This window comes from Rossellomorea sp. H136 (assembly GCF_056838065.1).
Genome location: NZ_CM166371.1, coordinates 978,304 through 1,035,974 on the forward strand (window position 1 = coordinate 978,304; position 57,671 = coordinate 1,035,974).

Consider the following 57,671-nt stretch of genomic DNA (forward strand, 5'->3'; position numbering starts at 1 on the left):
TTCTCTTCCTATTTCTTATCTACATAGCAGTTTTTATACCCGCAGGGTGTCAATTTGAATCATCAGACGCCCTTACCAAAAAGAATCAATCTAACACCTTCGAAAAAATAGACAAACCATTTCAAGTAGCCTCTATACAGTTCAATCCAATACTCAATAAAAGAGAACAAAACGTTAAAGAATTATTAAAAATAACCGAAGATGCTTTAAAGAATGGTGCTAAGCTTGTGGTTGCTCCTGAAATGGCTACAACTGGCTACGATTATGAAAACCGAGAAGCAATTCGTTCATTCGTGGATACCATTCCTGGTAAAACAACAGATGCCTTTGCCAAGCTTGCGAAAAAATATAATGCCTATCTTGTATTCGGAATGGCGGAAGTAGAGAAAAAAACAGGATTGTATTATAATTCAGCTGCTTTGGTAGGGCCAGAAGGATATATAGGGAAATATAGGAAAATGCAAATGTGGGAAACGGAAATGCATTGGGCTGCCTGGGGCGATCTAGGTGTACCTGTATTTGATACTCAGATTGGGAAAATTGCAATCAATATTTGTATGGATTCAGCCTATTATGAGACTGCTAGATTAGCTGGCATTAAAGGAACGGATATCTTAGCCTTTCCTACTAATTCTTCAGCACAGACCATTTCTGCTCTTCCTGCGAGAGCACAGCAGAATGGTATATATGTTATCAGTGCCAACCGCTCGAATACGGAGAATGGATTCCATATGATTGGAGGAAGTGCGATATGGTCTCCTGAAGGAAAGAAGCTCGCTGAAGCTCCTGTCCTAATGAATGAAAGTGAAGATATGGATGAACCAACTATTACTTATGCGACTATTGATCCGAGACTTTTTGATAATAAGAATAAAGATGCACTAAATGAAAGAAGACCAGAACTATACAAGGAAATTGTTCATTATGTTGCACCATGGGACTATACTAAAAATACTACTTCCCATGAGGTTGTGGCAGCAGCTCTTCAATATGAACCTATCATTGGAGATAAAGAAAAAAATAAAGAAAAAATTAAAAAGTTGATAGAGCAAGCAAAAAAAGAAGATAACGATTTAAACTTAGTCGTACTTCCTGAACTCTCATTAACGGGACCTGTTGATGGAAAAAGAAAAAAGGAAGTAGAATTTCTTGCTGAGGATTCCAAAGGGGATACGGCTATGTTTATGAGTAATCTAGCTAAAGAATATCAACTGTCTATTGTGTATGGGTTTATTGAAAAGAAGGAAAACGCCTTCTATAATTCTGCCATTCTTATGTCATCTAATGGCGAGACAGTAGGGAAATATCAAAAAACACATCTTAATAAATCCGATAGAAAATGGGCTAAACCTGGCTCTTTGTTACCAGTCTTTGAGACTCGAAAATTAGGGAAAATAGGTGTTCTATTAGGTGAAGATGCTCGATATCCAGAGGCATCAGGTGTGTTAGCGGTCAAACGTGCTGATATCATAGCAATACCCTCTGCGTGGCATGGACAATATGGAGGGGAGATGGAAATCAATAAAGAAATCTCAGTTAATAAATATCCAAAAGGTTCAATGGCTACGTGGGATGCAGTTGCGATAGGAGCACAAGCTTACACGGTTATAGCAAACTATATTGGTACAGAAAAAGGTTACTTAGGAAGAAGTAGTTTATACACCCTTGATCCTTTATATGGACTGGATCAACCAGTTGTAGCTTCAAAGGAGAAAGAAGAAGCTTTGGTTGTTAAATTTAAAACTTTACAATCTGACGCTTGGTTTAATCAAGAACGTTTAATCCACTCACGAAGAACGACATACTTTGCACCACTAGTACATGAATGAAAATTTTGGAGTGGAGATCGTTTTGTAATTTAGATCCTTCAATTCTCTTTATCTCTTAACACACGGTGAGCGCGTTACGTATATGGGACATATGTATGAAGCAAGATGGTGGACCCTTGGGAATACTCCCGGAATTTCGGAAGCATGGCTATTAGTGAAATAAGAGTTTCGTAACTTAGTAACTGCACATAATATTTTCCAGAAGCAATCCCGTTTTAGAGATTTGTGCCTGCCGAAACTGGCAGGCACAAATCTTAATAAGCAGAAAGTGATAAAAATTAATAAGCAGAAAGTGATAAAAATTAATAAGCATGAGGTGTTCGATACTACTTGACGGTAATAGCAAGATTAGCTTGAATATATAATCACGTGATATTATCATGTTGCATGGGGTTATTACGAAGAAGGGGGGGAACTGTTTAATGGATGGGAATAAGTTCCACGGGGGCTTCCGTTCTACCCTGGCTACCGTAATCATATATCGATATGAAAAAGGGTCAACCAGAAATATCTGATTGACCCTATAATACGATCAGGCCCTTTAACAGAAGATAGTAGAATATTATATTTTAAGCCTTCCAGCTATTCTAGATATTGGAGAAAAACTCACTTACCTTATTATTTCGAATTTCAAGCAGTTCTAACAAGAAGTGTCACAGCCGGCTCTCCAAATATCGATAGTCTTTTTCACGAAAACTTCAAGTCCACTATCATGTAAATCAACCGACTTTTTTATGCGTATACACCCTTTTCCATAATCCAACCCGGTCAGAAACGCATTAGCACTCTCGATTTTTCCAATGTTTCCTACGTAAAGACTTACATAAGATTTTTGAGCATTCAAATGAAATAATTTGAATGCATCACTGCCATAACAAAGCATTTTGTATTGGATGTCCTCCTCAAGCTCAGGCGCATTTTTAAAAATAAATTGTCGTACCATTAATAACTTCTCTTTTCTCCAGTCATCGTCGAGTAGTTCAAAATATTCCTTTGGGGTTTTAGCTTCGTATTGCATTTTTTAGCCTCCAAAAAAAATATTTTCAATCATCTTATAAACTAATTTCAAGCAAAAATAGCCATTAAGTTAATAAGCATATTAAATGCCGAGAATGAGAGGGAAACTGTTTTGAAAAATAGGATAATTTACTGAAATTTAAAATGAAATTGAGTATCTGCAACATATAAACTAAAATTTGGGGGCATTTCCATTAGTTTATTGAATATGGAGAATTTATAGTTAATTACAAGGATAAAAAAACATTGTCATTACAATCATCAAGATGATTGATTTCCTGTATCAACGATTAAAGAATGATCTTTATCACTGACGGCGGCATAAAAAATGTTATTGATTTTGTGAATTCCTTTATTCGTTAATTCTTCCTGAAGCCATTTTTCATCTTTCTGAATCAAATTTAAATTTTTTTGCTGGATTTTTCCCTCAACAATCACTGCAATAGGAAGTCCTCGATAATCTGTTTCAATATTTAAGTGGCTGGGTGTCAAATTAACAACAGCTTGGTTAGGCAATATACTAAGATCTCCATTAGGTTCAAGAATCACGTAGTCGATATCCTGTATGTTCGGGTATCCTGCTGATCGAATAGCCGACAATAATTCTACGAGAGAAAAGCGTGTTCTTCGTAATTCCGTTTTTGAAATTTTTCCATGTTTGATCAACACACTCGGATTGCCGATGAATAGTCTGTTCAACCAGCGAAAAAGGCTTAACTTAGATAATAAGATATACATGAGGACTATAAGGAAAATCCCTATAACAGTCTGTCCTAATCCATCTGCTTTGATCGGTCTAACGGACAACGTGACGATAAACACAATGGCAGCAAGGTCAGGCGGCGTCAACTGAGCCAAAACCGTTTTACCCATACAACGCATAGCCAGAATCACTAGACCAAAAAGTAATATTAACGTCCAAATAAAACTGAACATGCTATCACCCTCATTATTTTTCTCAAAGTATACAAATTCTATATTTGTCATATAAAATTGAATCCATACTTAATTTAAGTATATTCAATTTTGAAGAGATAACGGAAACGATGAAAGTACATAGGCAATTGCAAAATTATACAGGGTTAAGGGACCTCATAAATTAAAAGTCATTCCATATTATCTTCTAAATAAAGGGTGGAAATTAATTGAATTTTTAAGAACAAAATCTTTGTTCAACTGTCTTTCTAACTTATCAATATCCCCTCCACCTTTTACAAATAATTCTATTTTTTCAGCTACCAATTTACCCGCTTTATCATCTAAATCATCAAAAGGAAGGAACGACTTTATGTTTATCCTTTCTGGGGTGTTATCTTCACGAAAACCTTGTCCTGGAATCTGATCCCATAAGTTTTCCCAATCATCCAACAACCCAATCTCATTTAAAAAGAACTTTTGTAAACCACATAACCAAGCGGTGCAACTGGTATTTCTTTTTTGACATCCAATCCCATCTTTTAAATGTTGGCACCCAAAACAACAAGAATTCCCACTATTAATGCAGACTTCACAAATATAATGAGAACCAACGGATTGAAGTACCTTCAATCCATGCTGTATAAGATCCTGTTTTTTTATTTCCATTGTCAATATTCTCGCTCCATTCTTAAATCTTTCAAATGAAGATGTTCAATGGGTCAATATACGAAACCTTTCATTTGAATTTTCACTAAAAAATATGGTCAATGTAGAAATAAAAAGTATCCTGAGTTCTTTCTAAATCCTTCATATGTACCAATTCAAAAGTATAGTTCGCCTTTTCTTTCCTAATTTCACAATATCCTGTTGTATAAATATACAGAATCTGATATAAATCACGATTATAAATAACTTTATCTCCTATTTTCATAAAAATCACCTCTAAAATTTATTCTGACATTAGTTAGGAAACAGAGTAAATTCATATAGTGGTATATTCAAATAATCAGATATACATGTTATGATTATTATAAATGGAGAAATGGCGCTATGCAACATAGATGGTTTTTTACTGGAAGATTTAATAGCTATACGTTACAAAGTTTTCAAAAAGACCTTCTGTCTGGTCTAGTTGTTGGGGTAATTGCTATTCCTTTAGGGATGGCGTTTGCGATTGCTTCTGGAGTTAAACCGGAATACAAATATAAACGTCCATCGTTGCAGGTATATTAATTTCACTATTTGGTGGGGCAAAATTACTAATGAATCTTTTTTATCAAGTATCATAAAGAGTTTTTCAAAACATGGAATTGTATTGATATCAGGTATCAAGCCGCAACCTAAGAGTGTTAAGACAGGTTTATATGAGTACCTGGGGAAAGAACATTTTTTTGACCATACGGGTAGTGCAATAAATATTACAATCGAACATCTAAATAAGGACAAGTGTCTCGGATGCAAACATATTGCCATTAGGGGAATGTAAAGCCCTTTCTAGCGCCCGGGAGAGCAATGGACAAAAAGGGGAGTCGTTACGACATCTTAATTGTATCTAGAAAGAGAGGGAACTAATTTGAATTTAGAAATGCAACAATTTAAAGCTGATTTCTTTAAAGCTCTTGCTCATCCATTAAGGATAAAAATTCTTGAACTTTTAGCTGAAGGAGACAAAAATGTAAATGAAATTCAAAACCTAGTGGGAAGTGAAGGATCTGCTGTGTCCCAGCAATTAACCGTTTTAAGAGCTAAAAATATCGTTACAGGTACCAAAGATGCTAACAGGGTTATCTATTCGTTGCGAGATCCAATGATTATTGACCTACTAAGTGTCGCTCGTGAAATATTCAATAATCACCTTATTGATACGATAACAATGTTAGATAAAATCAAAGATACAGATAATGGAGAGTAGAGTAAAAGTAAAGAAGGAATATAAAATGGCTATTATTGTTCTGTGCAAACGTTGTAAAGGCAAGGGGAAAATGCAAACGAAGATTCCTTTTATTAAAGTAAAGTGCTCTATTTGTAATGGAACAGGTAAAATTAAGGACTTTAAAAATTAAGCAACCTTGATTAGTTATATAACATAATGAATAGTGAAGATTAACAAATGGAGGAAATAAAAGTATGTCTAATTGGCCGAATTGCCCAAAATGTAATTCTGAATACACTTATGAAGATGGAAACCTCTTTGTCTGTCCAGAATGTGCTCACGAGTGGTCTAAAGAATTAGAAACAGAGGAAAGTGAAAGTAAAAAGAGTTTCAAAGATGCTAATGGAAATGTCTTAATCGATGGTGACTCCGTAACAATAATCAAAGACCTTAAAGTAAAAGGAAGTTCATCTGTCTTAAAAATAGGTACAAAAGTAAAAAATATTCGTTTAGTTGATGGAGATCATGATATTGATTGCAAAATTGATGGATTTGGAGCTATGAAATTAAAATCTGAATTTGTAAAAAAGGTATAAGTAAGGTCGTTTGTAGAGCCGAAATCATTTCATTTATCAACATAATTAAAAATATTGCACATAAATAGCAAAGCCTGTTAGAACTCAAATACAAGTTCTAACAGGCTTTTAATAATCCTAATAAATAGGATGGTTCTTCCAAAACAAAATGTGATAGAAACTTTTCCGTTTCAGATTTTCACTAGCATAGTGTAAACTCAATCGACAAAAGTAACAAAAAAGTAACAAAAGTCGTCGTTATTTGTAACTAATAAGTAACCCTTTTCTTTTCCTATGACTCTATCATTAAACGTAACTTAGAAAACAGAAAGGTGATAGACATGGGTAGACGAGGGATAAAAGAAAATGGATCAAACCCATTGAATTGGCGGGTTAGTGGAAGTGACCGTGATTTTACTCATACTTTCCACCTGTTGTGGGAGAAATGTTGACGGTCCAGTCTACTTTAGAGTCCATTACAGGAATTCATAGTGAATTGATTCGTGTTCCTTACGAGTCCGAGCATATATGAAGCTGGATTATTTGGACGCAGTGAAGATAGAAGGCTTTAGATTACGGGATTGGAATGTAGTTAGTGAGGAGTATGTTCAAAGTGTCATGTCACGACTAGCTTCCTTTCCGTATGAGAACCAGTCGATGGGCACTCATTTAGAGCCTCTCCTTCAAAAACTGTCCAATCAAGGCTATAGTATGAAGGCATTAACAGAACAGATTGAACCGATGACGTATTAAGGAGGGAGAAAAGTATCAATGAAGTTAAAGTGGAAGATTGCAATTAGTATATTAGTTGTATTAACTGTAATATCCGGAGTCTTTTTATATTTTGTATTTTCTAAGATAGGTGCGTTTTTTGATGATACCTATCATCCTATTGAAACGAGTATCAAGAATGAACTACATGAGAAAACAGTTGAAGGTGACGTGGACGTTGATCAAGCCATTCATATCCTGTTAATGGGTGTAGATGAGCGGGAGAACGATAAAGGGAGGCCAGACGTGTTGATGGTTGCAGAACTGAACCCTAAGACCAATCAAACAAAGATCGTGAGTCTGCCAAGGGATACGAAAGTGAAGATCCCAGGTATGAATAAAACGACGAAACTTAACCATTCCTATACCTATGGAGACGTACCGTTGACGGTTCAAACCGTACAGAAACTATTGGATATTTCCGTTGACTACTATGCCAAAGTGAACATGAACGGATTTGAAGAAATCATAAGAGAATTAGGACCCCTCAAGGTTCAAAACAAACGAGAATTTACGTATGATGGCCATCATTTCCCGGAAGGAAATATAGAACTGGATCAAGATGAAGTATTACCCTATGTTCGAATGAGAAAAGACGATCCACTAGGGGGCGAGGGACGGAATATCCGCCAACGTCAGGTGATCGAAGCGGGAATCGGAAAAATCATCGGTGAGAAGGATTTTGTAGAGGCACTAGGATTTCTTGAGAAAATATCGCCATATCTACAATGGAATATTCAAGGGAAAGATTTGAAAACATTGTATACGAATTATCTGCCTTCTTTAAAGGCTATTAAACAGGAAGAACTGCCAGGCGAGGGTAGCCTTGAGGAAGACGGTCTCTGGTATTTCAGAGCTGAAGAACCGACTTCCGTATTTCAATAAGCAGGAATCAATTGAGAATCCCATGGCTAAAGCCACTTTAAAAGCATATAAAGCCCTTTTACATAGCTCTACATGCTTTGATGACGATAATAATCCATCAGAAGGTGTTTTTCACTCCTATACTTATAATCAATTTGAAACGAGCTACTATTCCAAAACAAACCAAACGAATAAAGCACTAGAAATCGCGCATATTTAATTCATTCAGGAAGAATAGTTAGCCATTTCCTGAGCCAACAATTCCCGTATTCCACAATAATAAGAGGGATATCTCGCAACTTTGAGATATCCCTTGTAAAGACATAAGGCTATTGAATGTTTAGTTCTTTCAAAATATCTTCCAATCTTTTTCCTTTATAAACCTTTTTCGCTTTCGGCGCTTTTTGTATATCTGGGTTTTGCGATAAGTAGTTTTCCTGTACAAACTGCATATCCTTCTCATCTACCATACCATCAAAATTGATGTCCGCGCTCCGTTCGTACGATCCCCAATATTTTTGGATTGCTACTGCATCCTTAATATCAATCACATTATCATTATTTACATCTCCACCCATTACCGATGCATAGAAAATGTAGGTCATACGGCCAACCGATTCGCCATGATGCATATCATTTAAATCACTTACTGTTACATGCCGGTCAAAGTGGCCTGGTATTTTCACTGTTATGTCATATGCTTGATCTGTTGTTGGAAGATTTTTTAGAAAATAACGAGCACTGCTGTTAAACTCGCCCGTATACTTTTTCCTGTCTTCTCCAACTGCTTGAATAGTCATACCAGCTTTAGAAAAATCCTTAGTGTAGTCTAACCAAGTGCCCCATTTATCTAAGAAGCCATCTGCAAGAATGCCTCCTTCAAGCTGAGATACGGTTGGAACGATATTCACTCCTTGTCCAAATCCTTGAATGGATACCGGTTCTTGATTTAATGAGAATGCTTTTGCATTTACTACATCAATATTTTGAATCCACTTGATATAGCTGCTTGGATGTTCGTTTACTTTAAATGTTACATCGATTAACGGCATAGAGTTTGGAATAGGCTGTACTGCTTCGCCTGTTATCTCGGTGTTTAAAGTGATATTGCTTTGACTACCTTCAGTAGTAACATCTCCTGCTGTTAGGTCAGCTTTCAGGTTATGTGACCCCGCAAATGCAGTAAATTCTTTATTTAAAGCTACATTTGTCATCTCATATGTGCCAGAAGGGAATGATAATGTAAACTCTCCACCTGTTAAATCTTCAATATGATGTGCACTTAGCGTTACAGTTACAGATTCTCCGTATTTTGCATCGTTTTTGTTAGAAACAAGCTTTGCATATGGCAGACCTTGATTCACGAGTGTGTATGTGAAATCAGGATGGTTCTGCATTCCGTTCATAGCATAATCGAATGTTTGAAGTGTAACCTTTGTAACATCTTTTCCTTCAAGCAGTCCAGCTTTAAATTCGAAATTACCATTCTTATCAATTGAAAGAGGTGTTGATGCGTATTGCGTTTGATTTATCAGATTAATTGCATTATTACTCTTATTGTCTATAGTCTTGGAAGATTGATCCCAATCAAACCCATTCCGTTTCATCGTGTCTACATGCTTGTCGTATAGGTTGCCTTTAATCGTCATGCCTTCTTCATTTACCTCATATACCCCGCCTAATTGCTTCATGTTTACTTCAGGAGGAGTATTTTCAATGAAAAATGTATCCGACTTTTTGAACGTTTTGCTTTCTCTATTCGTAGCAACAATTTCTACTTCATATTTTCCTGGACCAGCAAGCTTTTTTGCATAGGCAACAGGGTTATCCGGGTTTCCTGTAAATGGGAAATATAAACCGACAAATCCAAATTCAATCCCATAAAGATTATGTTCTGGGAAGAAACCTTGCCATGAATCCATTATACCTAGTGCTTGGCCTGTTTTCGCGTCTTTCAATATAATATCGACAGTTTCCATGGCACTGTTAAGTGAAAATAGGATTGGAGTATAACCCATATAGCCATGGTTATAATCACGTCTTGTTGTGAAGGATTTAAAATATGCATCTACTTCATTAACGCCTTCCTCCATATATTTCAATCCAAATGGGATTTGATATTCTTCCTCAGGATTTTCTTTATTTGTAAAATAGATGTACCCTTCATAATTGCCGAGCTCTGCCCCAGATGGAATTTGAATAGATGGTTTTAGCTTACGCGTTTTGTTTGGCTTTGCAGTGATCGTTTCTGGTACATCCAGCGTCACTTTATTTTTCGCTGCATCCTTTGCACTTGGAACGTTTTGATTGAATTTCACTTGTACATCAAATGTTTTACTTTGGTTACTTGTATTGGTAATGGTTAGTTTTCGATTATCGGTTATCTTTCGTTCTTTCATAACCTGGGGTCCGAAGCTTAATGCACCTGTAACGTCAGATATGGTAATGTCTTTATCACCCTTAATGCTTGGAGTTTGATCATGAACTTTCACCTGTACATCAGAGTGAACGGCTTCATACACATCAATTCTTCCAGCACCAACTTCAAACACACTGTAATCCTTCTGCATTGAGTCAGCCGTGTTCATTAATGCAGCTTTTACGTCATCCGGCTTGTAATCCTTGTGTGATTGTAAGAGTAGAGCTGCCGCTCCTGCTACATGTGGTGCAGCCATGGAAGTACCAGAGAATCTTTGATAGGCATATTGATAATCATTAAGATGCTCTTCTCCATGTACGTAAGCAGGTACACTCGAATACACAGCTACTCCTGGCGCGGTGACTTCGGGCTTAATATCATAAATTCTATTGGAAGGACCGCGGGAGCTGAAGTCAGCCAATGTATCTCCGTTCGTCTTTAGCTCACCAATTGTATCGAGTGTGAATGTAGTGCTGTCTTGCTTGACCAGCTCTACTAGTTGCAAGCCTTGCTCATTCGTCAGTGAAAAAGTAGGAATAAATTTAAAGCTTTCTCCTAGATAATAAGGGATTTGACCTTCTTCAGGATTATCGTTATACAACAATACTGCTTTTGCTCCATGATTTTTAGCATTCATAACCTTTTCGTTTAAACTAATATTACCACGGGCGATCAGTGCAATTTTGCCATTAACATCTTTTCCCCAGTAATCGTATACAGAGCCCAGCCCTACGTTTACGATGGAAAGTGCTTCATCTTTCAGTGTAGTTAAATCATCGTTGTAGTTTTTTGCGAGTAATCGTAAATTGGTTAACGAAAGATTGTCTCTAGATGATACCGTTCCTTCTGCTGTTGGAATAGTAATAGAATAATCACTTGCACCCACTGTCAAAGCTAATGCTGAAGTTCCTGGAGAGCCTAGAGTATACAAATCGCTACCTGAGTTTCCAGCAGCTATAACAGCAACAGTTCCTGCCTGCACAGCGTTATTAATAGCAATAGAGGACGGATCAAGTGGATTATTAGATGGGCTTCCTAATGAGAGGTTAATAACATCCATACCGTCTTCTACTGCTTGATCGATCCCTGCTATAATTGTACTTAATGAGCCTGAACCGTATGGGCCTAGCACCTTATAGGCATATAGTTCCACCCCTGGTGCAACCCCAGTTACTGCATAATCAGCCTCATTTTTTCCTTGTCCAGCGATGGTACCAGACACATGAGTTCCATGGTCAGTATAGTATGTTGATCCGTTCAAAGGGTGTATTTCAAGCTCTCCGGACTTTATCCAATCTTCGTATGTTGTTTCCATCGGATCCATATCATTATTGAAAAAATCGTATCCACCCTTATATGCATCTTTTAAATCAGGGTGTGTATAATCAATGCCGGTGTCAATAACGCCAACTTTTATGCCTTTTCCGGTAATGCCTTCTTCATGAAGCTTTGTTGCACCGATATGGGAAATGCTATCTAGAGCAGGGGAGGCACTTTTGGTTTGTTCATTATTTTCTGTAACGGGTGGTTCCACTGTTACTTGCTTATCTTCCCAAATGGCATTTACGCCATCCATGGAGAGAATCGTTTGTACTTCATGAGCCGGTACTGTCATCGAAACACCGTTAAAGGCATGACGATATTCTCTTTTGATATTTAGGCTAGGGATAGATTTTTTTGCCTTTCCTATTTTCCCCTTGAAATCCTGATGAGATTGCTCTACTTTTTTGTTAGCCTCGCTTAGAGATAGTGTTTTTCCATTTTCAGCACTCTTTTTTACTCCTAATTTAACAGGCTCTTGGGCGAATTGAACAATGATGTTTACTTCTTTTTTACTTACTGTGTCGAGAGTAGGAGAGAGATATTTGTTTTCTTCCCCAAATTCCTGGCTGTTATGGATTCGGTCTCTGTCTTCCTTCGTAACATGCTGTAGATAGAGTTCTACGTTTGTAATATTGCTTTGATCAGCAGGTTCTCCAAAAGCCGGAAGAGTACTAGAAAATATCAAGCTAACCGCTATAAAACTTGTAGATACTACTTTAGATAGAAATAGAGATTTCTTATTCAATTTCGGATCAACCCTTTCTCTAAAAAAAGAATTTGTAAATATGCTCCATATCTAGTAGTTTCATAGGTGCTGAGAATACCCAAAGCTAGTTTTGCTAGTCACACATGCTTTGATATTTACAGGAATGGCAATTATGGTGACAGAACATGTTTGGCCATCAAAAAACCCCATCAACTCCTTTCATTCGGAAAAAAAGTGCGTACCACTTTTTATTATTTTCCTAATAAATAGAGCAATCGGCAATCGGGGTTTTGGGAAGGTTTATATTCCTTGATATATAGGTCTTATATCCTACTTTTTCTGGAGCTATCATCCAGAATATAAGCGAAATTAAGTGGAATTATGAAACACTTGTTATGAGTGCTCAAGGAAGCAGATTAAACAAAAATTGGCTGGCGTGAGTCCGGTTCAGTACCGTCTTCACACCAGCCAAATAGCTGTTTAAAATAAACTCTAACTTTTGGTGGTCACACCACATCATAGAAAAACCTCTGCAAATGACTTTTTCTAATGTGAGAGGCTGGAGGATTTATACGAATATATTGTTAAGGTTATTCGTATCAATTTGATCAAAAATTATTCTAAATCTAAATGAATGATAGATTGGTTGATGAGATCTGTTAAGGTTTCAATTCCTTTTGGTAACAAATGGACACCGTCTCCTGCAAAATATTCTGGGTGGTCAATTGCTTCGGAATGCCAATCAATCAACGTAACATTCTCATACTCTTGAGATTTTTTATATAATGCTTGATTCACTTTGCCTTCCCATGAGCGCGGAACACGTGTATTGACTAAATAAATATGAGCCTGCGAGAAAGCGCTGAGTAATGTGTCCATTTGATGGTTAGTAAAATAACCATTTGTTCCTAGTTGAATGATGACTGCTTTATCCGGATGATTAAAATCGGCATAACCAGGGGCTAATTTGATAGTTTGTGAAACTTGTCTTCCAATTTTCGCATCAATCGTTATGTCAGGAAATAGTTTTTGCAAGTTTGGAGCAATATCTATCATAACAGAATCTCCAATGGCCAGTATTCCCGTATACGGTTGATTTAGAGGTATATCACTTTTCTCCTTTTGGGGTGTTTCTTTGATCTGTTCGGTTCCTGGTGAAGGATGCTCAGTGCTTTCCTTATTCGTATCGGTATTTTTACTGCCAGAAGGCGCTTCACCACTTATTTTTACTTTATCTGGATATGACACCATTACATCCTTTTGTTCTTCACCTTTTACCATACCCGTGATCCCGGTAATAAACACCAATAGGACTAAAGGGGTGAGCCCCGATACTATCTTTCTGCCAAAAGAAAAGCTTCTCCACTTTATCCTATTGATGACAAAGTACCTCCGAAAACATGATCGGAATCCATGTTTTCGAATCGGCATTTCAATAATACGATAAGACAGTTCCGCAATGATGAATGTAACAGCTAGCTGCAAACCGACACGCCAGTATGCAGGATTTCCTATTTCATAAACGGGAGTGCTCAACACGATCACTGGGTAATGCCATAAGTAGATTCCGTAAGATCTTGTACCTATCCAGCATAGAGGTTTCCAGGCGAGTAATTTCCCTAATAGGCTTGCCGGATGACAAACACAAGCGATCAGGATCGCAGCATTCATACAAATCAGGAACATGCCTCCCCTGTACAAAAACACCTGATATTCATCTACAAATAATACGCAAGAAATGAAGATGACCAATGAAATGATACTTGTTATATTCAGTGTATTGTGAAGCTTGACTGAAAGCTTTTTGGACGAGAGTCTCTTCATTGGCCAAACAAGAGCCAACCAGCATCCAATCAACAGTTCAAATGAACGGGTATCGGTCCCGTAGTAAGCACGACTGGGATCGGTCCCGGGTTCATAGAGCAGAGACATTAACATGGCAGAACAGATTGCACCGCTAAAGACATAAATCGCAAACTTGCTTTGCTTATTAAATATGTATAGACCAATTGCCAACACAATCGGCCAAATGATATAAAATTGCTCCTCTATTGCTAACGACCATAAATTCTTCAACGGTGAAGGGGAGCCAAAACTATCAAAATATGAAACTTCATGAAAGATAAACCACCAATTACTTGTATAAAAAATAGAAGAGATTGCATCTCCTCTTACTGTATGAAGAAGTTCTCTGTTAAATAACGTCACCCAAATGATAGTAAGCAAAATCATGACATAGGCTGCCGGAAGTAGACGCTTCATACGTCCAATCCAAAAATCACGCAAATTAATTGTAAATCGCTGCCCTTGTGCCGGCAACATGATCGACGTGATTAAGTATCCTGATAAAACGAAAAAGATATTTACTCCGAGGAACCCTCCCCTAGCCCAACTGAAGTTAAAATGATAAGCAATAACAAATAGTACAGCTAGAGCTCTAAGTCCATCCAATCCATGGATATAACGGTGATTTGGTTTTTTGCCTGACATAATTTATTCCTCCAATAATCTATACTGCTCCTCAAGGTTGTCATGATATTTAAAATTATGGTTGAGGAGCAAAAATCATCTCCATGAATAGACGTGAACACCCAATCATTTAGTTTCATAAAAAGATAAAGAAATAATAATAAAATACATTATTTTCTATTCAACATAGTTTGCTTAAAGAGATAGAATAGGATGGTCTAATTGTCAAACCCAGAATTTTTTTTAATGGTGGACTGAATTCTCAAATATGCGAATGAAACTTTTTAATGACGTTTCTTCGTCTAAACTTCGAATAGCTTATAAAAATAAAGTATTTTGCAAAAAGGGGCTCTTTGAACTAATGAAGAAAAAAGATGTGAATGAACTATTCGTCACCTGTATGAATGATCACAAAGAGGATTTTTATCGTTTGGCGTTCAGTTATGTAAAAAATCAAGAGGATGCCTTGGATATCGTCCAGGAATCAATAAAAAAAGCACTTCTGTCTATCGATACCATTCAAAAATCAGGATCGATTAAAAGTTGGTTTTATAAAATTGTCGTTCGCACGTCGATTGATTTTTTAAGAAAACAAAAGAAAATCACCCTTGTGGATGATCAAATGATTGAATTTTTAAGTCAGGGAAAAGTAGATGCATACCATGACATTGACCTTTACAATACTTTGGATGAATTACCCACTCAGTACAAAACCGTTATTATTCTTCGCTTCTTTGAAGATTTAAAATTGGAGGAAATAGCGGAAATAATGGATGAAAATGTTAATACAGTGAAATCACGACTTTACAGGGGATTAAAACTATTACGGATCATCATTGCCGAGGGGGAATTAGTATAATGGACAAGAAATTGGAAGCTTTGAGAAAAGAATATAAGAATACACCTATCCCAGATGAATTGGATTTCATCGTGAAAAAAGCCCTCAAGCAAAAAAAGAAAAGAAATGTGAACATGATGAAGCGTCTTATTGGGGTCGGAGCAGCGGCTCTGATATTCATCACAGGGGTCAATGCGAGTCCAAGCCTTGCAAATACATTATCAGGAGTACCTATTTTTGGCTCGCTCGTTAAGGTGATAACTTTTACAGAATTTAAAGTTGATGAGGGAACTTCCAAAACGGAAATAAAAGTACCTGTCATTACGAATATGGAAAATAAAACATTAGAATCCACCTTGAACAAAAAATACCTGGAAGAAAGTAAAAAACTATACAAAGATTTTATGGCGGAAATGGAATCAGTAAAGGAGAATGGCGGAGGTCATCTGGGTGTAGAAAGCGGATATGATATCAAAACTGACAATGATCAAATTCTTGCTATAGGCAGATATGTTGTAAGCACGGTGAATTCTTACTCCGAATATACCTATGATACGATCGACAAGAAGAATGAACTTTTGATAACCTTGCCAAGTTTATTTAAGAATGATAGTTATCTTAACCTGATAAACGAAAATATTAAGGAACAGATGAGGAGACAAATGGAAGCAAACCCCGACAAATTTTATTGGCTGGATGGTGAATTGGGCTTTAAAACCATTGCCAAAGATCAAAGCTTTTATATTAACGATAAAGGAAAACTTGTTATCGTATTCAATAAATACGAAGTCGCACCAGGGTATATGGGTGTTTGTGAATTTACCATTCCGACCGATGTGATTTCCAATGTATTAGCCAGTAAAGAATATATCAAATAGCAGAAATATAACAAAAAATCAGGTGTCGCTCACCTGATTTTTGTTAGTTAGATTTTCTTGAAAACCATGTTAACAACAGGAATCGGTCGCCATTCTTGACTTGGCGATGGCCCTGTTTTCATTGGGTGCTTCTGTTTAAACAGGAGCAAAAGCTGAAGACTACTAATAGGTTTCACTCTTTATTTTTTATGACTTTTTGCGAGTTAGGTCTTGATAATGTAATAAAGTTCGTACAAAATCCTGTATAAAAATTAAAGGGTATTTTTATTCAACAAACGGGCAATTATTTTGATTAAGAATCTACATAAAACCCCATTTATAGTCAGATTTATATAATTAGAAATATAAAAATTCAAACCTGCCTTTTCTAGTGTAGAATAGGTGGAAGGTTTTGAAGATTATTTGTATTTTTTATGCTTACATGTAGTTCATTCATATCGTTAACAGCAGCATAAAAGACATCCTTTACATCGAAAATATTTTTTCTTTCTAACTCCTCATAAAGCCAGGATTCATTTAAATTCCTTGAATTTAGGGCCTTTTCATAAATCTCTCCTTCAATAACTACTGGTACATCAATTCCCTTATTAAGTACATTCGGTTTTGGTAGAATATGTTCGACGCGTGCAACTTCCTTTTCAGGATACAATTTAACGGATAAATTTCCATTTGCTTCAACTATAGCTAATTCAACACCCTGTACATTAAAAATTTTTTGTTCTCTTAACATCTGTAAAATGGTATCAATAGGATACTGTATTTTTTTCATTTTGCTCACTAAAAATTGTCCTTGATAAATAACCATTGTAGGTTCAAATGTTAACAAACGGCCTATTTTACGATTTTTGATTTTCCAAGTTGCAACTAATTTCTGTAGTAAAGCTATTGCAATAACGGCAATCGCTGTATATATATGATTAATCTTTGGGTCTGCAATATCAGCGCCAACTACAGCACCCAAAGTTAAAATGACTAAAAAATCAAACACCGGCAATTCACCTATGGAGCGTTTCCCCATATAAAGTGTTGCAAATAGTGCCAGTGGCAAAATGGTGACAATTCGTCCTAAAATTTTTATTATTTGTAATGTATATTCCATCATATCACCTCATATAGGGAACTTTACATTTTAATATGACACAAATATTTATTATTTATTTACATGTCGAAGAAATATAAAAAAAGCTGTAAAAAAATCTTTATCCCTATAACTTAATTTTTCCACATTTATTTTCTAATATCTCCAAAAGCGAAATGAGGGATATTAAAGTAAATGAAATAAAGCTCTAAGTTATTCATTATAGGGCGCTTTAATTAAAGAAGAACCAAAGGTTATTAGTATCAATTTTATCCATTTTTTTACAAATTTACAGTTGTGTAGTTTTATAAAATAGATGAACGGTTCATATTGTGAAAGAAGAATATAACTTAAAATGTAATTCATGCACAATAAAATATTAACTTAAGAAAAAGTTAAGAATTCCCCCATTATTTTTTTAAGAAATTTCATTTAAACTATCACATAAGTTTATTGACAATTGGAAGTTTTTTTATGAGTAAATATACAATACTCGTAGTGGATGAAGAGAAGGAAATGAGGAATCTCATTGCCGTTATATATAATTTATCCAAAGAGTATTATTATGGAGAAAATAATAGAAAATAAATGAACGCCCTAAATTATTCAATTAGCTGCCACGAATGTTACTATCATGATGATGAAGCGTCCCTACCAAAAAAACGAATTTTTGTCGGTTGGAAAGGCTTGATGGATATTTACTGAATATCACTTTACATAGGAGTGAAATAAATGAAACGTTTATCAATTTTAATAGCAGATGATGAAGAGGAAATTGCAAATCTGATTGCCATCCATTTAGAAAAAGAAGGATACCATGTGATTAAAGCATCGGATGGACAAAAGGCTGTTCGTGTTGTCGAGACTCAGGTCATTGATTTGCTGATTTTGGATATCATGATGCCGAAAATGGATGGATATGAAGTCACCCGCCGCATTCGGGAACAACATAATATGCCAATCATATTTTTGAGTGCCAAAACATCTGATTTCGATAAAGTACAGGGCCTGGTAATTGGGGCAGATGATTATATGACTAAACCTTTCACCCCGATAGAATTGGTGGCTCGTGTAAATGCTCAGCTCCGCCGTTTTTTGAAGCTAAACCAACCTAAAACCGGTACAGAAAATAAAGCCTACGTGGAAACTGGTGGATTAGTTATTTCTCCTGATCAACGTAAAGTTATTCTATATGGTGAAAATATCGAACTTACGCCGAAAGAGTTTGATATTTTGTACTTACTAGCCAGTCACCCAGGGAAAGTTTTTAGTGTGGAAAATATTTTTCAGCAGGTATGGGGCGATGCATACTTTGAAGGTGGGAATACCGTAATGGTCCATATTCGTACATTACGAAAAAAACTTGATGAGGATAAACGGAAAAATAAATTTATAAAAACCGTATGGGGCGTGGGGTATACATTTAATGGGTAATATTCTACGAGGCTTTCGTTCTAAAATGATAATGTTGTTAGGCTTAAGCATGTTGTTGTCTAGCGCCATAACATACTTACTCTTTAAAGGACTCCAATTGTATTATTATTCAAATGTTAATTATGGAGATACACTAGCTTATTTTCGCAATATCATAGGAAATTTTGGTGACCTTAACGTCTTTTTACTAGTATTTACCCTGCTTTCGATATTCTTTTTCTTTTTACTTACAAAACCCTATTCTGCTTATTTCAATGAGATTTCAAAAGGAATTCATTATCTCGCTCAGGGTGACTTTAAGCATCGAGTTCAAATATTGTCAAATGATGAATTTAGTGATCTTGCACAAAGCATTAATCTGGCAAGTGAAAAATTGGAACAAGCCATAGAAAGAGGTGACTTTTCGGAAAGTAGTAAAGAGCAGTTAGTCGTAAATTTAGCTCATGATCTACGTACACCGCTCACCTCCGTTTTAGGTTATTTAGATTTAATCCTTAAAGATGAGAATTTAACGAAAGAACAAGTCAGACATTTTTTAACGATTGCCTTTACAAAATCTCAGCGTTTAGAAAGACTTATTGATGAATTATTTGAAATAACGCGAATGAACTATGGCATATTGCCAATTAAAAAAGATCATATAAATTTAAGTGACCTCCTTAATCAATTAAAGGAAGAATTGTATCCTGTCTTCGAGAAGAATGATTTGATTGCCAGAGTGAATGTGACTCCGCATTTACCTGTATTGGGTGATGGAGAGCTATTAGCACGTGTGTTTGAAAATCTACTTACCAATTCGAATCGCTATGGTAACGATGGCCAGTTTGTGGATATTAACGGCTATATTGATTCTGGGAAAGTGGTTGTTCAGGTTGTGAATTATGGAGATCCCATTCCTCAGGATGAATTGCCCTATCTCTTTGATATGTTTTATACCGGTGACAAAGCACGAACTCATCAAGGAGGTGGCACCGGGATCGGCCTGTTCATTGCCAAGAATATTGTGGAGCAGCATGATGGGACCATTACTGCCGAAAGCAGTATATTACGTACCAGTTTTGAAGTGCGCTTACCGGAGGATAGTGGAAAAAAAGATCAAGTATAAAGTCCGAGAAAAGGATTTAAGAAAAATTTAAAATTTACCCCACTCTTTTTTTAAATAGTTTTCCCTACACTTATAAGCAAATAAGATTAAGGAGGAAACTGATTAATGAAGAAGTGGGGCTTTTTATTATTTTTATTATTTTGCCTAGGGTTAACTTTCGTAAATATGGAACCTCTTTCTGATCCAAAAGTAAAAATACAACACTATGACCAACCTAAAATTGATATAGCAGAGGGTGTAAGAGTTAATAGAGATATCAAAAAAAATGAAATTTCAGAAGATCAAATCTATCAAGGAGATCTGCTTTTGGTCAATAGTGAATATCCTGTTCACCAAGAGAGTATTAAATCGGATATTGTCAATTTATCTGCAAACTATGAATTGGCACAAGGTTACGTGTTGTTAGGCAGTGACATTCATTTGTCAGAGGATGTTGCACATGAATTCTCAGAGATGGTTGCAGCTGCTGAAAAAGATGGCCTTCAATATTTCGCCATTACAAGCGGCTTTCGAGACTTTGGTGAGCAAAGTGTCCTTTATCAAGATATGGGTTCTGCCTATGCCTTGCCACCTGGCTATAGTGAACACAATCTGGGCTTATCCCTTGATGTAGGATCTACTCAAATGAAAATGGCTGATGCACCAGAAGGAAAGTGGATAGAAGAAAACGCTTGGAAATACGGGTTTATTTTACGTTATCCAGAGGATAAAACGGACATAACAGGAATTCAATATGAGCCATGGCACATCCGCTATGTTGGTTTCCCTCATAGCGCGATAATGAAAGAAAAGAACTTCGTTTTAGAAGAATATATGGAATACCTAAAAGAAAAAAAAACCATTTCATCTAGTTTAAATGGGGAAAACTATGAGATTTCTTATTATCCTGTTACTAAAAATACGACCATACATGTGCCTGCCAATCATCGTTATGAAATTTCAGGTAACAATATCGATGGTGTGATTGTGACGGTGTTTCCTGATTCGGAATGAAACTAACGAAATTAATGAAAGGCATTATGGTACATGACTAAAAAAACAGCACTTATTTTTACAACTATTCTTTTTCTTCCATTTTTGGGCGCCTATCTATGGTTTTATGGGGGCTTTGGGCGCTTTTTGCTTATGCTCATGTTTGGAATGGCTGCTTTTGATAGTATCTGGCCAGCCACGGCTCTCTATCTTTTGACCAGTCTGTTTTTTGTGGCTAATATTTATCAGCTTTGCCGTGGGCTTTTTTACAAATGGTTTGTTTGGTTGGAAGGCATCATGTATTTTCTAAGCAGCATGATTTTTATTCTTTTCAAGACTTATGGCGATGGCATTACCGGGGTTAATCTGCAGTGGCAGGCGGTCTTCTGGAATAATACTATAGAAACTTTGGCCAATATCCTGATTTTTATTCCTATTGGTTGGATGCTTTATCTGCTGTTGCGAGGTTTCTGGCGGACAATGTTCGTGGGGGTGGCATTGGTCCTGCTGATTGAGCTCTCTCAATATGTTTTTCGCCTAGGTATCACGGATGTTGTGGATGTGATGACCAACATGACGGGGATTCTGGTAGGTTTTCTAATCATTGCTTTAATCCGACTCTTTGGTGTCAAATTTTATGACAGAGGGATATATTGGGCTTTTAGACGACAAGGTTACAGGCAAGACTAAAACGCGTCTCTTTGACGCTTTTTTAGTTTAAGGCGAACATGACCATGTTTATGTAAGGGGACGTCCAGAATTTGACGAAACCAAAGCTGGACAATTGTCAAAAAGTAGAGAAATCAATATCAAATGAAATTGTAGCTGTGCAAATACGGTTAGATACTGTCAAAAAAGGTTTTGATGTCTCTAAAGAAAGTCGAAGCAGAAACAAAAGCTAATGCCGAAGCTGAAAAGAAGGCAGATGCTTTTATGAAGTAACCAAATCCTAATTTCTCACTTACACTACCGAGAAATTAGGATTTTTTATATTTGGATTTCCCCTAATATTGTAAATCCGCATTTACGTGTTACTCCTCCTTATGGGGAAAACGAAAAATGCTTGAAAGCCTATTGACATAAAAATTTAAAATGTTATATATTTATAACATGAAGTTATATATTTCTAACATAAGGAGGGCTTACTTTGAAAATTAAATTTATCGTTTTAGGGGTTATTTCATTAGGTATTGTGGTAGGTATGCTTATTCAAATTTTCAATATATTGGGGGCTAATGAATATTTATCAGCAGCTTTATTGTTGATTGGTTTAATAAGCTTTGTTGGTTATATTTCATTGATAATGAAAAAGTTATTCCCTGAATTCAAACATGGTTTACCCTCTGATGATGAAAGATCGAAAAAGGTGAGATACTATTCGGCTGGTAGGGCATACTTCTTCTCCTTATATATATGGATTGCTTTACTCGCTTTCCGAAAATACTTGGATAGTGACGACACCTTAATTTTTGGGATATTAGGGATGGTATTGTCTTTATCCTTATCATGGCTTATTACAAAGAATAAGAAAGGCCTCGAATGAATGAAAACGAATATCAAGGAATACAGAGCCAAATACAATATGACTCAATTAGAACTTGCAAAAGCAGTCGGAGTAAGAAGAGAGACAATCAGCTTTCTGGAAAAAGGAGAATATAACCCTTCCTTAAAGCTCGCCATAAAAATTGCTCGTCAATTTCATGTAAGTATCGAAGAAGTATTTATCTTCGAGAATAGTGACTTTGACTAAAAGAAAGGAGGTGAAGGAGATGTTTGTTTATCTGTATCATAAAATGAATAAAACTCAACAAAAATCCACGATTGCAGTAACGGTTACTTTATTGGTAGCTGGTGTTACTTTGCTTTTCGTGTAATTACAGCAAACAGGCAGGGGAATACCTCTCAATATGTATCAAACAGATGTGAAGTTTGGAGGTAATACCCTGTTTGCTTGATAGTACAAAGGCGAATGGTTTAGCCGATTTGTAAGCCACTAACTTAAACTAGGTTGGTGGGATCATCATTAAAACTTTTAACCAACTATATGTAAATGGACAAATGCTTTATTCAAGAATCGGGCACTTGTCTTGAAAATCTGTGCAGAATGGGAAATCAAAATCGTTCTTCCATATAGGGCTTTATCCTCGCATATGGCTATCAGCCCTATCCTTTGACCATTGATCTAAATAATAGAACAATGACAGTGTATCTGCACAGCGACTTTTGATTGGGTACTACATATCTATTAATTAATATGATTAGCGCTTTCGATAAGATGCTTTATATTATTAAGCTGAAAAGCTCCATATATTCTTTTTTGGGATGTAAGTTCATTTATAAAAAACTGTTGTAATTGCTCACTATTTGTAAACCTCTTAACTATGCTGTTATCCGACCAATCGTGTAGCTCTTTTTCATCGTGATTAAAGAATACCAAGAGGTTTACCCACGTTTCAATATCTTGACTTTTTAAATAATTCGATAGGATGACAGCTGTCTGTTGAACTTGACTTATAGGATTTTCATAAGTCTTTAAAGTTAATGCTCCCGACTCATCTTTATCAAATATAAGCGATTCCTCTTTTTCACTGTCTAATAAATCTGCTAAAAAAGAAAATTTGCGGCTGCCCCCTCTTGTCAATCCCATTACTATGTGGCCTTTCCAGTTTATTGTTTCTATTACATATATACCGGTTGATAAAAGTACAAGGTGATCGATCTGCCGGCTATTACCGTTTATTTCTGGTATAAAAATGTTCGGCATAATTATCATTTCATCTGGTGATATGATTTGATTACTAATCAGATCCGATTTGAAGTTTTCTAGTATTTGATGGGTGATGATTTCCCCTTGGTTTCTATAATTTTTCCGTATATCTTCATTTTCTATCATCAACATCTCTATTTTTCGTTTGTAGGTTTCGGACAAACGAATAACCTTCTCATCGAATTTGGCTGCTGACGTTTCCATAGAAGCTTTTTGTAATTCTTTAATAGCCGCTAACTCTTCGTAATGGTTGTTTCTCATATCTTTTTGTTTAGCCTTTTCCTTTTTTACTTTATAAGCTAACCAAGCGACAGAAACAGCAAGTAAAGTAGAAATTAACCAGGTCATTTATTTTCTCCTTAATTTTAATTTTATGGTCCATCAACGAATTGAGGTGCTGGAAACATCGCATTGTTGTATATCTCATTTATGGTGAATTCCGATTCCCAGTATAAGCCGGTAGATATATGTAAGCCTTACAGTCTATACAAAACTTAAATTCTATTATAGGACAAAATTTTTCAATTTTGGAAGATTAGACGGAATTTTCTTAAAATAGATGAAAAGTCGTATGAAGTAAGACTTGATTAGTAGATGAGTGAGAAATGCCGACAATTTTCTTAATTTCGTTTCTGATTCTGACAAGTAATGAAACGATTTCTTGATGATCTAGAATTTCACGCCGTACGCGTCGTCCAACACCTATAAAACAACAATCTTTGCGAAAACCTAAAAAAAGACAAATTAAAAAAGTCGATTCCTTATGGTCCAGGGAGTCGGCTTTTAAATTTATCTGTCCGCTGTTTTAAAGGAGTAAATAGTTGGGATAAACAATACAATTCTACATTGACAAGAAATAGACACCTGTAATATATTTATTACAGGTACACGTGTAAGAAACATATTACAGGTGTGTGTACCTTAATAATCTTTGTTCAGGACTGGAACTTTTGATGAAGGAGGGAATGGGATATTCATGCCTTATACTTATGGATGAAAATAAAGAATTGTCATCATTATTACCTTCTGGAGATGATTTTATTAAAATGCTGGAGGCTTTGTCTAACCCACATCGGTTACAGATCATTGCTCTATTGAAGGGCAGACGGATCTATGTCAGCCAGCTTGCACGTGAGATGGAAATGAGTCGTCCACTGCTTTATATGCACCTCAAACGGTTGGAGAATGCTGGGTTAGTCGCAAGCAACTTAGAGTTATCAGAGGATGGAAAGGCAATGAATTATTACGAAATCACACCATTTTATTTGCAGATAACTCCAGAAAACATAGCCGAAGTTACAAAAACATTAACCATTAAAAAATCTAAAAGTGAGGGGAAAAGAAAATGACCATGGATTATGCAGGAATGCTATTTGCCTTTGGAATGATTTTATTATTTACTGTGGTAGGAGTCGTTATCGTAACACAATTTTTCAAGAATTCACGGGCAAAGTCAATGAATAGTCGTGAAATCGCCAGAGATGAGGAATATCGCAAGCTTGCCGAAGAATCTATCTTGGTACAAAAGAAAATGTCCGAAGATTTAACTGACCTCCGTGAACGTGTAGCTTCTATGGAAAAAATGATTCGAGAAGTAGAATGAATCGAAGAATCTAAATCATCTATCTAATGTAGCTGGCTACATGATCTTTTTAATTGGCTCTTTTCGCAAAGATTGTTGTTTTCTAGCATAGAATCTGCCAGGGCTCTGTCAACCAGTTTATGCTGGATGGTGAGGGGAACTCCTCCGCTTGCAGCTAGCGTTCGGCCGAGCCTCCTCAGCTTAAGCTTAGCTGAACGGGGTCTTGGCACGCCAAAATCCGCCGGAGTCTGCGCAGTTCCCCTCACCATCTTTAACAGAATTTTCATGACAGAGCTTCAAGGTATGCAAGAAAAAAACTTCTTTCTAAAGGTAAATCAATCTCTACTTACCTTAAATGAGATTGTTTGCTAAATTCTTGTTTTAATTGTTTTCCATTAAGGATTCATGCTCAGAAAGTTGATTGGAGCGGAAGGATGCTCGACTCCTGCGGGAATAGCTGGACAGGTGAGACCCCGCAGGCGCAGCCGAGGAGGCTCACCGCCAGCCCCGCGGAAAGCGAGCATCCTGGAGCGGAAATCAACTATTACTTTCTCCTCTACAATAGCAACCAACTATACAAAAAGAGCCTTTTAATTACAGGGGGAACATAATTGAGATTATTTTTTGATTTATTAGTGATTCTTGTCATTCTATTATCCATCGTTGGAGTACTAACATGGTTTGGGAAGAGAAAATCGAAAAAGTTAAGTATGAAGGGGAAAAATGGGTGGCTCATCGCTCATATCATCTCGGTAATTATATATTTCAGCGGCATGTTTGGCACGCTCCTATTAGCACTTTCTACAACCTTTATAACAGACCAAGATCTTATCTATGCTGCACACTTATTTATCCAATTTTTTGATTGGTTTTTAATTATTCCTGGTGCGTTTACTTCTCTTATTACAGGAGTTTGGTTAGCTGTACGAACCCATTGGGGAATGACGAAGCATTATTGGGTGATGGCGAAATGGATCGGAAATATTGTAGCGGTAACGTTTGGTGGTAATTTCATGAGAATGTGGATACATGATAATTTTAAACCAATATTCTCTAGTTCACTTCATCCTTTACAAAACCCTCTATATCTTGAAAATCGAGAAATGTTATTTATAGGAACAGCGATCAGTTTTTCAATCTTGCTTTTCTTGGCTGTCATTTCATATTTAAAACCATGGGGAAAAAGGAAAGATCAGAAGAAGGCAAAATTACAAAGTTAACAATCTTTTGCTTTCTAATAAAGGATTGTGCACATGACATGGCATAATTCAACAAGAACAGTTACTAAGTTATTCAATTACCGGACACTTTTCTGTAACAAAGAAAAGTGTCTTTATTAAATAGCGCCTGATAGTGAAGTGTAGAAAGCCCAATATCTCATTATACACTGAGAAATTGGGCTATTAATTTATATAGGGGTAACCATTTATCGCGAACTATGATTTATAACTGAATCTATAATTTGATCCCAGTCTTCACTATGAATCTCATGCCCTGATCCATCAAGAGGCACTAATTCAGCATGGGGAATGGATTTCGTTAGAGCGAGACCATGCTCGTATGGTAGAGCTGGATCTTCTGTACCATGAATAATGAGCACTGGGACACTGATTTCCCCCATCCTATCGTAGTACTCGCCTCCGCCTTGCAGCATAGCATGATTAAATCTGCTCGATAGCTGTTTGGCACGATCTGCTTCTCTTTCCGCAAGTCTATATATTCTTTCCTGCTCAAAAGGTTTGGAACCAGCTAAAGTTTTCCATCCATCCGCAAGATAGGGAATGACTGCTTCTCGGTTCGACCAATCTATGGAAGCACTTTTCGCATGGTGATCCAGTATGCTCTGATCCATTGGAGGCAATTTTTCCATCTCAGTCCCAAACACACTAGATGCAATAAGCGTAAGCGTAAATATGCGTTCTGGATATCTTAGGGCAAGAATCTGGCCAATCATACCACCCAAAGAAATACCGACGATATGAGCCTGCGCTATGGAATATGCATCCAGGACTCCAACCGCATCGTCAGCCATGTCCGTTATGGTATAGTTGGAAGTACCGGACTCATAAATCGTCGATCGTCCCAAATCCCGATGGTCGTACCGAATAACAAACCTTCCTTGATCAGCGATGCGGAGACAGAAGTCCTCATCCCACCAGTCTAAAGAAGACATCGCTCCCATGATTAAAAGCATAGCAGGGTCCTTTGGATTTCCAAAACTTTCAGAACATATCTCTACATTATTTATTTTCAGTATCTTTTCACTCATGTTTTTTACCTCCGTATTATTTATTATCTAAATCGCCGTTACTAAGGCGCAGAAACAATAAACTCTTTCCGGAGCATGATTGGCCTGCACCTTTAATTATCGCAGTCGAACCCACTTGATAATCATGACGAGGCCTCCTTTTGAATGTAATTTAACAAGGGATTCATCCCTATATTTATTAATATATCATAGGGGAATCACCTCTTATACCAAAATTTTCTTGCGTTTTTTAAATCTCATTTTCTGCTATACACCTATTTCTTTTCATTTTAGGTAGTTGAAAAGAAATGTTTAACCGTGAGTACCTATAGAACTATGACATTGTAACATCACTGGCGCATAAGTACTTTAACAACAATTATTTCACTTTAATGATTTACATTGATGTTCTTTAAGTTGGTAAGAAAAGCAGAATCTTTATAACTGTATAATTGAGATGCTAGAAGGTTCCTTCCAAGGCGGCTGATTGAAGCTCCTCAGTTGTCTCATTATCGTGCCATTAAATTGAATAAGCTTTTGGATTACGCGGTAGTTATTATAGGTGTTATAGTAAAAATATATCTGTTATAGAGTAAGGGGACATATTGTTTTGAATGCAAAATGTATTAAATACTATGAGTTCGGTAGCCCGAAAGATGTGTTAAAAGTTGAAAATAAAAGCATAAATCCACCCAAAGATAGAGAAGTCCTTGTTCGAATGTTAGCACGACCTATTAACCCTTCTGACTTAATACCGATTAGAGGAGCATATTCACATCGAATATCTTTACCGAATATTCCTGGTTATGAAGGAGTGGGTATTGTAGAAGAAGTAGGTCCATTAGTTTCAAAACATCTTCTTGGGAAACGTGTTTTACCTTTACGTGGTGAAGGTACTTGGCAGGAATTTGTTATATCCCCAGCAGATTTTACAGTTGCTATACCTGATTCGATAGATGATTTTACGGCATCACAAATGTATATCAATCCAATTACAGCGTGGGTGACTTGTACAGAAATTCTAGAATTAAGACCGAATGATGTTTTGTTGGTTAATGCGTGCGGTTCTTCTATCGGGCGTATTTATGCTCAATTATCCAAGATATTAGGTTTTCGATTAATAGCAGTCACTAGAAACAATAAATATACTGAGGAATTGCTTCATCTCGGTGCAACTGATGTCATTGATACATCTAAAAACCCACTATTTGAAACGGTTATGGAGTTAACTAATGGGGTGGGTGCTGATTTTGCTATTGATTCTGTTGGAGGATCATCAGGGAACGAATTGGCTTTTTGTGTACACTCTAATGGTCATTTTTTAACCATCGGCCTTTTATCTGGGATACAAGTAAATTGGGCAGATATTGTAAATAAAGCAAAAGTTAATGCTAATATGTTTCATTTAAGGAATTGGAATAAAAATGTCTCAGTAAATAAATGGCAAGAATCCTTCAGTCGTCTAATAAGCCTAATTGAAAGAAAAGAGTTACGTTTAATGAGTATAGATTTAACGGATGACTTGCAGAATGTTAAAAATGCTATCGATGTTGTTGAATTTTCTAAAGAGATCAAAGGGAAAGTATTATTAACAAGCTATTGAATTAATTCTTCTTTAATTAACGTGCGTGTTAAGCTGGCTATATTCTTGTATAAGAGAAGGAAATATTAGAAAGTGAACCGAAGTTATAAGTTATTCAATGAACAGGGAGTTAGTTATACGAGATCATTAGGAGGAATTACAGTGTTAAAAACAAATCAAAAAATCGTTCCGCATTTATGGTATGAAAAGGAAGCAAAAGAAGCAGCTGAGTTCTACGCTTCGATATTCCCGGACTCAAAAATTACGGATTTGACAACGATCCACGACACACCTTCAGGCGACTCCGATATTGTCTCTTTTGAGCTTTGGGGGCAGAAGTTCATGGCAATCAGTGCAGGACCTTTGTTCAAGTTCAATCCATCGGCGTCTTTCATTGTGAATTTTGATCCATCGCGAGAAAAGGACGCGAAAGAGAAAATAAATGAGGTCTGGGACAAATTGTCCGAAGGTGGCACAGCGTTAATGCCATTTGATAAGTATCCTTTCAGTGAAAAGTATGGCTGGATTCAAGATAAGTATGGTTTGTCCTGGCAATTGATCCTTACCAATCCAGAAGGGGAAGAGCGACCTACAATAATGCCCTCATTAATGTTTGTCGGCGATAAATGCGGCAACGCGGAAGAGGCGATTAATTTTTATTTATCAGTATTTGAGAACGCAAAGCAGGGACTTATCGCCCGTTACCCTGAAGGCATGGAACCAGACAAAGAAGGAACAATCATGTTTTCTGATTTTATGCTTGAAAATCAGTGGTTAACCGCAATGGATAGCGCGCATGAGCACAAATTCGGTTTTAACGAGGCACTCTCATTTATGGTGTACTGCGACACACAAGAAGAGATTGATTACTACTGGGAAAAGCTTTCTGCGGTTCCTGAAGCCGAGCAATGCGGCTGGTTGAAAGATAAGTATGGCGTATCCTGGCAGATTGTGCCGAGTGAGATGGATGAGCTGATGGGCAAGGGCACACCGGAGCAACTTGAGAGAGTAACGAAGGCATTTCTTAATATGAAGAAATTTGATCTAGGGGAATTACAGAAAGCATACGAGGGAAAATGAGGCGAAATGCACAAATGAAACTAATTTCCCTTGATTAATGATAATTTTACATCAGAATATTATGGACTATCAGGCGCTTATCCAGCACAAGGAAGCGTCTTTTTTAATGGTATTAAGAAGGGTTTGTGCTAATAAAATAGAAAATAATAGTAGCTTAATTAAAATATAGGATAATCAAATAGATCGTTATGCCAATGAGAGAACCAATCAATGCTCTATATGCTTCAAAGATTTGAGTTTTTAAAAACCGACCTGAAACATTCACAAAGAATAGAGGGATAACCTATGAATATTATTCGTGCAAGTGAAGCAGAAAGAAATATAAGAAATGAGATGAGTACAATCTTTGTAGACGGATTCTATCAATGGCTGAATTATTTTTCAAAGGATAAGGCTAAACTTTACAAGACATTTGCACATATGTTTAACGAAGAAGTCTTCTATACGGCTTTAGTTGACGATCATATTGCGGCTATAGCGGCCTTCACTACAAACAATATACCTTCTGTAAGATTGAAATATAGTGAATTTAGAAAGCATCTCGGCTTATTCATGGGTAGTATTGCTTATGTTATTCTCAAAAATGAATTTGAGAAAAAGCAATATCCCTTTCAAATAACTGAAAATATGGGTGCAATAGAGTTTGTGGCAACGTCGGAAAATTATAGAGGGCAGGGTGTGGCGACCGAACTGCTAAAATCTGTAATAAATTCAACTTCATACCACGAATATATCTTAGAGGTAGCAGATACCAACTTAAGTGCCATCAAGCTTTATGAAAAACTGGGTTTTGCAGAGTTCATGCGTATACCTCAAAAGCACAGTGAAAAAAGTGGTGTCAATGATCTTGTCTATATGAAGCATGTGAAGGTGAAGGAAGTTGAGGCCTGAGAGCCTATCTTCTGATGATTGAATGTGTGATTACAGGTTCCATGTTTTGTATCAGTTTCAGATAACTGTACTTTTGTAAAAAGATCAGAAAAAATCATTGCCTTACTCCGTAAAAACAGGAAAGCGTTTTTCTTCAAGGAAAGGGCCAATTTGTGGAATATGGAAAGGAATTAAAGGAAAATAATTTGAAGTTTTAAGTTATACAATGAACAAGAGGCTTTCATATTTATAGGTAGATGAAATACAAAAGGGAAACATGGGGGGAGCATATATGTTAAGGAGCCAACTTATTTCTGAACTAGCAAATAAGATATTAAGTTTAAGAATAAACCATCCCTTTCGTGTTGGAGTTAGTGGCATAACAGCATCAGGAAAAACAACTCTCGCTAATGAGCTCGCGAAGGAACTTCTTGGCAGAAATAAGAAGGTTATTAGAACAAGCATAGATAATTTTCATAATCCAAGAGATATTCGTTACAGAAAAGGGAAGGAATCAGCTCTTGGCTATTACGAGGATGCCCATGACTACGAGTCCTTTAAGCAAAGACTTTTAATTCCTTTAGGACCGGACGGAAATCTTCATTACCAAACCATCTCTTTAGATTTAGCAAAGGATGAGTTTGTTAATTCAGAAATAAAAGTAGCAACCAAGGATATGGTTTTAATTGTAGATGGGACCTTTCTATTCAAGAAGGATTTGTGTAACCTATATGATTATAAAATCTTCATTAATACTGACTTTGAATTAGCAAGAAAAAGAGGTGCTAAACGGGAAGAACGAGCTTTTGGAAGCTATGAAGAAGCCGAAAAAATGTTCATTAAAAGATATCATGCAGCTTCGAAACTCTATTTAGATCAACATTCACCTCAATTGAATGCGGATGTAGTCATTAACAATAATAATATAAATGATCCAGATTTTGTTTAGAAAAAAACCTTTTCTTCTATCGCTACAGGAGGTGTTAGCTGAAGAAGAAGTTCATGTTGGTTGGTAATATGTAATTTTTACAAAAAAAAGGGGTCGGTCGTCTGAACCGAGCCCTAAAATGAGATTCACTTGGAAAGAAAGAAACACTTAGGATATTTCCTAATACTATCTTATGTTTTCTTTATTTGTTTGCTTGTGTGTATGCGGATATAGACTGATTCTACGTAACAACTGCAAATTTAAATACTAAATTGTTGTATCTTTATTGTTGTTTTCTAACATAGGATCTGCCAGGGCTCTGTCAAGCAGTTTGTGCTGGATGGTGAGGGGAACTGCCCCGTGGAAAGCAAGTACCACTCGCTGCAATCAACCACTACTCGCTTTTTCAAAAGCAACAAAGTTCACGAAAACAGCCTTAATATAAGATTAATACTACAGAACTATAGAATTTGATACAAAGATATAAAGTTTCCTAAAATAATATAAATAACCCCATTTAGAAATAGTACAAATGGGGTTATGCAAAACGTTTTAAACCTGTTGGCTACAGCTTGTCCAAATCCCATGACTTATTCCGGAGGTTAAACCGCCATCGATGACATAGGATTGTCCAGTGATAAAAGATGCTTCATCAGAGCATAAGAAATGTACAAGTGCTGCAACCTCTTCAGCTTTCCCAAACCTCCCAAGAGGTGTAATAACGTTATTAACAGCGCGCTGAGAAGAAGCATTTTCTTGTTGAATCATCGGAGTCTCAATGGTTCCAGGGCAAATACAGTTCACTCGTACATTTAGAGGTGCCATTTCTAATGCCGCGGTCTTTGTCAATCCAATAACTGCATATTTAGATGCAACATAAGGTCCATATGTTAAAACACCTTGTAATCCAGCAACAGAGGCTGAGTTGATAATAACTCCACCATGTTGCAAATATTTTGCGGAATGCTTTATTCCAAACATTACACCTAATGTGTTAATGGAAAATGCTGTTTCAAAAACAGATGAATCTTCCTCTGCCATTACTTTTCCACCTGACCCGATACCTGCATTATTAAATAATATGTCTATTTTCCCGTACTTTTGATACGTAGTTTCGATCAGTTCTTGAACCTGTTTTTCGATAGAGACATCCGTTGGAATATAAGTTGCACCTATTTGTTCAGCAATGTCTGAACTCTCCTTGATATCTCCAATGATAACAGTAGCACCAGCTTCCACAAATCTTTTCGCAGTAGCTAGGCCAATACCTGATCCCCCACCTGTAATAATGGCAACTTTTCCTTGTAAAGAAAACATATTGTTACCTCCTAGAAATAATACGAACTATATTATAATAGGTTAAAATTGGGTTACATCTACAGGTACAGTCCCGGTTGTCTGGCAATATTGATGGTACATATTAATTGCTGCTTCTGCATTTAAAATATAAAGTGTTTGACCTTGTTCATCTAGGATTTCTAAAGCACCGTCAATGATTACAAACGTAACAACTTCACCGAATTCTGGATAATTAATGGGTGTATGAGTTGAACAGGCTGGTTCATATACTACGTCTCCAGGTCCGGAAATCCATTTGTCTTCTTTATATCCCCATTTTCCACTTACTGTATATACAATTACCGTACCATGATGTCTATGTGAAGGAACTGGTGAGCCATCAGCAGGATATCTAACTAGAACGACAAATTGACCAGTAATGGGATTAACTTTACAAACCTTCATCTCCATAGAACCCATGCCTGTTGGAATCCAAGGCAGTGAATCTGAATTTACATAATTTGCGTCAAGTACATTGTTCTTAGTAACCTTTGTCATTTTCTTCTCTCCTTTGAATGATTTTGACCACTTTAAATGGTATTACAGCTATAGTAATCTTTGATTCTTACTGATTTCTTACAGAAAATTATTTATTTTCAAAATAATCAGCGTAGTGTATCAAGGAGCTTACTAATAAAAAAGCGAGAGGCTGGGACAAAACTAAAAAACCACGATAAAAAGACGAACAATAGAAGTGTAGGTTCTTCATACCGCTAATGATTTCCGTGCAAGACTACGCTTTCCGCGGGTAGCCCGTGAGCCTCCTCGGCAAGCCTGCGGGATCTCACATAAGCTACTCTTCCCGCAGGAGTCTTCGTCTTGCACTCCAATCAACCGCTGGAAACAGCTAAAATCAAGTTTCGAAAATAAATAATAAACCCGAACAAATCTGCACACTAAGAAGCAGATTTGTTCGGGTTTGACTTAGGCTAAAAAACTTTTGTCCCAGCCTCTCGTCAAATAAAACCATGATTTCATAATTGCTTTATACAGTAAAAGAATAGTGAGAGAAGAGGTTATTCAATTTCGAGCGGACATCTATCCCGAGCTCATTTTCAACAAATTTTATGTTTCTAGCTGCCACATTTTTTGCTTGTAGGAATAAATGGTTATTAAGCAATTTTTTTATATATTCAATATATAATTGTTCTTGATAAGGATCCTCAAGTAATATTTTCTCGTAGTATTCAATCCCTTTTTCATTATCTGAAGATTCCCAATGAAAATCAGCTATTTTTCTTAACAAGTGAATATATTCTGTTCTGAGTTTTTCTCGTTCTTGCTCCAAAAAGGGCTCATATGGATACTCTTCGAAAAAATGTCCCTTATACAACTTTTCGGCAGAGAGGAGGGTTCTCATTTGCATGGATTGATTAGAGAGGTTAACACTAACTAGCAGCTCTTGAAAATGATCGACATCTAAATAAAGGTTTTTATGATTAAAAATATAGTGGTTATCTATTTGACTAATATATTTCGAATCTTTACCAGATTGCAATTTCGGTTCTAGTGATTTTCTTAATATGGATAAGGCAACATAAAAATGATTATTTATAGTGTCAATTGAACTTTCAGGAAATATATTATCTAGTAAAATGTCTTTTTGTATTTTTTTTCCCCTGTTTACAATCAATAATTTTAGAAGTTGCAAACTTGCTTTTCGTTTAATATGCACTGGTTTTCCATCATAAATAATGTTGAATTTGCCAAATACATTTATGGATAAAGATGATTTACATTTGGATACAGGATCATTTATTATGATTTTCCGTGTGGATTCCTTTCTTTGATTTTTGAAATTTGAGTAATTTTTTTCATTACTAATGGAAATCAATTCTTTTCTTTTTTCACTAGCTTTCCTCAAATCACCTTGTAGCTCAAAAAGATGAATTTGATTATCAATCGTTAAACAGCGGTAATATGAAAAATATTCAAAGGAAGTGTATGCTTTATTTAAATAATATTCTGCTTTTTCCAAGTTATTTGTAGTTAATAGACTTTGACCTAATTGGAGGTAGGATCCACCTAGATCAAGGTCATTGCCAAATTTCTCAGCTTTTTCAACACCTATATTTGCTGTAGATATTGCTCTGGAATAATCTTTCTTTAAGAGTAATAATCTACTCAAAGAATAGTAGTAATAAACGCTTCTGGCATCATCCTCTTTAGTGCTGTCCAGCAAGACTTTCATTTGTTTTAATAATTGGTCCGCATTCTCCATTTGATTTTGAAAGATTGAGATTTCAGCAACCTTCCATAAAGCATATATTTGACAGTGAATAATTTGAAACTTTTCAGATAAAAATAATCCGTCTTTTGCATACTTTTCAGCTTCTAATTGATTTCCTAAGCATAATGATATTTCAGAAAGACCTAATAGATTCAAAATGGTAATAACGTTGATACTCCTGCCCTCACTGTATTCCAATGATGATTGAAAAAGGGTTTTCGCTTGATCAAATTCTCCTTTTTGCCGATAAATAGAAGCTAAAAAATAATAAAGGTGACATAATTGATGATGATTGTTTGTATTTTCTAAAACAGTTATATATTTTTCAATCGGTAATACTAGTTGGTCCAAAATGGATAATGGGATTGAACGAAAGAGAAACACAGTGTCAAAAGGTATAGAGTAATGTGAATAGGTATAAGCACTTTCTAACCAATTAGAGATAAGAACAAAAAATTGGTCCGGATTATATCTTTTCTCAAGCATTCTAATTAATCGTGTGGCTTTGTAGTAGTTTTTCCCAGAAACAAAGTGTGCAAAGGATGAAAAAAATTGGGACTTATTTTTATACACTTCGGCTAACTTAAGATGATACTCTTCGATAGGTAAATGAGACTCATTAAGTGAATATATTAATTCCTCATACAAAAAAGTTCGAAATAATGGATGATAACGAATTGACCTTTGTTCATCCGCATATACAAATAAATTCCAATTCATCAGATATTCAACATACTCTTTTGCATTATTAATATCAAGGTACAAATTTATTGTTGATTCGTCCAAATCATTAAGAAGAGAAGTTTGGTACATAAAATTTTTCAATTCTGGTGTAAGGGTTTTCATTAGTTCGGAATGAAAATAGTTTCTTATTTCTTCTGTTAAGGAAAAGTTTGCTATCAAATTCTTCCTTTCTTCTTCTGACAAATTCACTATGGATTGAAGGATTAGTTGAATGCCAGTAACCCAACCTTTTGTATGGTGATGAATCATGTTAAGCTCAAAATCCGTTAATTGAATACCATGTTGAGTTCTAATGAATTCATCTGTTTCTTTGATAGTGAAAGCTAACTGGTCTTTAGAAATTTCAATATGCTTTCGACGTACTTTTAACTTAACCGGAATTGCATTTGGTTGAGTGTGTCCAATGAAAAAGAACGTAATTGAAGGGGAAGAATATTGTAACAGTTCTGTTAGAAGGGTTTGTACCTCCATATTCTGTTCTAGAATATGGTAATTGTCCAATACAATAAATAATGGATCTACTCTATTTGAAATAGTAGATAAAAAAGAGTGGAATTCTTCTTCAAATTCTTTAACATCTGATTGGGAAGAATGCACTTGGTTGTCGGTAATCTTCATTAAACCTCTATGTAAATAACTAAGAAAATGAAGGGGGGATTGATCAGTTTCATCCAGATTGTACCAAATTGTTGGGGTGTTTTTCTCTTTAACAAACTCTGAAATCAGAGTAGTTTTTCCATAACCAGCATCTGCAGCAATAGAAAAAAAAGAATAATGAATATGCATATCAAGAAAAGTGTGTAAACGCTTGCGCGAATAAAAAGAAGAGTTAATGGGTACTGACAATTTATGTTCAAATATTCTTGTCATTTATTTTGCAGTTCCTTTCTATTCAAGTCTAATTGACCTGATTAACAGGATTATATAAATTAAAGAAATCCATTTATCAGGCGAGAGACTTTAGGATGAAAAAATACGCATTATATTAAATTATAATTTTTTTCTGATTATTCAGCAAGGTCTCATTCAATTTTGATGAAATTGGATTGTTGGAACCTAGTTAGGGTGAAGAGAGGGGTATTTATTATTCGATTTTAGAGTGTAACTATTAATTAGAAAAAATCACTCCATTAGAAATGGGTGATTTTTTCATGAAGAACTATTCAAATTCCTTCATCCTAATCGATAAAGAAATGTTGATTTTTTTATTTTGCATCTGAAAGCATATCCATCTTTATCGTTGGTGAGAATGATGTGTCTGGTCTTGCAAAAATTGAAAATAGAGATGCACTAATCATTAAAAGGAATGCAGTGCATAGAATGGTATAATTGAAACCAAGTAAGTCATTATTTCCGGCAGACTGTATAAGAAAACCACAAATGAGAGGACCAATGATTCCTGATAGATTCTGGAAGCTGGTTCCTATGCTTACCATCAGTCCGCGACGTTTAGGAAGTAAGCTTATCATAATGACTGGGCCAACATTAAGAAGGGTAGTAGTCAATCCCATCGACAAACCTATAATCCCTATCACTAGTACAGGGTTCTGAGTGAAAATTAAAGAAAATAGTAGAAATGCACTGATAATTTGAAGGGATGCCGAAAACAGTACACGTGATTTTCGGATATTGTTCGATTTTTTAAATAAAAAATCAGACCATGAAGAAGCGCTAACCGTCACAATCATATTAATGATTCCTATTATAAGAATCGCTATACCCATTTCCGTCTCGGATAGGTGGACGACTTTAACCATGTATGCTGGTAACCATACCATGATCCAAACTACTAACCAAAAACTTGAAAATAGTGCAAATAACGTAAAAATCAATGTTGGAGATAATAAAATTTGTTTAAATTCTTTCCATTCAAATGGACCAAGTTCTTCTTTGCTTTCAGTCGGTTCGATTTTTTCAGTAGCTTTTTCTTTCATAATCAACCAAAATAGGAACAAAACTAAACTTACTACACCAAGTAGAACAAAAGTTATTCTCCACCCAAACGATTGGTTTAATTGAACTAATACAGGTGTCATGATCAAGGCACCAATTATCCCACCAGCATTACAAATCGATATGGCCATTGCACGTGATGATGGAGGGAAGTATCTACTAATATGACTAATGGCTACTGGGCCGAATGGTCCTTCAAAAACTCCTAATAATAATCGATAGAGTAAGAGAAAAGGAAAACTCATGATGAAATAAGTACCGAACTGTAATATCGTCCAAGCAAAAAGGAGAATTCCAATCATTTTTTTTGTCCCAATTTTATCCGACCATGCCCCACCAATTATTCCTGAGAAAGCAAAGAACCAAAAGAAAATACTGCCTAAAAGACCATATTGAACATATGAAAGATTAAAATCCTCAATAATGTGAAGCGAGGCAACACTTGTCCCGTTTTTATCTGCAAAGTTAATAATAGTAGCAAAGAGTAATAAAACGATTATAATCCAGCGATTCATAGAAAACACTTCCTCATTATTTGTGTTTTTCCGATTACTTAAAGCTTCCTGCAACAAATACTCAAAGAATTAACTGCTGATTAATAACGATAGTGGCCCTTAGAAGTTCTAGCAAAAGATTACCTCAGTTAAGTCATTAAGACGTTAATCATTTTGTATACTAAATTGAATCTTTTCAATGCTTCCTGAAAAAGCGAAGTCTCCTTTATCTGCATAGCTTTCACTAACAGGTAAATAGGCATCCCTACCTACGTCCAATCCTTCTAAAGCAATCATAAAAGGTAATGTCTTATCCATTTTTATTCCACCGACTGATTCATCATTAATGAATAACTCGCCAATACCTTGTAATAGTCCAGTTTTCAAAAAATTAAATTGTATCGTGGACTTCCCAGAAGGTACTTCAATAGATGATTGGATTTTGTAAACATTTCCCACATAATTATATTCATAGAATAGATAGTTATTTTGAATATAAAGAGTATAACCACTGTATTGATTTCCATGTGCAAGTAATACGCCTTCTCCTGTTTCAGATCTCTCAATTGGCACTTTTATGGTATAGGATCGATTATAAATTGGTGGAGTGGCAAGATTATGTCCCATTCCAGGAAAGTAGGTAAATTCATTGCGCGATCGCACTTTATCGTCTGGTGAAACATATGCAAACAGCTCAATCGTTTTATCAATTAGTGGAAGGGCATGATATTTTTTGGCCTCACGCTCCCATATTTGTTGTAACTCAATTAACTTCTGAGGGAACTCTGTAGAAAGATCATGGTTCTGAGAAAAATCTTCTTCTGTATTAAATAAGCACCATGTATCTTCTTCAAATGGGGTACCTTTTGTATGGAATGAGATAGCTTTCCATCCGTCATGCCATATAGCACGCTGAGCTCCCATTAAAAAATATTGAGTTTCCCGTTTCGTTTTTATTGTCGGATTTTCAAAGGTATATTGCATACTAGTTCCATGTAACGGGATTTGCTTAACACCTTTAATTTCTTCAGGAACTTGAATCCCTGCTATATCAAGAACCGTTGGAGTTACATCAATGACATGGTGAAATTGCTTACGGATTGATCCAGAATCTTGAATGATTTGTGGGTAATGAAATATTAAGGGAACATGGATACCGCCATCAAAGGTTGTCTGTTTATACATCTTAAATGGGGTATTACTAACTTGTGCCCAACCACGTGGGTAGTTTGGCTGTGAATCAGGTCCGCCAATATCATCAATACGATCTAATAGACTTTCAGAAGAGGTTGGGATGCCGTTAAAGTATGAGGTCTGTTCAATAATTCCATTAAACTCGCCCTCTTGACTAGCACCGTTATCTGAAAGAAATACAATCATCGTATTATCTAATTTTCCAATTGTTTTTAGGAAGGTAATCAATCTTCCAATCTGTTCATCTGTGTGAGTGAGAAAACCAGCGTATGTCTCTTGAAATCTTTCGAAAAGCCGTTTTTCATCCGAAGTAAGAGTTTCCCAATCTTTCACTCCTGGATTGCGTTCCGATAGGGTTGTGTCTGGTGGACAGATCCCTAATTGTATTTGTTTCGCAAGTCTGTCTTTCCTAATTTGGTCCCATCCGGCTGAATATGTTCCTTTATATTGATCAATATATTTTTGCGGAACCTGGTGTGGGGAATGCTGGGCACCAAATGCAAAATAAAGAAAGAAAGGTTTATCAGGAAAAATGGATGCGTGATCAGAGATAAAATTCATTCCATGATCGACTAAGTCTTCTGAAAGATGATAGTCATCTGTTTTTGATGCTTCAATAAAATGATTATCATAGACCAAACTAGGCGTGTATTGATCAGTCATGCCTTCTAAGAATCCATAATACCGGTCATAACCTTTACCTAATGGCCAATTGTCAAATGGTCCAGCAGGTGTTTCTTCGTACATTGGGGTTAAGTGCCATTTTCCGATTGCATATGTACTATAATCATTTTCTTTAAGAATCTCAGCTATTGTTCCTGCTGCTGGACTAATCTTTCCACGGGAACTTGGTACCTCTGGGCCAAGATCGAAATTAGAAAGCAGGCCCATACCAACCGAGTGATTATTCCTCCCCGTTAATAGACTGGCTCTAGTTGGTGAACAAAGAGGGGTCACATGGAAATTGGTATAGCTTAATCCATTTTGAGCCAAACTATCAAGATTTGGAGTGCTTATTTCAGATCCATAGCATCCTAAATCTGAATAGCCCATGTCGTCAAGTACAATATAAACAATATTAGGTTTCATCATGATCACTCCTATAAATAAGAAATATTTTGTAATTTCATTTTAGAATTCATATCTTACTAGATTCTTACTGATTTTTTATTATTCTTAAAATTCAATCGATTCCATTGTTGTAATGAATGTCTAACTTTATCAGTGAATTTTAATAAGGAAGGTTTTTAGTAAGAAATCAGTAATAATCCCCTAATACAATAAAAATTAGTCAAGCTCATCTTTTGTAATATGGGTGAGGAGAAAATCATTTTTAGGGGGATTATATATGAATTTACTTAGTGCTTTGAAAGAAACAGTAAGATTATGTGGAGATCATTCTGCTTACGTTTTTCAGGGAGAAAAAACGTCATATAAGGAATATTTTGAGTTAGTTACAGAGTTTGCTAGTGGATTAAATCAAATGGGTGTGAAAAAAGGAGACCATGTAGCTTTAGTTTTAGGAAATTCTCCAGAATTCATGATCGGATTGTACGGAGCATTAAAAGCAGGAGCCACTGTCATACCTATCAACCCTAATTTCACCTCAGATGAGATTACTTATATCATTCAAAATGGGGATGTTAAAGCGATCATTTGTCTCGATTCTCTCGTTCCATTATTGAAGAAAATAGAACAAAACTTGTCTTTTGTAAACAACATCATTGTGTGCCCAACATCTGAAGAACGATTATCTGTCTGCTCATTTGAACTGAAAATGAACACGTTTCTTGATGTATTGGATGCTGGAGTGAATGAGTCTCCAGCTATTTCGATTAATGACGACGATACAGCTGTTATTCTTTACACTTCTGGTACCACCGGGAAGCCAAAGGGAGCCATGCTTACTCATTACAATTTATATAGTAATGCACGTGATGTAGTTTCATTCTTGCAATATTCAAAGAATGATAAGGTGATAGCGTGTCTCCCGATGTTTCATGTTTTCTGTTTGACCGTTGTCATTAATGCCTCGATAGTATGCGGATCAACCATCCTTATATCAACCAAGTTTAATCCACAAGAAGTATTCCAAGTATCAAATCAGTATGGAGCTACAGTCTTTGCAGGAGTTCCAACTATGTACAATTTTTTACTTCATTTTGAAAAAGGGAATCCATTGGACTTTAAGAATATGCGCCTTTGTGTATCAGGAGGAGCTTCAATGCCAGTTTCATTATTGGAAAAATTTGAGGAAAAGTTCAATGTGAAAATATCTGAGGGATATGGTCTATCAGAAGCATCGCCAGTAACTTGTTTTAATCCACTTCATCGACCTAGAAAAGCAGGCTCTATTGGCACTACTATAATGAATGTTGAAAGTAAGGTAGTAAACAAATTTGGAGAAGAGGTTCCAGTTGGAGAAATAGGCGAGCTAATCATTAAAGGACCTAATGTTATGAAAGGGTATTATAAAATGCCGGATGAAACGAAAATCGCCATTCGTGGAGGCTGGTTATATACTGGTGATTTAGCAAGAATGGATAATGAAGGCTATTTCTACATAGTAGACCGGATTAAAGACCTGATAATTGTCGGTGGTTACAACGTGTATCCACGAGAGGTTGAGGAAGTCCTATACAAACATTCAGATATTGTAGAAGCAGTAGTAATTGGGGAGCATGACGAAACATTTGGCGAAGTGGTGAAAGCTTTTGTAGTTGCGAAAAAATCCAATCTCTCACCAGAAGAGCTCCTGATGTATTGTAAAGAACATTTAGTAAAATATAAAATACCAAAAAGCATAGAGTTTTTAGAAGAACTACCGAAGAATTCTACTGGTAAAATAGTAAGACGTGTTTTAAGACAACCGATTATATCAAGAAACAATTGAAATTAGTAACTTAGTGTATGGCGGTTTTTGTGGTTTTTATTTACCTTTATTGGAATTTATAGTTCAATAAACGCGAGGAGGATTCAACAGTCTTAATATGATCGAGTCCTACGGCAATTGGGCACTTTTCTTTAACAAGAAGAGTGTCTTTTTTTATGATTTGTTCAATATTCTGGAGAAAGAAATGAAATTAGGTGGTTCAACTTAATTGACGACAGAAAAGGAACAGATTTTAGTAAGGACTTCTAAGTTATTGATGAAAACAATAGTTATACAATAAACAAGTATGGAGAGATGGTTAAATACACTGGTTTTAATGAAATTATAAAATGGGTACGTTAGTCCTCAGCGCTATTTAAAATAGGGCAGGTTAGCAGAATTAGCAAAAACCATATGCAGTATTAAAAGGTGGTTTTTATGATAATTTTGGATTGAAAACAGACAAGATGCAGGCATACAAGAAAGCCTGCGTTTATACATAAACTTCCTAGCGACATTCAGCCCCTGTATTAGTTTTTTATCATGTATCTAGAGTGTCTTTAATAAAATGATCATATAAGCATCTGTTAAATGCCTGGATTAAATGGGTATTTTCATGATTCATCATGATTGATTAAGCATTTAATTCCATGGTCGATATTAGCTATTACATGCACATTCTTCTCTAGTTACATTCTTGGAGTGGGAGTGTTACTGCCCGTTAATACGGGATAGAATTCATTCTATTATATGGGCGAGAGAGAATTCATGGAGGAGAGGATGACGATCTTTTTCCAAAAGAAACAAGATAAATCCCCAATAGGCTGGATAAAAAAAGAATTAAAGAATAGGACAAGAATCCAAAAAACTGTCATCTTATCAGAGGAAGAGAAGAAGATCCTCGAACAAATTAGGGTAGAGACAAAGAAATGGAATATAAATAATGTGACAAGAACAAAAGCCTATTTGGATTTTTACCGGCAGTATCCAGAAATTCATTGGGCATTTTTGGGGCATATGGTTTCCAGGAATGGCGGCTGGAATATGACCGATTTAAAAGGGGAGCTTCTATCCAGGTTACTGTCGGACAGAGAAAAACAATCTTTTTTTGCCTTTTTGGAAAGAGGGAATTGGCTTATTTTTCAAGATGCCTACCCTCAATTTTTGATTTACCGTGAAAGCCTGAGAAGGAACAAACCGTTATTTTTCCTATTTCCTTTCCTTAATATTTCTGTCTTTGTGGAAACGGTCTGGAGCTGCTTTTGGAGAGAGCCGCATCCATCCATTCTCACAACAGCCCTTATTATTAATGAACAAAGCTATTTAGAAAAAAGGGTGATTCAGAATCCGCGATATAAACACGAGGTTTTTAATAAGCTCGAATTTAAGCTTCAGGAGCTGTTGTCCTTCAATCAAATCCTTTTCCCATACAAAAAGGATGGGGTGATCCACTTGAAGGGACAGACTCTAAACCAATTTAAATCTTTACGTGAACGAATTTTATTAGGGAAGAGGCTGTATGATGTCCTGTTCATGAACAAGGATGTGCTTGCCTACACGGAACTGTGGGCGAATCGCCATCCACATACTGGTTCAAGGAAGGATTATTGGCCGGATATTTTTAACCATATCCACGAAGGGCTACCGGGCGAGAAATATCAATTTCAATTAAAATCGTGCAAACTGCGGCCAGGAGGAAGACGAATCTATAGCCCTACCCTTGAAAACTCCTGGAAAAATGTCAGTCATGAAGATGCTGAGATAGGGGACTGGTATGAAGGCTTACACGTATTCGATTATTTCATAGACTTACAAGATGTCATTAATGGGGAGATTCAACATGCATACTGTAAAACACTTGAAAGACTCGAGCTCGCAGCCCTCGCAAAAAAGGCAGTTGCAAATTGGAATTAGAGGGTATATACCAGCGATGCTATTGGCCTCGTTATTAGGAACCTATTTAGATCTTTATTTCATTGGAAATCATTTTTATTCCTTTCCGTTACGTCCGCTACCTTCCATTTTTTCCATTAATATTTTATTCACATTGGCTGTTCTTCCCATCACCATGATGGTTCTGCTAATAATCTTACAAAGATTAAAAGGCTGGCTAAAAGGAATGTTCGTTTTATGCATCAGTGTAGCTATGGCGGCTATGGAGAAAATGGCAGAGGCTATGGGGATGTTTGTTCATGCCGAGCACTGGAATCACCTGTATACATTTGTTGGATATTGCCTATTTATTGGATTGATAGCTACTTTTCATGAATGGATGAAATTTAGGACCAAATAATTGAAATGAAAAGAGGCTGGGACAAAAGAGTTTTAGTCTAAGTAAAACCCGAACCAATCCGCTTCTTAGTTGGCAGATTGGTTCGTGTTTATTATTTATTTTGGGTTCATTTGATTTTAGCAGTCTCCAGCGGTTGATTGGAGTGCAAGACGAAGACTCCTGCGGGAAGAGAGAGTAGCTTAAGTGAGACCCCGCAGGCTTGCCGAGGAGGCTCACGGGCTACCCGCGGAAAGCGTAGTCTTGCACGGAAATCATTAGCGGTATGAAGTACCTACACTTTCTATTGTTCGTCTTTATTTCGTGATTTTTAGTTTTGTCCCAGCCTCTTTTCATTAATCAAATTAATAATCCAGAAAAATAGAAGAGAAAAGGTGGGTAACTTGTCTTTCATTTATAAGTCAAAAATTCGTTTTTATTAAGGGGAGTTAACACTCTTTTTACAAATTGGTGAAGCTCCAATAGTTCGACAAATTTTTAAAACTCACTTGTTATAATGGCATTGATTTAAGAGGAAGGGGGATGAAATATTCTAAATTTATTCAGATGAAAAACGATTTGAAAGCAAAAGAAAGTTCTGATTGTTGGATCTGCACTTAGCAGCAAGAATAACATCCATCTTCAAAAATATTCAAGTTAAAATGATAGGAGGAGGAATCATGGCGGAGATATTACTTTATGTTGGTACATATCTAACTGTTACTCTTGCTCTTTGCTGGCTGATTACAATCGCGTTTAATCTGTTTATAAAATAAATTCATTCCCCCAAAACGGTCATTAACATTTATTTTCTGCAAATCTATGTCTCTCTTTGTAAGTACATGGCATATAAATAACTTTTCCAATTAGCATTGTTTCGTTTACTGAAAATCGGGGTGGTATACCCAGTTATCTTACATTCCAGGGAGGGAATTGATGTGTGGGTTTTAACACTTTTTCTACAGGACAGGATCAAAATGTTTGAGTATGAGAATAAGGATGAAGCCAGAATAGAGTTTGACAAAGCAGATGGATGCAAGATCCTTTCTGAGATCATCCATTATACGGACTTTGAGAATAGAGGCAAGTTAAAATCCCCTTGGTTAAATAAAGAAAATAAAAAATTGTATTGAAGAATAATTGGAGCTTTGGATAAGGAAGGGGCTGTCCAAAAAGTCAGTAGCTACTGCTTTTGGGTGCCCCTCTTTAAATTATCGGTCAAAGTATAACGGACGGGATCAAGGTCCCAAGGGTGAGAGCGGTTAGTATTTTTGGTTCCAATAATCTCGAAGAAAAGAGTTAGCATAAAGCATGCTGCTTAACATCATACTATAAACAAAACCTTTAAACGGAGGATCATGTTGTGGAGAAAAAAATGTTAAGCGTACTCATTTCCTTATGCCTGATCTGCTTCCCTTTCTTATTCAGGGGTTCTATGATGAAGCAGAACTTAATCGTTTTCTTTTCAAAGGGCGTGGTGTCCACTCTAGTTGATACATATGTTGTGGCAGAGAAACGTGTTGCCTATCCAATTCGCCCCTTTCCAGGAGTGTTTAGGACAAACATTGTTTTTGATATGTTGTTTTTTCCATTGTTGAGTGTGATCTGGGTTAAACAAACGTATAATGACGGTTTATGGAAGATCATTTTGAAAAGTTTGACCTGGAGTGTTCCCATGAGCATAACTCAATGGTTCCTTGTGAAATACACAAAGTTAATCCAATGGAAAAAATGGTCGCCATTTCATACTTTTGGTTCTGTAAGTTTCACATTATTTATCATCAGAGGGCTTGTATCCGTCGTTAAAAGATTGGATCAAGCTAAGAGTACTTAAAATTAAAACGTCAACTAAAGGTTTGGTCATATGAAAAAGACTCAAAAATTAGAAGTGGTGTTATGGAGCATAGCATTTCCAGGCTTTGGGCAGTTGTTGAATGGTCATGTCATGAAAGGGTTCTTATTTGTTTTGTTAGAATTTATCATTAATAGCATGAGTACATTTAATCTGTCTATCATGTATAGCTTTCTTGGCAGAATTGAGGAAGCCGGAGAAGTGATCCATTATCAGTGGATCATGTTTTATCCATGTGTTTACATGTATGCGATGTATGATGCCTACAAATTTTCAGATGGAGAGAATCCTCCGTTATCGTTTATTCCATTTGCCTTCGCTGCCTACTTTGTCACGGTTGGAATTATGTATTCCCCCCAACCAATCCTCTCCGTTCACTTTGGTCCGATTTGGCTGCCGATGCTTGCGCTAATTCCGGGACTGGCGGCAGGGTTTATCATTCGGGCAATTTTGTTGAGGTTTACCTCATTTTCATAACCGGATAAGCTATATTCTTTAGTAGACATCACTGAAGGACTTAATCGTCATATTTGATCGATACACTAATCTTACTGCCCTGCACCCACAATAAAAAAACAACTTTCAGAGCCGATCCCATTGGATAAACTGGGTGGGTTAACAGAGAGCAAACTATACTACCATTTTGATTCATTAGCCAAACAAGGTTTAAGAGAAACCGTTGAAATCATTAAAGAAGAACATCGACCAGACAAGCAAGTGTTTGGTATCACAGCTAAAGCCCGTGAAGAATTACCCAAAAAAATCTACAAGTTATTTGAAGATGCAGACGATATCCGCAATATGGTGGTAGGATTGACCAATATCAACTATGTAGATCGGGGAAGAGTAATTGAAATACTAGAACTAAAATTGGAAAGTTCAAAGGCACGTTGGGAATAAGGGTGGTGATGGGGGTGTTGGATGGAAAGAGGGAGCGGCGTGGGGATAGATATGGGTTTTTGAGTTATGGTTGTTCTATTCTTTTGAATTGTTATATTGATTGAAATGCTCAGTTGTCCCTCCTGAACTTTAGGAGGATTTTTTTATTTGGACAGGTCCTGGTCATAATCTTTGTATAATTTCGCATAAGGATGATTATGTTGCGCAATTAGAGGGGCATCTTCTTTAATAAGTTATTGTGGAAAATGGAAATCGAGATATTAGTATTAAGTTAAAAGGAAGGACCTTTATCAAAAACGGCTCGACAGAATTTTTAAAGAGTCAAGTTTTATTATTATGAACTTGATTTGGGGAGGGTTAAATGGAACCGAAAATAAATGTCAAAAGTTCAACACATTTTTCCTGGTTGTCACGCTGGCCACAGTGGGCAGGGTATGCAGCGACTCTATGGTCCCTACTATACGGGTTACTCGGGCTGTACTGGTTATTAGGTGGAAGCGGATTTCCTTTCGGTAAAAACGATCCACGGGCAGAAATGATGGGATCCTTTTTATTAAATCTTAATGTGGATGTCGGGGGTTCAGTCATCGCCCTAGCTGGATTGGTAGGAACAGCAGTAGCTCTAGCGATGGTAAATACATGGGGACGTCGTTTTCCTCGTATTATAGTACTCTCCTATGCGTGGATAATGAGTGGGACGCTTATATTCGTAGTTCCAGATTCGCGAATTGTGCAGAACTTTGCTTATTTGTTTTTGCTTCACTTTGATCTGCTGGACTGGAGAGTTGTTAACCAAGTTCTTTGTATATTAGGTGGGTTCATTTGGATAGCAGCTGCAATAGCATACTTTCGTCATACACGGGATGCCTGCGGTAATTGTGGGAGGAATGACGATAACGAAGGATCATCAGCAAAAGCTGCAGAATGGGGAAAGTGGTTTACCTATTTAGCTGTTGTTATGGCATTGCCATACGGTATTGTCCGGTGGGCGTGGGCAATAGGCATTCCTTTGGGAACGAACAACTCATCAATGGTTGGGAATATAGACATTATCTTAACTGAAGCTATACTGGGAGGTTTATGTATTGTCGGCGGAATTCTGACCCTTGGCCTTATTCAGAAATGGGGAGTGATTTTTCCACGGTGGTGTTTATTTCTAGCAGGTAAACAAATTCCAATATGGATATGTTTGGTACCTGCTACTTTGATGTCTGCTATGATCACAATCACGGCTTTAAAGCTCAGTCCACAAATCATATTTATGATGATTGATGGTTCAATTACAAGTGAGAATTGGGGACATTTTGTTCCTTTTTTATCCTGGCTACCATGGGGAATTTCCTTAGGGCTGGCAACTCTAGCTTATTATCTAAAAAGACGAGGAAGATGCAAGCATTGTGGTAAACTTTAACTCCTCATTTTAATGGTTGTTAAATAACATGAGTGGAGAAGTTAGAATTCTATTAAAGGTAGCATTTCTGGAGCAAGAAATTTTGGAGAGTAACCGATTCCCGTATTACTCTAATGTAGCATGGACCTGAAAATTCACTTTTAATTCAGGATAATATTTTCCTCTCCAGTTTTTTAATTCACGATAAGGAACCTGATGACGAAAATGCTGGCCAAATCCGAAAACGTCTGTGTTGTTTCTTTGCGTTTTTTCAAGAATATCGTAAAATCGCTTTTCGATTACCTCTTCAAGTTCCGTAATTATCTGTTTATTCGTCATGTCTTCTTTTCTTTCTAAAATGTCTATTTTCAAGTGTAAATCACTTGACATCATTGGTTTATGATTTTCCATTGATTTATTATTTTTGATTGAGCTGTTTGTGACGATAATATCAGCATCTTTTATACTCTCTAGACTGCCTTTTTCATTAATGTTCCGAAACAAATTTATTAGTTGACTTTCATCAGGGCTGATCGATTCTATTATTTTTCCTTTCTTCATAATCGCTGCACCTTCGTAAGTTAATACTGTATCTTTTCCGGAATGAACAACTGGGACGGCTATATCTTTCGTATATGAAAACAAGCTTCGATATACTTCCCAAATTGGGGTACTAAAGATTGCTGGTGCCCAGCCGGCTCCTTTATTAAAATAGTCATAGATGGAGGTAGAATGGGCACCTAATTTATCGTTAATGCTAGATAACACATTCTCTACATTGTCCTCTGTAATGGCTATCAGCGCTCTTGACGGAATCTCTTCTGATTTCATTAAGAACTTTATAAGTTCCTTAAATCTCTGTTGGTTATCTGCCAAATTGTTTTGAATGACAATTAATCTTATTTGTGAGTAATCAACGGCATCTTCTGAATTTGTGCGAATTTGTTCAAGTACACTTGCCATGTTTTCGCCTTTACTTGTTACCGTTCTTGATATTTGGTTGTCATCTTTTAGTATGGGAATCTGCAAAGTCAATTTATAATCTTCATTCACTTCCTTGGAAATGCCCATTACTAAAGGAAGGAAGCGTTTATTTATATCTTTAATATCCCAACACCCACATAAGAAAATCGATGACATGAAAACGATCAATAATTTATAGCATTTGTTATTTTTCATTTTCTAAAAAGCCTCTTTTCGATAAGATACCAATGATAAAAATGGTAAGTGGAATAATAATCATAGAATAGGCTTGGGCACCTAGGCTCCATAGAAAGTATTTTTCAACCAAAGATCGGTTTGGAACCAATAAAGCCAAAACAAATGAGATTACAGAAAAAGTAATAATCCAATAAGAGGACTTCACTCTATGATATTTAAATATTTTTCCCATGACTTGTCCGATCATCCAGAGCATTACGGAATTCGCCAATATCACTAAACCAACTAACGATATACCGAAGAACATTGTTTGTCGGTTGAATGAAAACCAGCTAATGTCTACTGAATCCATTGCTTCCAAAAAAGGGTCGCTCAGCGTAACAGCCGTTTCTTGTCCAAATATAAAAAGCGGTATATACACTACCGATAGAAAAATCAGCGTTGTACTAACGCTTGCTAAAAATATTTGACGGAATGTTACTTTTGTAGAGGAAGAGGTAAATCCTAAAAATAAAAATGATGAAAATCCCAGTAGATAGAAAAATATTTTATCTAACAAGAACTTGGCAGGGGAATTCCAACCAGGCGTAACGTTATGTAAATCAAAATTTACAACAGATGAAAAAATGTTAAATACTACTATCGGAATAACAAACAAGAAAATAAAAGCCGAAGAACGCAAGATGGTCCCTAAACCTTTAATAGCTGCATATACCGAAATGAAAAATAACAGTAATAATATCGACCAATAAGGGGTCCTGGGCAAAAATATCGAAATAATAACTTCCGTGTGCATTCTCATGTTGAACGCAACTATCGAAATTAGATTTAGTACAAAAGGGGAAAGAAAAATGATGGCCACCCATCTCCCTTTTGTTAAATAAATATCAATGACATCACTCTCGGGAAAATAATTTAATCCTTTAATGTAAATCCAAAGTAGTATCAATTGCAGGCAACCTAAGCATATAACCACTTCCCAATGAGCCGTTTTCGTTAATGTGTAAACAAGGTCGGGATAGATTAAATAGCCAAAACTTAAATGTATGATTACGAAAACCGCTCCAATTTGTATCCGCTGTGTCACTTTGTTTCTCCTTTTTGTTCAATATGAAAGGTTGTATAAGGAATGTCGTTGGATGTTAAACTTGCCAAATATATGATTGTGAAAGTGAACCCTGTACATACACCTAAAATACCGAAAAGTGATGCCAAAATTAGAATGGGGTATTTTAGCAAGCGTATGTACAAGGAGTTTTGCACTCCAATCACTGCCGAACTTGCAATGACCACAGCTGTGATCACGATAACCAATAGATTACTGACTAATTTGGCCTCAACCATCGCCTGCCCGAGAATAATTCCTCCTACCATTGTAATAGTGGGACCTACGCTTTTAGGAAGTCTCACTATTGCTTCTAGTATTAAATCCACAATAACCACCATTGCGATCGTTTCAAGAAATGCCGACAATGGAATACCTTCCCTGCTCTTGGCGACAAACAGAGCTAGATCGGTTCTAAATACTTCAGGGTTAACTGAGACCAAAGAAACATATAAAGCGGGAAGTAAGAGCGTAGCCACAATTCCTATGACTCTAAAGATTCTAATCATAAAGGACAGTATAAAAGGAAAATTGCGATCGTTTATACTGATGATCATATCGCTAAGTAGATTGGGAAAAATAAGCGCGAAGGGACAAGCATCTAAAAAAATCACGACTCTGTTCTTTTTTAAGGAGTGTATAGCTTGAATCGGGAGTTCAGTGGTGAACAGATGACTGACAGGACTAAACCTACGTCGTCCAAATTGTTTATTAAGATCATCAATGGTTTCAATGTCAGATTTTATTTGATGTAACTGCTGGTTGACTTTTTCAATAATGGAATTTGGTACTCTTCCTTCAATATAGAGCATGGATAGCTTCCGCTTTTCGAGTTCTCCCACTTGATAGGAAACATGACAAAGGCGTTCAGTGCACAGCCTTTTTCGTATCATTCCAACGTTAATACTAATATCCTCTCCAAATGCATCCATTGAGGCATGAATAGGACTTTCATTTTTAGGCTCATCAATGCTACTACTAAGATTTGGGGCAATCGGGTCTATAATAGCATTCTCTTCCCCATCATTTGAAACGATGATTAGTTTGCCTTCTAATGCGGCTTTAATTAATTGTTCTGTATCAACGTTAATCTGGTCACTGAGGTTTGTTAAAAGGGCTTTTACAGAAGTAGACGAAGCAGCCATTTGTTGAATATATAATTTCGACTTAGTTAAATCCACTAGCGTATTAAATCCAATAAGATAGATTGCGGATTCCTCAACTAATTCTTCTTCCACAAAAAAATCATCGTGATTGGAAAACTTGGTTTTTATTTCATTTACTATATGCCTCATTCATTTGCCCCTTAGAAAATTGTAATCTAAAAAAATTGTTTGCAATAAGTGGCGTTTTTATACAATAAATGAAGAATAGTTAACGAAAGGGAAGTGTCGTAGTAATTGTAGAAAGAAACTGGAATGGTTATAAAGTCTTGATCATTTTCTAATGGATATATCATATTTATACAACCTGGATCTTAGAACGAATGTTGACAAGTTCCATTATATTGGATAGAAAAAGCTGTCTTCTCGACAGCTTTTTCTATTTGTATCGTATTCAATTTAATCAATAATTATAAATTTGGGGCAATCATAGGGGCTATTTATCCTGCTTTCTTAATAACCCTTGTAAATCAAAGCACCTTTTTGGGTAAATGTTGGGAAGATTAGAAAAATAAAGGAAATTGCAAATAAAACTCTGAATTGTAACATTCAATAGAAAGGCCGGAAGTAAAAGAAATGCAGTTTCAGAGATTAGTAGAAAATAATTATCATTAGCCTCTAGTGTATCTTTTTTATTGCTCTGATTCATCGTACATGACGTGCTTTTGGCTATTTATGTGGATTTTGAAAGGAGGTGAATTCTATTGAAATGGGACAGCTTTGGTTAACCATCCAGTATCATCTAGATGCCATTTTCTGACTGGAGGAACAGGACTTACAAATCTAGAATTAATGGAGGGGAATTATGAGAGGAAGAAAAAGCAAAGCAAAATGGTTGTCTATTGTTCTTACCCTGGTCATGTGTGTTCCATTAATATTTCCACCAACAGCAGGAGCAGCAAATTCCACTCAATCGGCATTATCAAATGATAACCCCTATACTTCAGTAAAAGACAGCGCACAAATCAGCCCGCAATCCAAGATTACATCTAAATTGCAAGATCAATTCAAGAAGGAAAAGCACGTCACATACTTAGTGAAGTTCAAGGAGCAGGTAGACACTAAGTCCGTTGCAAAGAAAGCGACTGAGAAAGCTCAGAAGGAGAAGTTATCCACAAACAGTAAAAAACTATTAAAACGAAACATGGTCGTTTCTGAGCTGCGTTCTACCGCACTTGAAACCCAGGCAGAAGTGAAAAAATACTTAAATAAACAGAAAAAATCCGGTGATGTCAAAGAATTTAACGATTTCTATGTGGTCAACGGCATGGCTGTTACGAGTACAAAAGGAGTAATGGAAAAGATCGCTGATTTCCCTGAAGTCGAAAAAATACTTCCAAATGAAACACGTCAGCTTATTCAGCCGGCTAAAGCGGAAACTTCTTCTATAGGCGTTATACCAAAAGGAAAAGAAGCTGGAAATAATACGTCCAGCATTGGATGGAACATCGACCATATCGGTGCTCCTGCTGTCTGGGGAATGGGAATCGACGGAGCAGGTACTGTTGTAGCTTCCATCGATACCGGTGTTCAATGGAATCATCCAGCATTGAAAGAAAAATACCGGGGGTTTGATCCACAAAATCCTGAATCCCCAAACCATGAATTCAGCTGGTTTGATGCGACTGCAGGACAAGGTGCTCCTTACGATGATCAAGGTCACGGCACACATGTAACCGGGACAATGGTTGGGTCTGAACCTGATGGCAGTAATCAAATCGGCGTAGCTCCGGGAGCCAAGTGGATTGCGGTAAAAGCCTTTACTGCCGACGGAGGAACCGATGTTGATCTACTGGAGGCAGGAGAATGGATTCTCGCTCCAAAAGACGCTGAAGGAAATCCGCACCCTGAAATGGCTCCCGATGTTGTCAACAACTCATGGGGCGGCGGGCCTGGCATGGATGAATGGTATCGTGAAATGGTTGCAGCCTGGAGAGCCGCTGAAATTTTCCCGGAATTTTCTGCGGGAAACACGACTCAATACAACCCAGGTGGTCCCGGTTCCATAGCAAATCCTGCGAACTATCCGGAATCATTTGCCACAGGGGCAACTGATATTAATGACAAGCTCGGCAATTTCTCTCTTCAAGGTCCTTCTCCATACGAAGAAGTAAAGCCTGAAATCTCTGCGCCAGGAGTGAATATCCGTTCTTCAGTACCTGGAAGCAATTATGAAGGCGGATGGAATGGCACCTCCATGGCAGGGCCGCACGTATCCGCAGTGGTCGCATTAATGAAGCAAGCGAATGCGAGCATGACAGTGGATGAAATCGAAGATATTTTAATCTCCACTGCTGTCCCGTTAACAGATGATACTTTCCCTGAATCGCCAAACAACGGCTATGGACATGGATTGGTAAATGCCTTTGATGCTGTTTCCTCGATCACTTCAGGATTAGGCAAAATCAAAGGACAGGTTTTAAAGGGTGGGGAGGACGAAGAAGCCCCAACATTCGATCATACTGCTCCAGCAGATACCTATACAAATAGGAAACTGCCCTTAACCATTGATGTCCAGGATAATATCAGTATCTCTTCCGTTACTCTGCAATATGTCAATCAGTCCGGGGACTGGGCAGATGCAGAGGCAGAACGTACTTCAGGCTCATTGAATGACGGTACGTATACAGCCTCCATTCCTGGTGAGGAGATTGCAGAACCATCGGTATCTTATCGCTTTCAAATCGTAGACTTCGGTGGCAACGAGGTGACGACAGAAACGTATGAAGTAAGTGTTAAGCCTGGGATTACCTTGGGCTATTTCCAGGACTTTGAGGCTGAGCCTGTCGACTGGTATTCATATGGTGTAAACGATTCATGGCAATGGGGTAAACCATCCGTGGGACTACACGCTTTCTCAGGTGAGAAAGTGTATGGAACAAATCTTTGGGGATTTTATGATAATGATGCAAACATGACATTAGCTATGCCCCCTATTGATTTACCTGAAGATAGTCCGGCTTACTTACAGTTTATGAGCTGGCACTGGTTATACACGAACCAAGATTTTGGTACTGTGTTTGTGTCCACAGACGAGGAAAACTGGACACAGTTGCTGCGTTTCAGCAATAGCAATTTAACATGGGAAGCAGAAGAAATCGATTTATCCGAATACGCTGGTGAGCGAATTTACATCGGCTTCAACGTCACTACGAATGATGCTCTCCAACGAAACGGATGGTATTTAGATGATGTTGCATTATCTGCAGAGTCTATAAAAGGGGAAGGATCTAACAAAGCCCAAATAGGAGTTCAACCTGATAAACCGGAAGAAGCGGCAGTAAAAGATAAAAAAGTAGATCCTGACAAGATTCAACCTGTCAGCACTCCTGTAAAAGAAGAAACAAAGGAAGCGGGTATCAATCCCAATGCACTTCCTCTTAACGCACAAGTAACAGTTGTAGAAACTGGCAGAACCGTCAACACACTTCTTAACGGACAATACGAATTAACGCACGCTGCCGGAACCTATACAGTCAAAGCGGAAAGCTATGGCTATCATTCAACTGAACAGAGAGTCGAAATTCCAGAGGATGGAGAAGTGGTAGCAAACTTCACCCTCGAAGAAAAGGATTATGGTACTCTTTCTGGTACAGTAACCAACAGTTCTAATGGAGAACCTGTAGCAAATGCTACTTTACTCCTTATGGAAGACGCTTCCGTGGCACCTGTTACAACAGATGGAAATGGTAACTTCTCAATTACTGCATATGAAGGAGATTATACACTAAGAGCGATGGCAGCTTCCTTCTATAGTGAAAATGTGGAGGTTAATATCGAAGGCAGTACAGATACGGAGTTCAATCTGGAGCTGCGTCCATTCATCGGCTATCCTGGGGAAATCGGTTATGATGATGGAACAGCTGAAGATGCTCGCGCATTCTATGAGGCCGGAGATGGCTGGGCTGTAAAAATGTCCTTGCCTGAAGGAAAAGAAAAAGCACTAGTCACTGGAGGTTTGTTCCGATTCTGGGAAACGGATTGGCCAAGACCTGGTGGTACTGATTTCAAGGTAGCTGTCTATGATGCTTCTGGTGCGGACGGGGCTCCTGGTCAAAAAATAGCTGGGCCATTCGACGCTACTGCATTAAGAAATGGTGAATGGACGAATGTCGATCTTTCTAAGTACGGAGTAGTTGTTGAGAAAGACTTCTATTTGGTATATATCCAAGCTGACCCTTATCCAGACTCGCCAGGATTGGCTACGGATAATAATGGACAGTATGCTGCCCGCGGCTGGCAAATGGTAGATGGAGCCTGGACTCCGGCACGTGAAGAGCTCGGTAACTTCATGATCCGTGCCATCGTCAATTATGAAGTGAATGCTCCGGTCATTACTTCACCAAAAGACAACTCATTCACGAAGCATGAAACCGTTACATTAGAAGGTACATCAGCTCCGAACATAACCGTTCATCTGTTCAATGGTAATGATGAAGTGGCAACGGCTGAAACCACAGAAGATGGTACTTTCTCTGCAGATCTTTCCTTACAAACTGGTGAAAATACGATCACAGCCAAGGCATCCACAGAAGCAGGCATAACCGGTCCATCAGAGCCCGTTACCATAACCCTTGACCAAGTAAAACCTGAATTGGTAATTACCTCACCTGATGAGGGGGTAAAGACAAATCGTGAGGCCATTACTGTAGAAGGAACGATTTCTGAAGAGAATCTTTCTTGGGTGAAAGTAAACGGCCAAAAAGCCAGTGTAAGTGACGGCCAGTTCACCCACAGACTATTACTGAATGAAGGCGAAAATGTCATCCAAGTTGTAGCAAAAGACAAAGCAGGTAACAAGAAAAAACAGCGAGTAACAGTCTATGCCAAATTTGGTGACATTGCGATTGACAACCTCAAGCCTTCAAAAGATAAGGAAT

At 36.8% G+C, this 57,671-nt stretch carries 46 protein-coding genes and 2 pseudogenes (2 of these 48 only partly in view); 32 read left to right on the forward strand and 16 right to left on the reverse strand.

Annotated elements, in window-relative coordinates:
• A protein-coding gene (locus ACYH0O_RS04890; RefSeq protein WP_482631402.1) for a nitrilase-related carbon-nitrogen hydrolase crosses the window boundary here: on the forward strand, nucleotides 1-1,829 show its 3' portion. The gene continues 10 nt to the left of window position 1, outside the view; the window shows 1,829 of its 1,839 coding nt (coding positions 11-1,839); its start codon lies off the left edge, out of view; its stop codon occupies nucleotides 1,827-1,829.
• Nucleotides 1,830-1,899: 70 nt separating this feature from the next.
• Nucleotides 1,900-1,992: pseudogene (locus tag ACYH0O_RS04895) on the forward strand (carbohydrate-binding protein); the annotation flags it as partial.
• Nucleotides 1,993-2,469: 477 nt separating this feature from the next.
• Here the strand turns inward: ACYH0O_RS04895 and ACYH0O_RS04900 are convergent.
• From ACYH0O_RS04900 to ACYH0O_RS04910, 3 genes are all read right to left on the reverse strand, one after another.
• The gene (locus tag ACYH0O_RS04900) at nucleotides 2,470-2,847 is read right to left on the reverse strand and encodes an iron chaperone (RefSeq protein ID WP_482631403.1); all 378 of its coding nucleotides are present in this window, start codon (nucleotides 2,845-2,847) and stop codon (nucleotides 2,470-2,472) included.
• Between the two features lie 260 nt (nucleotides 2,848-3,107).
• Nucleotides 3,108-3,782 carry a DUF421 domain-containing protein gene (locus ACYH0O_RS04905; RefSeq protein ID WP_482631404.1) on the reverse strand — a complete coding sequence of 225 codons (675 nt, stop codon included), beginning with the start codon at nucleotides 3,780-3,782 and terminating at the stop codon, nucleotides 3,108-3,110.
• A 180-nt stretch (nucleotides 3,783-3,962) separates the two neighbouring features.
• Nucleotides 3,963-4,436, reverse strand: a complete 474-nt coding sequence (locus ACYH0O_RS04910) for a DNA mismatch repair protein (protein WP_482631405.1) — start codon at nucleotides 4,434-4,436, stop codon at nucleotides 3,963-3,965.
• A 378-nt stretch (nucleotides 4,437-4,814) separates the two neighbouring features.
• On the opposite strand from ACYH0O_RS04910, the pseudogene ACYH0O_RS04915 reads away from it, so the two are divergent.
• From ACYH0O_RS04915 to ACYH0O_RS04940, 6 genes and pseudogenes are all read left to right on the forward strand, one after another.
• Nucleotides 4,815-5,020: pseudogene (locus tag ACYH0O_RS04915) on the forward strand (SulP family inorganic anion transporter); the annotation flags it as partial.
• A 317-nt stretch (nucleotides 5,021-5,337) separates the two neighbouring features.
• A complete protein-coding gene (locus tag ACYH0O_RS04920) occupies nucleotides 5,338-5,676 on the forward strand; it encodes an ArsR/SmtB family transcription factor (RefSeq protein ID WP_149154089.1) in 339 nt (112 codons plus the stop codon).
• A gap of 215 nt (nucleotides 5,677-5,891) precedes the next feature.
• Nucleotides 5,892-6,233, forward strand: coding sequence for a zinc ribbon domain-containing protein YjdM (locus tag ACYH0O_RS04925; protein ID WP_482631406.1), 342 nt, complete (start codon nucleotides 5,892-5,894; stop codon nucleotides 6,231-6,233).
• Between the two features lie 507 nt (nucleotides 6,234-6,740).
• Nucleotides 6,741-6,965, forward strand: coding sequence for a hypothetical protein (locus ACYH0O_RS04930; protein WP_482631407.1), 225 nt, complete (start codon nucleotides 6,741-6,743; stop codon nucleotides 6,963-6,965).
• Nucleotides 6,966-6,983: 18 nt separating this feature from the next.
• Nucleotides 6,984-7,868 carry an LCP family glycopolymer transferase gene (locus ACYH0O_RS04935; RefSeq protein WP_482631408.1) on the forward strand — a complete coding sequence of 295 codons (885 nt, stop codon included), beginning with the start codon at nucleotides 6,984-6,986 and terminating at the stop codon, nucleotides 7,866-7,868.
• A gap of 22 nt (nucleotides 7,869-7,890) precedes the next feature.
• Nucleotides 7,891-8,067 carry a hypothetical protein gene (locus ACYH0O_RS04940; RefSeq protein WP_482631409.1) on the forward strand — a complete coding sequence of 59 codons (177 nt, stop codon included), beginning with the start codon at nucleotides 7,891-7,893 and terminating at the stop codon, nucleotides 8,065-8,067.
• A gap of 109 nt (nucleotides 8,068-8,176) precedes the next feature.
• Here the strand turns inward: ACYH0O_RS04940 and ACYH0O_RS04945 are convergent, their stop codons facing one another.
• Together ACYH0O_RS04945 and ACYH0O_RS04950 are read right to left on the reverse strand one after the other, a co-directional pair.
• The gene (locus ACYH0O_RS04945) at nucleotides 8,177-12,334 is read right to left on the reverse strand and encodes a S8 family serine peptidase (RefSeq protein WP_482631410.1); all 4,158 of its coding nucleotides are present in this window, start codon (nucleotides 12,332-12,334) and stop codon (nucleotides 8,177-8,179) included.
• 576 nt (nucleotides 12,335-12,910) lie between these two features.
• A complete protein-coding gene (locus tag ACYH0O_RS04950; protein WP_482631411.1) occupies nucleotides 12,911-14,785 on the reverse strand; it encodes an acyltransferase family protein in 1,875 nt (624 codons plus the stop codon).
• Between the two features lie 340 nt (nucleotides 14,786-15,125).
• Here ACYH0O_RS04950 and ACYH0O_RS04955 point away from each other — a divergent pair, with 340 nt between their 5' ends.
• A complete protein-coding gene (locus ACYH0O_RS04955) occupies nucleotides 15,126-15,623 on the forward strand; it encodes a sigma-70 family RNA polymerase sigma factor (RefSeq protein ID WP_482631412.1) in 498 nt (165 codons plus the stop codon).
• The gene (rsiV, locus tag ACYH0O_RS04960) at nucleotides 15,623-16,480 is read left to right on the forward strand and encodes an anti-sigma-V factor RsiV (protein WP_482631413.1); all 858 of its coding nucleotides are present in this window, start codon (nucleotides 15,623-15,625) and stop codon (nucleotides 16,478-16,480) included. Before ACYH0O_RS04955 ends, rsiV begins: the two co-directional genes overlap by 1 nt.
• A gap of 367 nt (nucleotides 16,481-16,847) precedes the next feature.
• On the opposite strand, the gene ACYH0O_RS04965 is transcribed toward rsiV, so the two are convergent.
• Complete coding sequence (locus ACYH0O_RS04965; RefSeq protein WP_482631414.1) at nucleotides 16,848-17,582, reverse strand: DUF421 domain-containing protein; 735 nt, start codon at nucleotides 17,580-17,582, stop codon at nucleotides 16,848-16,850.
• A 708-nt stretch (nucleotides 17,583-18,290) separates the two neighbouring features.
• Between ACYH0O_RS04965 and vanR the strand changes: the two genes are divergently transcribed.
• The 6 genes from vanR to ACYH0O_RS04995 all read left to right on the forward strand — a co-directional run bounded on the left by vanR (nucleotide 18,291) and on the right by ACYH0O_RS04995 (nucleotide 22,819).
• The gene (gene vanR, locus ACYH0O_RS04970; protein ID WP_482631415.1) at nucleotides 18,291-18,992 is read left to right on the forward strand and encodes a vancomycin resistance response regulator transcription factor, VanR-F/VanR-M family; all 702 of its coding nucleotides are present in this window, start codon (nucleotides 18,291-18,293) and stop codon (nucleotides 18,990-18,992) included.
• Nucleotides 18,985-20,097, forward strand: a complete 1,113-nt coding sequence (locus tag ACYH0O_RS04975; protein WP_482631416.1) for a sensor histidine kinase — start codon at nucleotides 18,985-18,987, stop codon at nucleotides 20,095-20,097. Before vanR ends, ACYH0O_RS04975 begins: the two co-directional genes overlap by 8 nt.
• A gap of 105 nt (nucleotides 20,098-20,202) precedes the next feature.
• On the forward strand, nucleotides 20,203-21,090 hold the full coding sequence (gene vanY, locus ACYH0O_RS04980) for a VanY-A/VanY-F/VanY-M family D-Ala-D-Ala carboxypeptidase (protein ID WP_482631417.1): 888 nt from the start codon (nucleotides 20,203-20,205) through the stop codon (nucleotides 21,088-21,090).
• A 33-nt stretch (nucleotides 21,091-21,123) separates the two neighbouring features.
• Nucleotides 21,124-21,759 carry a VanZ family protein gene (locus tag ACYH0O_RS04985; RefSeq protein ID WP_482631418.1) on the forward strand — a complete coding sequence of 212 codons (636 nt, stop codon included), beginning with the start codon at nucleotides 21,124-21,126 and terminating at the stop codon, nucleotides 21,757-21,759.
• Nucleotides 21,760-22,216: 457 nt separating this feature from the next.
• Nucleotides 22,217-22,612 carry a hypothetical protein gene (locus tag ACYH0O_RS04990; protein WP_482631419.1) on the forward strand — a complete coding sequence of 132 codons (396 nt, stop codon included), beginning with the start codon at nucleotides 22,217-22,219 and terminating at the stop codon, nucleotides 22,610-22,612.
• A complete protein-coding gene (locus tag ACYH0O_RS04995; protein ID WP_482631420.1) occupies nucleotides 22,613-22,819 on the forward strand; it encodes a helix-turn-helix transcriptional regulator in 207 nt (68 codons plus the stop codon).
• Nucleotides 22,820-23,314: 495 nt separating this feature from the next.
• On the opposite strand, the gene ACYH0O_RS05000 is transcribed toward ACYH0O_RS04995, so the two are convergent.
• On the reverse strand, nucleotides 23,315-24,184 hold the full coding sequence (locus ACYH0O_RS05000) for a nuclease-related domain-containing protein (protein WP_482631421.1): 870 nt from the start codon (nucleotides 24,182-24,184) through the stop codon (nucleotides 23,315-23,317).
• 605 nt (nucleotides 24,185-24,789) lie between these two features.
• Here ACYH0O_RS05000 and ACYH0O_RS05005 point away from each other — a divergent pair.
• The 3 genes from ACYH0O_RS05005 to ACYH0O_RS05015 all read left to right on the forward strand — a co-directional run bounded on the left by ACYH0O_RS05005 (nucleotide 24,790) and on the right by ACYH0O_RS05015 (nucleotide 26,638).
• Complete coding sequence (locus ACYH0O_RS05005) at nucleotides 24,790-25,185, forward strand: ArsR/SmtB family transcription factor (protein WP_482631422.1); 396 nt, start codon at nucleotides 24,790-24,792, stop codon at nucleotides 25,183-25,185.
• Nucleotides 25,182-25,439, forward strand: a complete 258-nt coding sequence (locus tag ACYH0O_RS05010) for a hypothetical protein (RefSeq protein WP_149154070.1) — start codon at nucleotides 25,182-25,184, stop codon at nucleotides 25,437-25,439. Before ACYH0O_RS05005 ends, ACYH0O_RS05010 begins: the two co-directional genes overlap by 4 nt.
• A 590-nt stretch (nucleotides 25,440-26,029) precedes the next feature.
• Nucleotides 26,030-26,638, forward strand: coding sequence for a DUF2269 family protein (locus ACYH0O_RS05015; protein ID WP_482631423.1), 609 nt, complete (start codon nucleotides 26,030-26,032; stop codon nucleotides 26,636-26,638).
• A 206-nt stretch (nucleotides 26,639-26,844) separates the two neighbouring features.
• Here ACYH0O_RS05015 and mleCBF read toward each other — a convergent pair whose 3' ends face one another.
• Nucleotides 26,845-27,687 (reverse strand): CBF family alpha/beta fold macrolide esterase, encoded by an 843-nt coding sequence (mleCBF, locus tag ACYH0O_RS05020; protein ID WP_482631424.1) that lies wholly within the window; start codon nucleotides 27,685-27,687, stop codon nucleotides 26,845-26,847.
• 589 nt (nucleotides 27,688-28,276) lie between these two features.
• On the opposite strand from mleCBF, the gene ACYH0O_RS05025 reads away from it, so the two are divergent.
• The 4 genes from ACYH0O_RS05025 to ACYH0O_RS05040 all read left to right on the forward strand — a co-directional run bounded on the left by ACYH0O_RS05025 (nucleotide 28,277) and on the right by ACYH0O_RS05040 (nucleotide 32,147).
• Nucleotides 28,277-29,269 (forward strand): zinc-dependent alcohol dehydrogenase family protein, encoded by a 993-nt coding sequence (locus ACYH0O_RS05025; RefSeq protein ID WP_482631425.1) that lies wholly within the window; start codon nucleotides 28,277-28,279, stop codon nucleotides 29,267-29,269.
• Between the two features lie 141 nt (nucleotides 29,270-29,410).
• The gene (locus tag ACYH0O_RS05030; RefSeq protein WP_482631426.1) at nucleotides 29,411-30,328 is read left to right on the forward strand and encodes a VOC family protein; all 918 of its coding nucleotides are present in this window, start codon (nucleotides 29,411-29,413) and stop codon (nucleotides 30,326-30,328) included.
• A 285-nt stretch (nucleotides 30,329-30,613) separates the two neighbouring features.
• Entirely contained in the window at nucleotides 30,614-31,219 is a 606-nt protein-coding gene (locus ACYH0O_RS05035; protein ID WP_482631427.1) for a GNAT family N-acetyltransferase, read from the forward strand.
• 271 nt (nucleotides 31,220-31,490) lie between these two features.
• Nucleotides 31,491-32,147, forward strand: coding sequence for a hypothetical protein (locus tag ACYH0O_RS05040; protein WP_482631428.1), 657 nt, complete (start codon nucleotides 31,491-31,493; stop codon nucleotides 32,145-32,147).
• A 531-nt stretch (nucleotides 32,148-32,678) separates the two neighbouring features.
• On the opposite strand, the gene ACYH0O_RS05045 is transcribed toward ACYH0O_RS05040, so the two are convergent.
• From ACYH0O_RS05045 to ACYH0O_RS05065, 5 genes are all read right to left on the reverse strand, one after another.
• On the reverse strand, nucleotides 32,679-33,443 hold the full coding sequence (locus ACYH0O_RS05045) for an SDR family NAD(P)-dependent oxidoreductase (RefSeq protein WP_482631429.1): 765 nt from the start codon (nucleotides 33,441-33,443) through the stop codon (nucleotides 32,679-32,681).
• Nucleotides 33,444-33,485: 42 nt separating this feature from the next.
• The gene (locus ACYH0O_RS05050) at nucleotides 33,486-33,962 is read right to left on the reverse strand and encodes a 2,4'-dihydroxyacetophenone dioxygenase family protein (RefSeq protein ID WP_482631430.1); all 477 of its coding nucleotides are present in this window, start codon (nucleotides 33,960-33,962) and stop codon (nucleotides 33,486-33,488) included.
• 487 nt (nucleotides 33,963-34,449) lie between these two features.
• On the reverse strand, nucleotides 34,450-37,308 hold the full coding sequence (locus ACYH0O_RS05055; protein ID WP_482631431.1) for an AfsR/SARP family transcriptional regulator: 2,859 nt from the start codon (nucleotides 37,306-37,308) through the stop codon (nucleotides 34,450-34,452).
• Nucleotides 37,309-37,643: 335 nt separating this feature from the next.
• Complete coding sequence (locus tag ACYH0O_RS05060; protein WP_482631432.1) at nucleotides 37,644-38,906, reverse strand: MFS transporter; 1,263 nt, start codon at nucleotides 38,904-38,906, stop codon at nucleotides 37,644-37,646.
• A 144-nt stretch (nucleotides 38,907-39,050) separates the two neighbouring features.
• A complete protein-coding gene (locus tag ACYH0O_RS05065; RefSeq protein WP_482631433.1) occupies nucleotides 39,051-41,171 on the reverse strand; it encodes an arylsulfatase in 2,121 nt (706 codons plus the stop codon).
• Between the two features lie 256 nt (nucleotides 41,172-41,427).
• Between ACYH0O_RS05065 and ACYH0O_RS05070 the strand changes: the two genes are divergently transcribed.
• The 8 genes from ACYH0O_RS05070 (at nucleotide 41,428) to ACYH0O_RS05105 (ending at nucleotide 49,383) form a co-directional block, all read left to right on the forward strand.
• Nucleotides 41,428-42,972 (forward strand): fatty acid--CoA ligase family protein, encoded by a 1,545-nt coding sequence (locus tag ACYH0O_RS05070; protein WP_482631434.1) that lies wholly within the window; start codon nucleotides 41,428-41,430, stop codon nucleotides 42,970-42,972.
• Nucleotides 42,973-43,731: 759 nt separating this feature from the next.
• A complete protein-coding gene (locus tag ACYH0O_RS05075) occupies nucleotides 43,732-44,865 on the forward strand; it encodes a DUF2515 family protein (protein ID WP_482631435.1) in 1,134 nt (377 codons plus the stop codon).
• A gap of 16 nt (nucleotides 44,866-44,881) precedes the next feature.
• On the forward strand, nucleotides 44,882-45,244 hold the full coding sequence (locus ACYH0O_RS05080; protein ID WP_482631436.1) for a CBO0543 family protein: 363 nt from the start codon (nucleotides 44,882-44,884) through the stop codon (nucleotides 45,242-45,244).
• 914 nt (nucleotides 45,245-46,158) lie between these two features.
• On the forward strand, nucleotides 46,159-46,353 hold the full coding sequence (locus ACYH0O_RS05085; protein WP_149154058.1) for a hypothetical protein: 195 nt from the start codon (nucleotides 46,159-46,161) through the stop codon (nucleotides 46,351-46,353).
• Nucleotides 46,354-46,583: 230 nt separating this feature from the next.
• Complete coding sequence (locus tag ACYH0O_RS05090) at nucleotides 46,584-47,054, forward strand: CBO0543 family protein (protein WP_482631437.1); 471 nt, start codon at nucleotides 46,584-46,586, stop codon at nucleotides 47,052-47,054.
• Nucleotides 47,055-47,084: 30 nt separating this feature from the next.
• Nucleotides 47,085-47,549: a hypothetical protein gene (locus tag ACYH0O_RS05095; RefSeq protein ID WP_482631438.1), complete on the forward strand. Its 465-nt coding sequence runs from the start codon at nucleotides 47,085-47,087 to the stop codon at nucleotides 47,547-47,549.
• Nucleotides 47,550-47,669: 120 nt separating this feature from the next.
• Entirely contained in the window at nucleotides 47,670-47,972 is a 303-nt protein-coding gene (locus ACYH0O_RS05100) for a hypothetical protein (RefSeq protein WP_482631439.1), read from the forward strand.
• 361 nt (nucleotides 47,973-48,333) lie between these two features.
• Nucleotides 48,334-49,383, forward strand: a complete 1,050-nt coding sequence (locus tag ACYH0O_RS05105) for a hypothetical protein (protein WP_482631440.1) — start codon at nucleotides 48,334-48,336, stop codon at nucleotides 49,381-49,383.
• Nucleotides 49,384-49,488: 105 nt separating this feature from the next.
• On the opposite strand, the gene ACYH0O_RS05110 is transcribed toward ACYH0O_RS05105, so the two are convergent.
• From ACYH0O_RS05110 to ACYH0O_RS05120, 3 genes are read right to left on the reverse strand one after another with little or no spacing between them, the layout of a single operon-like run.
• Nucleotides 49,489-50,541, reverse strand: coding sequence for a Ger(x)C family spore germination protein (locus tag ACYH0O_RS05110; RefSeq protein ID WP_482631441.1), 1,053 nt, complete (start codon nucleotides 50,539-50,541; stop codon nucleotides 49,489-49,491).
• Nucleotides 50,531-51,610: a GerAB/ArcD/ProY family transporter gene (locus ACYH0O_RS05115; protein WP_482631442.1), complete on the reverse strand. Its 1,080-nt coding sequence runs from the start codon at nucleotides 51,608-51,610 to the stop codon at nucleotides 50,531-50,533. The genes ACYH0O_RS05110 and ACYH0O_RS05115 overlap by 11 nt, the downstream gene beginning before the upstream one ends.
• Entirely contained in the window at nucleotides 51,607-52,923 is a 1,317-nt protein-coding gene (locus ACYH0O_RS05120; protein WP_482631443.1) for a spore germination protein, read from the reverse strand. Before ACYH0O_RS05120 ends, ACYH0O_RS05115 begins: the two co-directional genes overlap by 4 nt.
• A gap of 673 nt (nucleotides 52,924-53,596) precedes the next feature.
• Between ACYH0O_RS05120 and ACYH0O_RS05125 the strand changes: the two genes are divergently transcribed.
• On the forward strand, nucleotides 53,597-57,671 hold the 5' portion of the coding sequence (locus tag ACYH0O_RS05125) for a S8 family serine peptidase (protein WP_482631444.1). The gene runs 281 nt beyond the window's last position; 4,075 of the gene's 4,356 nt are visible here — the first part of the coding sequence; the start codon lies at nucleotides 53,597-53,599; its stop codon lies beyond the right edge, outside the window.

What these genes read in the sequence shown, in the direction of transcription:
- ACYH0O_RS04900 (WP_482631403.1), bottom strand. Translation starts at nt 2,847, where the DNA reads ATGCAATACGAAGCTAAAACCCCAAAGGAATATTTTGAACTACTCGAC.
- ACYH0O_RS04905 (WP_482631404.1), bottom strand. Translation starts at nt 3,782, where the DNA reads ATGTTCAGTTTTATTTGGACGTTAATATTACTTTTTGGTCTAGTGATT.
- ACYH0O_RS04925 (WP_482631406.1), top strand. Translation starts at nt 5,892, where the DNA reads ATGTCTAATTGGCCGAATTGCCCAAAATGTAATTCTGAATACACTTAT.
- ACYH0O_RS04930 (WP_482631407.1), top strand. Translation starts at nt 6,741, where the DNA reads ATGAAGCTGGATTATTTGGACGCAGTGAAGATAGAAGGCTTTAGATTA.
- ACYH0O_RS04935 (WP_482631408.1), top strand. Translation starts at nt 6,984, where the DNA reads ATGAAGTTAAAGTGGAAGATTGCAATTAGTATATTAGTTGTATTAACT.
- ACYH0O_RS04940 (WP_482631409.1), top strand. Translation starts at nt 7,891, where the DNA reads ATGGCTAAAGCCACTTTAAAAGCATATAAAGCCCTTTTACATAGCTCT.
- ACYH0O_RS04950 (WP_482631411.1), bottom strand. Translation starts at nt 14,785, where the DNA reads ATGTCAGGCAAAAAACCAAATCACCGTTATATCCATGGATTGGATGGA.
- ACYH0O_RS04955 (WP_482631412.1), top strand. Translation starts at nt 15,126, where the DNA reads ATGAAGAAAAAAGATGTGAATGAACTATTCGTCACCTGTATGAATGAT.
- rsiV (WP_482631413.1), top strand. Translation starts at nt 15,623, where the DNA reads ATGGACAAGAAATTGGAAGCTTTGAGAAAAGAATATAAGAATACACCT.
- ACYH0O_RS04965 (WP_482631414.1), bottom strand. Translation starts at nt 17,582, where the DNA reads ATGATGGAATATACATTACAAATAATAAAAATTTTAGGACGAATTGTC.
- vanR (WP_482631415.1), top strand. Translation starts at nt 18,291, where the DNA reads ATGAAACGTTTATCAATTTTAATAGCAGATGATGAAGAGGAAATTGCA.
- ACYH0O_RS04975 (WP_482631416.1), top strand. Translation starts at nt 18,985, where the DNA reads ATGGGTAATATTCTACGAGGCTTTCGTTCTAAAATGATAATGTTGTTA.
- vanY (WP_482631417.1), top strand. Translation starts at nt 20,203, where the DNA reads ATGAAGAAGTGGGGCTTTTTATTATTTTTATTATTTTGCCTAGGGTTA.
- ACYH0O_RS04985 (WP_482631418.1), top strand. Translation starts at nt 21,124, where the DNA reads ATGACTAAAAAAACAGCACTTATTTTTACAACTATTCTTTTTCTTCCA.
- ACYH0O_RS04995 (WP_482631420.1), top strand. Translation starts at nt 22,613, where the DNA reads ATGAAAACGAATATCAAGGAATACAGAGCCAAATACAATATGACTCAA.
- ACYH0O_RS05000 (WP_482631421.1), bottom strand. Translation starts at nt 24,184, where the DNA reads ATGACCTGGTTAATTTCTACTTTACTTGCTGTTTCTGTCGCTTGGTTA.
- ACYH0O_RS05005 (WP_482631422.1), top strand. Translation starts at nt 24,790, where the DNA reads ATGAAGGAGGGAATGGGATATTCATGCCTTATACTTATGGATGAAAAT.
- ACYH0O_RS05010 (WP_149154070.1), top strand. Translation starts at nt 25,182, where the DNA reads ATGACCATGGATTATGCAGGAATGCTATTTGCCTTTGGAATGATTTTA.
- mleCBF (WP_482631424.1), bottom strand. Translation starts at nt 27,687, where the DNA reads ATGAGTGAAAAGATACTGAAAATAAATAATGTAGAGATATGTTCTGAA.
- ACYH0O_RS05035 (WP_482631427.1), top strand. Translation starts at nt 30,614, where the DNA reads ATGAATATTATTCGTGCAAGTGAAGCAGAAAGAAATATAAGAAATGAG.
- ACYH0O_RS05040 (WP_482631428.1), top strand. Translation starts at nt 31,491, where the DNA reads ATGTTAAGGAGCCAACTTATTTCTGAACTAGCAAATAAGATATTAAGT.
- ACYH0O_RS05045 (WP_482631429.1), bottom strand. Translation starts at nt 33,443, where the DNA reads ATGTTTTCTTTACAAGGAAAAGTTGCCATTATTACAGGTGGGGGATCA.
- ACYH0O_RS05050 (WP_482631430.1), bottom strand. Translation starts at nt 33,962, where the DNA reads ATGACAAAGGTTACTAAGAACAATGTACTTGACGCAAATTATGTAAAT.
- ACYH0O_RS05055 (WP_482631431.1), bottom strand. Translation starts at nt 37,308, where the DNA reads ATGACAAGAATATTTGAACATAAATTGTCAGTACCCATTAACTCTTCT.
- ACYH0O_RS05060 (WP_482631432.1), bottom strand. Translation starts at nt 38,906, where the DNA reads ATGAATCGCTGGATTATAATCGTTTTATTACTCTTTGCTACTATTATT.
- ACYH0O_RS05065 (WP_482631433.1), bottom strand. Translation starts at nt 41,171, where the DNA reads ATGATGAAACCTAATATTGTTTATATTGTACTTGACGACATGGGCTAT.
- ACYH0O_RS05070 (WP_482631434.1), top strand. Translation starts at nt 41,428, where the DNA reads ATGAATTTACTTAGTGCTTTGAAAGAAACAGTAAGATTATGTGGAGAT.
- ACYH0O_RS05075 (WP_482631435.1), top strand. Translation starts at nt 43,732, where the DNA reads ATGACGATCTTTTTCCAAAAGAAACAAGATAAATCCCCAATAGGCTGG.
- ACYH0O_RS05080 (WP_482631436.1), top strand. Translation starts at nt 44,882, where the DNA reads ATGCTATTGGCCTCGTTATTAGGAACCTATTTAGATCTTTATTTCATT.
- ACYH0O_RS05095 (WP_482631438.1), top strand. Translation starts at nt 47,085, where the DNA reads ATGAAAAAGACTCAAAAATTAGAAGTGGTGTTATGGAGCATAGCATTT.
- ACYH0O_RS05105 (WP_482631440.1), top strand. Translation starts at nt 48,334, where the DNA reads ATGGAACCGAAAATAAATGTCAAAAGTTCAACACATTTTTCCTGGTTG.
- ACYH0O_RS05110 (WP_482631441.1), bottom strand. Translation starts at nt 50,541, where the DNA reads ATGAAAAATAACAAATGCTATAAATTATTGATCGTTTTCATGTCATCG.
- ACYH0O_RS05120 (WP_482631443.1), bottom strand. Translation starts at nt 52,923, where the DNA reads ATGAGGCATATAGTAAATGAAATAAAAACCAAGTTTTCCAATCACGAT.